At 61.1% G+C, this 55,219-nt stretch carries 59 protein-coding genes (1 of these 59 cut by a window edge); 27 read left to right on the forward strand and 32 right to left on the reverse strand.

Going from position 1 to position 55,219, the window contains the following annotated elements:
- Positions 1-191 precede the first annotated feature (191 nt).
- The 6 genes from MnOB_RS19275 to MnOB_RS19300 form a co-directional block, all read right to left on the reverse strand.
- Positions 192-1,157: a PA2778 family cysteine peptidase gene (locus MnOB_RS19275; RefSeq protein ID WP_077525846.1), complete on the reverse strand. Its 966-nt coding sequence runs from the start codon at positions 1,155-1,157 to the stop codon at positions 192-194.
- A complete protein-coding gene (locus tag MnOB_RS19280) occupies positions 1,157-1,564 on the reverse strand; it encodes a PA2779 family protein (RefSeq protein ID WP_077525847.1) in 408 nt (135 codons plus the stop codon). The genes MnOB_RS19275 and MnOB_RS19280 overlap by 1 nt, the downstream gene beginning before the upstream one ends.
- A 908-nt stretch (positions 1,565-2,472) precedes the next feature.
- Positions 2,473-2,979, reverse strand: coding sequence for a DUF3016 domain-containing protein (locus MnOB_RS19285; protein ID WP_077525848.1), 507 nt, complete (start codon positions 2,977-2,979; stop codon positions 2,473-2,475).
- Positions 2,980-3,066: 87 nt separating this feature from the next.
- Positions 3,067-3,390, reverse strand: a complete 324-nt coding sequence (locus MnOB_RS19290) for a DUF3325 domain-containing protein (RefSeq protein ID WP_077525849.1) — start codon at positions 3,388-3,390, stop codon at positions 3,067-3,069.
- Positions 3,390-4,913, reverse strand: coding sequence for a PepSY-associated TM helix domain-containing protein (locus MnOB_RS19295; RefSeq protein WP_077525850.1), 1,524 nt, complete (start codon positions 4,911-4,913; stop codon positions 3,390-3,392). Before MnOB_RS19295 ends, MnOB_RS19290 begins: the two co-directional genes overlap by 1 nt.
- Positions 4,910-5,206 (reverse strand): DUF3649 domain-containing protein, encoded by a 297-nt coding sequence (locus tag MnOB_RS19300; RefSeq protein ID WP_077525851.1) that lies wholly within the window; start codon positions 5,204-5,206, stop codon positions 4,910-4,912. The genes MnOB_RS19295 and MnOB_RS19300 overlap by 4 nt, the downstream gene beginning before the upstream one ends.
- A gap of 390 nt (positions 5,207-5,596) precedes the next feature.
- Between MnOB_RS19300 and MnOB_RS19305 the strand changes: the two genes are divergently transcribed.
- On the forward strand, positions 5,597-5,908 hold the full coding sequence (locus MnOB_RS19305) for a DUF3509 domain-containing protein (RefSeq protein WP_077525852.1): 312 nt from the start codon (positions 5,597-5,599) through the stop codon (positions 5,906-5,908).
- 22 nt (positions 5,909-5,930) lie between these two features.
- Here MnOB_RS19305 and MnOB_RS19310 read toward each other — a convergent pair whose 3' ends face one another.
- On the reverse strand, positions 5,931-6,422 hold the full coding sequence (locus MnOB_RS19310; protein ID WP_077525853.1) for a phosphate-starvation-inducible protein PsiE: 492 nt from the start codon (positions 6,420-6,422) through the stop codon (positions 5,931-5,933).
- 325 nt (positions 6,423-6,747) lie between these two features.
- On the opposite strand from MnOB_RS19310, the gene MnOB_RS19315 reads away from it, so the two are divergent.
- Complete coding sequence (locus MnOB_RS19315) at positions 6,748-7,005, forward strand: YebG family protein (RefSeq protein WP_077525854.1); 258 nt, start codon at positions 6,748-6,750, stop codon at positions 7,003-7,005.
- Between the two features lie 88 nt (positions 7,006-7,093).
- On the forward strand, positions 7,094-7,975 hold the full coding sequence (locus MnOB_RS19320; protein ID WP_077525855.1) for a sterol desaturase family protein: 882 nt from the start codon (positions 7,094-7,096) through the stop codon (positions 7,973-7,975).
- Here the strand turns inward: MnOB_RS19320 and MnOB_RS19325 are convergent.
- From MnOB_RS19325 to MnOB_RS19345, 5 genes are all read right to left on the reverse strand, one after another.
- Positions 7,972-8,649, reverse strand: coding sequence for a helix-turn-helix domain-containing protein (locus MnOB_RS19325; RefSeq protein ID WP_077525856.1), 678 nt, complete (start codon positions 8,647-8,649; stop codon positions 7,972-7,974). The two genes, MnOB_RS19320 and MnOB_RS19325, sit on opposite strands and share 4 nt — an antisense overlap.
- A 314-nt stretch (positions 8,650-8,963) precedes the next feature.
- The gene (locus MnOB_RS19330) at positions 8,964-10,070 is read right to left on the reverse strand and encodes a dihydrolipoamide acetyltransferase family protein (RefSeq protein WP_077525857.1); all 1,107 of its coding nucleotides are present in this window, start codon (positions 10,068-10,070) and stop codon (positions 8,964-8,966) included.
- Positions 10,071-10,080: 10 nt separating this feature from the next.
- Positions 10,081-11,082: an alpha-ketoacid dehydrogenase subunit beta gene (locus MnOB_RS19335; RefSeq protein WP_077525858.1), complete on the reverse strand. Its 1,002-nt coding sequence runs from the start codon at positions 11,080-11,082 to the stop codon at positions 10,081-10,083.
- Entirely contained in the window at positions 11,075-12,166 is a 1,092-nt protein-coding gene (gene pdhA, locus MnOB_RS19340) for a pyruvate dehydrogenase (acetyl-transferring) E1 component subunit alpha (protein WP_077525859.1), read from the reverse strand. The genes MnOB_RS19335 and pdhA overlap by 8 nt, the downstream gene beginning before the upstream one ends.
- 90 nt (positions 12,167-12,256) lie before the next feature.
- A complete protein-coding gene (locus tag MnOB_RS19345) occupies positions 12,257-13,276 on the reverse strand; it encodes a Leu/Phe/Val dehydrogenase (RefSeq protein ID WP_077525860.1) in 1,020 nt (339 codons plus the stop codon).
- Between the two features lie 163 nt (positions 13,277-13,439).
- Here MnOB_RS19345 and MnOB_RS19350 point away from each other — a divergent pair, with 163 nt between their 5' ends.
- The 4 genes from MnOB_RS19350 to MnOB_RS19365 all read left to right on the forward strand — a co-directional run bounded on the left by MnOB_RS19350 (position 13,440) and on the right by MnOB_RS19365 (position 17,085).
- Entirely contained in the window at positions 13,440-14,243 is an 804-nt protein-coding gene (locus MnOB_RS19350) for a SirB1 family protein (RefSeq protein ID WP_077525861.1), read from the forward strand.
- Between the two features lie 53 nt (positions 14,244-14,296).
- Complete coding sequence (locus tag MnOB_RS19355; protein ID WP_077525862.1) at positions 14,297-15,079, forward strand: helix-turn-helix domain-containing protein; 783 nt, start codon at positions 14,297-14,299, stop codon at positions 15,077-15,079.
- A 179-nt stretch (positions 15,080-15,258) separates the two neighbouring features.
- On the forward strand, positions 15,259-16,665 hold the full coding sequence (locus MnOB_RS19360; protein WP_077525863.1) for an NAD(P)/FAD-dependent oxidoreductase: 1,407 nt from the start codon (positions 15,259-15,261) through the stop codon (positions 16,663-16,665).
- 75 nt (positions 16,666-16,740) lie between these two features.
- Positions 16,741-17,085 carry a cupin domain-containing protein gene (locus MnOB_RS19365; protein WP_077525864.1) on the forward strand — a complete coding sequence of 115 codons (345 nt, stop codon included), beginning with the start codon at positions 16,741-16,743 and terminating at the stop codon, positions 17,083-17,085.
- Positions 17,086-17,156: 71 nt separating this feature from the next.
- Here the strand turns inward: MnOB_RS19365 and MnOB_RS19370 are convergent, their stop codons facing one another.
- The 7 genes from MnOB_RS19370 to MnOB_RS19400 all read right to left on the reverse strand — a co-directional run bounded on the left by MnOB_RS19370 (position 17,157) and on the right by MnOB_RS19400 (position 22,387).
- The gene (locus tag MnOB_RS19370) at positions 17,157-17,930 is read right to left on the reverse strand and encodes a crotonase/enoyl-CoA hydratase family protein (protein WP_077525865.1); all 774 of its coding nucleotides are present in this window, start codon (positions 17,928-17,930) and stop codon (positions 17,157-17,159) included.
- Between the two features lie 253 nt (positions 17,931-18,183).
- The gene (locus tag MnOB_RS19375; RefSeq protein WP_077525866.1) at positions 18,184-19,095 is read right to left on the reverse strand and encodes an SDR family oxidoreductase; all 912 of its coding nucleotides are present in this window, start codon (positions 19,093-19,095) and stop codon (positions 18,184-18,186) included.
- Positions 19,096-19,200: 105 nt separating this feature from the next.
- On the reverse strand, positions 19,201-19,452 hold the full coding sequence (locus MnOB_RS19380; protein ID WP_077525867.1) for a hypothetical protein: 252 nt from the start codon (positions 19,450-19,452) through the stop codon (positions 19,201-19,203).
- Between the two features lie 120 nt (positions 19,453-19,572).
- Positions 19,573-20,397, reverse strand: a complete 825-nt coding sequence (locus MnOB_RS19385; protein ID WP_077525913.1) for an alpha/beta fold hydrolase — start codon at positions 20,395-20,397, stop codon at positions 19,573-19,575.
- 50 nt (positions 20,398-20,447) lie between these two features.
- A complete protein-coding gene (locus MnOB_RS19390) occupies positions 20,448-21,230 on the reverse strand; it encodes a class II aldolase/adducin family protein (RefSeq protein ID WP_077525868.1) in 783 nt (260 codons plus the stop codon).
- A 94-nt stretch (positions 21,231-21,324) separates the two neighbouring features.
- On the reverse strand, positions 21,325-22,011 hold the full coding sequence (locus tag MnOB_RS19395; protein ID WP_077525869.1) for an LrgB family protein: 687 nt from the start codon (positions 22,009-22,011) through the stop codon (positions 21,325-21,327).
- Positions 22,001-22,387, reverse strand: a complete 387-nt coding sequence (locus MnOB_RS19400; RefSeq protein ID WP_077525870.1) for a CidA/LrgA family protein — start codon at positions 22,385-22,387, stop codon at positions 22,001-22,003. Before MnOB_RS19400 ends, MnOB_RS19395 begins: the two co-directional genes overlap by 11 nt.
- A gap of 96 nt (positions 22,388-22,483) precedes the next feature.
- Here MnOB_RS19400 and MnOB_RS19405 point away from each other — a divergent pair, with 96 nt between their 5' ends.
- The gene (locus MnOB_RS19405) at positions 22,484-23,386 is read left to right on the forward strand and encodes a LysR family transcriptional regulator (protein ID WP_077525871.1); all 903 of its coding nucleotides are present in this window, start codon (positions 22,484-22,486) and stop codon (positions 23,384-23,386) included.
- 110 nt (positions 23,387-23,496) lie between these two features.
- On the opposite strand, the gene MnOB_RS19410 is transcribed toward MnOB_RS19405, so the two are convergent.
- A complete protein-coding gene (locus MnOB_RS19410; protein ID WP_077525872.1) occupies positions 23,497-23,955 on the reverse strand; it encodes a cupin domain-containing protein in 459 nt (152 codons plus the stop codon).
- The gene (locus MnOB_RS19415) at positions 23,955-24,404 is read right to left on the reverse strand and encodes a flavodoxin (RefSeq protein WP_077525873.1); all 450 of its coding nucleotides are present in this window, start codon (positions 24,402-24,404) and stop codon (positions 23,955-23,957) included. The genes MnOB_RS19410 and MnOB_RS19415 overlap by 1 nt, the downstream gene beginning before the upstream one ends.
- A 103-nt stretch (positions 24,405-24,507) precedes the next feature.
- On the opposite strand from MnOB_RS19415, the gene MnOB_RS19420 reads away from it, so the two are divergent.
- A complete protein-coding gene (locus tag MnOB_RS19420) occupies positions 24,508-24,954 on the forward strand; it encodes a PAS domain-containing protein (RefSeq protein WP_077525874.1) in 447 nt (148 codons plus the stop codon).
- A gap of 79 nt (positions 24,955-25,033) precedes the next feature.
- Here the strand turns inward: MnOB_RS19420 and MnOB_RS19425 are convergent, their stop codons facing one another.
- Positions 25,034-25,981, reverse strand: coding sequence for a MerR family transcriptional regulator (locus tag MnOB_RS19425; protein ID WP_077525914.1), 948 nt, complete (start codon positions 25,979-25,981; stop codon positions 25,034-25,036).
- Between the two features lie 812 nt (positions 25,982-26,793).
- Positions 26,794-27,150 carry a histone-like nucleoid-structuring protein, MvaT/MvaU family gene (locus tag MnOB_RS19430; protein ID WP_077525875.1) on the reverse strand — a complete coding sequence of 119 codons (357 nt, stop codon included), beginning with the start codon at positions 27,148-27,150 and terminating at the stop codon, positions 26,794-26,796.
- A gap of 1,173 nt (positions 27,151-28,323) precedes the next feature.
- Between MnOB_RS19430 and MnOB_RS19435 the strand changes: the two genes are divergently transcribed.
- Genes MnOB_RS19435 through MnOB_RS19445 form a run of 3 tightly spaced genes read left to right on the forward strand, consistent with a single transcriptional unit; the run spans position 28,324 to position 31,672 of the window.
- On the forward strand, positions 28,324-29,610 hold the full coding sequence (locus MnOB_RS19435; RefSeq protein WP_077525876.1) for an endonuclease/exonuclease/phosphatase family protein: 1,287 nt from the start codon (positions 28,324-28,326) through the stop codon (positions 29,608-29,610).
- A gap of 20 nt (positions 29,611-29,630) precedes the next feature.
- Positions 29,631-30,347 (forward strand): hypothetical protein, encoded by a 717-nt coding sequence (locus tag MnOB_RS19440; protein ID WP_077525877.1) that lies wholly within the window; start codon positions 29,631-29,633, stop codon positions 30,345-30,347.
- 26 nt (positions 30,348-30,373) lie between these two features.
- On the forward strand, positions 30,374-31,672 hold the full coding sequence (locus tag MnOB_RS19445; protein WP_077525878.1) for a hypothetical protein: 1,299 nt from the start codon (positions 30,374-30,376) through the stop codon (positions 31,670-31,672).
- A 118-nt stretch (positions 31,673-31,790) separates the two neighbouring features.
- Here the strand turns inward: MnOB_RS19445 and MnOB_RS19450 are convergent, their stop codons facing one another.
- Positions 31,791-34,055, reverse strand: coding sequence for an NACHT domain-containing protein (locus MnOB_RS19450; RefSeq protein WP_077525879.1), 2,265 nt, complete (start codon positions 34,053-34,055; stop codon positions 31,791-31,793).
- Positions 34,056-34,615: 560 nt separating this feature from the next.
- Between MnOB_RS19450 and MnOB_RS28885 the strand changes: the two genes are divergently transcribed.
- Entirely contained in the window at positions 34,616-34,786 is a 171-nt protein-coding gene (locus MnOB_RS28885) for a hypothetical protein (protein WP_158713835.1), read from the forward strand.
- Between the two features lie 69 nt (positions 34,787-34,855).
- On the opposite strand, the gene MnOB_RS19455 is transcribed toward MnOB_RS28885, so the two are convergent.
- Positions 34,856-36,025: an ATP-binding protein gene (locus tag MnOB_RS19455; protein WP_077525880.1), complete on the reverse strand. Its 1,170-nt coding sequence runs from the start codon at positions 36,023-36,025 to the stop codon at positions 34,856-34,858.
- A 171-nt stretch (positions 36,026-36,196) separates the two neighbouring features.
- On the opposite strand from MnOB_RS19455, the gene MnOB_RS19460 reads away from it, so the two are divergent.
- The 12 genes from MnOB_RS19460 to MnOB_RS19515 all read left to right on the forward strand — a co-directional run bounded on the left by MnOB_RS19460 (position 36,197) and on the right by MnOB_RS19515 (position 47,010).
- A complete protein-coding gene (locus MnOB_RS19460; RefSeq protein ID WP_234358294.1) occupies positions 36,197-36,838 on the forward strand; it encodes an HAD family hydrolase in 642 nt (213 codons plus the stop codon).
- Between the two features lie 1,016 nt (positions 36,839-37,854).
- On the forward strand, positions 37,855-39,003 hold the full coding sequence (locus tag MnOB_RS19465) for a tyrosine-type recombinase/integrase (RefSeq protein ID WP_077525881.1): 1,149 nt from the start codon (positions 37,855-37,857) through the stop codon (positions 39,001-39,003).
- Entirely contained in the window at positions 39,003-40,679 is a 1,677-nt protein-coding gene (locus MnOB_RS19470; protein WP_077525882.1) for a hypothetical protein, read from the forward strand. The genes MnOB_RS19465 and MnOB_RS19470 overlap by 1 nt, the downstream gene beginning before the upstream one ends.
- Entirely contained in the window at positions 40,676-42,568 is a 1,893-nt protein-coding gene (locus tag MnOB_RS19475; protein ID WP_077525883.1) for a site-specific integrase, read from the forward strand. The genes MnOB_RS19470 and MnOB_RS19475 overlap by 4 nt, the downstream gene beginning before the upstream one ends.
- On the forward strand, positions 42,565-42,993 hold the full coding sequence (locus MnOB_RS19480) for a TetR family transcriptional regulator (RefSeq protein WP_077525884.1): 429 nt from the start codon (positions 42,565-42,567) through the stop codon (positions 42,991-42,993). Before MnOB_RS19475 ends, MnOB_RS19480 begins: the two co-directional genes overlap by 4 nt.
- Before the next feature lie 219 nt (positions 42,994-43,212).
- Positions 43,213-43,782, forward strand: a complete 570-nt coding sequence (locus tag MnOB_RS19485) for an antibiotic biosynthesis monooxygenase (RefSeq protein ID WP_077525885.1) — start codon at positions 43,213-43,215, stop codon at positions 43,780-43,782.
- Positions 43,783-43,862: 80 nt separating this feature from the next.
- Entirely contained in the window at positions 43,863-44,573 is a 711-nt protein-coding gene (folM, locus tag MnOB_RS19490) for a dihydromonapterin reductase (RefSeq protein ID WP_077525886.1), read from the forward strand.
- Between the two features lie 22 nt (positions 44,574-44,595).
- Positions 44,596-45,156 carry a GTP cyclohydrolase I FolE gene (folE, locus tag MnOB_RS19495; RefSeq protein WP_077525887.1) on the forward strand — a complete coding sequence of 187 codons (561 nt, stop codon included), beginning with the start codon at positions 44,596-44,598 and terminating at the stop codon, positions 45,154-45,156.
- Between the two features lie 3 nt (positions 45,157-45,159).
- A complete protein-coding gene (folX, locus tag MnOB_RS19500) occupies positions 45,160-45,531 on the forward strand; it encodes a dihydroneopterin triphosphate 2'-epimerase (RefSeq protein ID WP_077525888.1) in 372 nt (123 codons plus the stop codon).
- Between the two features lie 87 nt (positions 45,532-45,618).
- Entirely contained in the window at positions 45,619-45,912 is a 294-nt protein-coding gene (locus MnOB_RS19505) for a DUF1244 domain-containing protein (RefSeq protein ID WP_077525889.1), read from the forward strand.
- Positions 45,909-46,250: a HopJ type III effector protein gene (locus tag MnOB_RS19510; protein WP_077525890.1), complete on the forward strand. Its 342-nt coding sequence runs from the start codon at positions 45,909-45,911 to the stop codon at positions 46,248-46,250. The genes MnOB_RS19505 and MnOB_RS19510 overlap by 4 nt, the downstream gene beginning before the upstream one ends.
- A gap of 172 nt (positions 46,251-46,422) precedes the next feature.
- Positions 46,423-47,010 carry a putative glycolipid-binding domain-containing protein gene (locus MnOB_RS19515; protein WP_077525891.1) on the forward strand — a complete coding sequence of 196 codons (588 nt, stop codon included), beginning with the start codon at positions 46,423-46,425 and terminating at the stop codon, positions 47,008-47,010.
- A 250-nt stretch (positions 47,011-47,260) separates the two neighbouring features.
- Here MnOB_RS19515 and trxB read toward each other — a convergent pair whose 3' ends face one another.
- Positions 47,261-48,208 carry a thioredoxin-disulfide reductase gene (gene trxB / locus MnOB_RS19520; RefSeq protein WP_077525892.1) on the reverse strand — a complete coding sequence of 316 codons (948 nt, stop codon included), beginning with the start codon at positions 48,206-48,208 and terminating at the stop codon, positions 47,261-47,263.
- Between the two features lie 301 nt (positions 48,209-48,509).
- Here trxB and cysZ point away from each other — a divergent pair, with 301 nt between their 5' ends.
- Entirely contained in the window at positions 48,510-49,256 is a 747-nt protein-coding gene (gene cysZ, locus MnOB_RS19525) for a sulfate transporter CysZ (RefSeq protein WP_077525893.1), read from the forward strand.
- Between the two features lie 73 nt (positions 49,257-49,329).
- Here cysZ and MnOB_RS19530 read toward each other — a convergent pair whose 3' ends face one another.
- Positions 49,330-49,692 carry a hypothetical protein gene (locus tag MnOB_RS19530; protein WP_077525894.1) on the reverse strand — a complete coding sequence of 121 codons (363 nt, stop codon included), beginning with the start codon at positions 49,690-49,692 and terminating at the stop codon, positions 49,330-49,332.
- 363 nt (positions 49,693-50,055) lie between these two features.
- Here MnOB_RS19530 and MnOB_RS19535 point away from each other — a divergent pair, with 363 nt between their 5' ends.
- Positions 50,056-51,267 carry a glycosyltransferase family 4 protein gene (locus tag MnOB_RS19535; RefSeq protein ID WP_077525895.1) on the forward strand — a complete coding sequence of 404 codons (1,212 nt, stop codon included), beginning with the start codon at positions 50,056-50,058 and terminating at the stop codon, positions 51,265-51,267.
- Here the strand turns inward: MnOB_RS19535 and MnOB_RS19540 are convergent.
- From MnOB_RS19540 to MnOB_RS19560, 5 genes are all read right to left on the reverse strand, one after another.
- Positions 51,264-52,223, reverse strand: a complete 960-nt coding sequence (locus MnOB_RS19540) for a DegV family protein (protein ID WP_077525896.1) — start codon at positions 52,221-52,223, stop codon at positions 51,264-51,266. The genes MnOB_RS19535 and MnOB_RS19540 overlap by 4 nt on opposite strands.
- 308 nt (positions 52,224-52,531) lie before the next feature.
- Positions 52,532-53,641, reverse strand: coding sequence for an NADH:flavin oxidoreductase (locus MnOB_RS19545; protein ID WP_077525897.1), 1,110 nt, complete (start codon positions 53,639-53,641; stop codon positions 52,532-52,534).
- A 57-nt stretch (positions 53,642-53,698) separates the two neighbouring features.
- Positions 53,699-54,289, reverse strand: a complete 591-nt coding sequence (locus tag MnOB_RS19550; RefSeq protein WP_234358295.1) for a TetR/AcrR family transcriptional regulator — start codon at positions 54,287-54,289, stop codon at positions 53,699-53,701.
- Positions 54,290-54,448: 159 nt separating this feature from the next.
- A complete protein-coding gene (locus tag MnOB_RS19555) occupies positions 54,449-54,931 on the reverse strand; it encodes a glutathione peroxidase (protein ID WP_077525899.1) in 483 nt (160 codons plus the stop codon).
- 126 nt (positions 54,932-55,057) lie between these two features.
- Positions 55,058-55,219, reverse strand: the final stretch of a protein-coding gene (locus MnOB_RS19560; RefSeq protein WP_077525900.1) for an FKBP-type peptidyl-prolyl cis-trans isomerase. 324 nt of this gene lie beyond the right edge of the window; only the last 162 of its 486 coding nucleotides appear in the window; the start codon falls outside the window, past its right edge; its stop codon occupies positions 55,058-55,060.

A 55,219-nucleotide genomic window follows, 5' to 3' on the forward strand; every position in this document is an offset into this window, starting at 1 on the left:
CTGAAATACAAAACGCCCGATGCGGTGCATCGGGCGTTTTGAGGTCTGGAGGTTAGCCTGAAAGGTGTAAACCTATTTCAGGACTAGACAAGAACATCAGGCGTAGGAGCGAGCTCTGCTCGCGAAGTCTTGCTTGCGTCTATTCGCGAGCAGAGCTCGCTCCTACAGATTCGTGCCCCGTGGGAACGAGTTCACTCGCGAACCGCTGCCCCCTCACCGCACACCGGCAGCGCGCCGCACTGTCCCTTGCCGGTCGCCGTTGCACCCAGCGGCGACGCAAGGCGCGCGTCCCCCGGTGCCAACTGGCGAGCGCAGGCACGGGCTTGTTGGGCCTGGGTCGCACAGCCCTTCTCATTGAGCACTTCGGACAGGTTGAACCAGCCCAGGGCGTAATCGGGCTTGCGCTTCAGGGTCTCGCGCAGGGCCTGCTCCGCGCCGTCCCGATCGCCGTCGGCATAACGCGCATTGGCCAGGGCGAAGAGCGGCAACGGCTCCGTTGGCCAGTGCTCGGCGGCCGTGCGATAGGCACGTTCCGCCACCGGGCGCTGGGCGGTCTGTTCGAGGTCGTTGGCGGCCTTGATCCAGGGTTCCAGGCGGACCTCCGCGGGCAGTTGATCCGCCGGCACTGTCACCACGGCCCAGCGCTCGGCGCGCTGCCAGGTACGGTCGAAGCTGCGCAGATCGGTGACCCAGCGCTTCTCGGTGCCAGACCGCAGCACCAGTTCGTCCTTGCTGCGGTCGAACCCGACCACCACCGCGAAGTGCCAGCGCGGCAGCCAGTCCAGACCGAGGTTCTGCATCACCAGCACCGGATTGCCGGCGGCCACCTGGGCCAGCAGCGCATCCAGCGTCGGTTCCAGTGGGTAGACCAGCATCCCGTACTGGCGCGCAGCAGCCACCAGCTCCAGCTTCAGGCTGCCCTGCCGGGCCGGCAGGTAGACCTTCGGCGCCAGCTCCTCGGGTGAAGTCTTCACCCCGCGCTGCACCAGCACCGTCGCCAGCGCGGCCGGGCCGCACTGGTAGATTTCCTGTGGATAGAACGGTGTCTGGGTCAGCTCCATGCGCTGCGGCAGGCGGTCGCTCTGGGGCGACAGCACGGGTTGCTGCCCGGCGCAGCCCGCGAGGGCCAGCACCAGGACCGCGAGCCAGAGCCGCATCAGTTGATGCACTTGATGAAGCTGAAGATGTCAGTGGCGCAGAGCATGTCGGTGATGATGAAGATCACCAGGAACAGCACGATGATGCCCACCCAGCCGCCGGCCGGTTCCTGCTCCAGGCGCTGGTTGAACTGCTGCATCTCGGCCGGCGTCAGGCTGGCGATACGTGCCTCCACCTGCTCACGCGGCACGCCGAGGGATTCGAGCTTCTGCTGTACCTGCTTGTCGTCAAGCATGGCCCGCAGTTGCGCCTGGTCGACCGGTTGATGCTGCTGCAGGGTTTGCTCCTGCATGGCCTGCGGCGTGCCGATCATGGCGGCCTGGGCCAGCGGCATCTGGGCAAGGAAGACGAACTGACCGGCGATCAGGACGGAAGCAAGACGACGGTTGCAGTGACGCGAAAGCATAGTGATTTCTCCAGATTTTGTTGCCAGTTGACCACGGAGCGTGTTGGGCGGTTCCAACCTTCCTACAGCAAGTTAAGAAGATTCTTCGATACCCTCTGATTATTGCTGAAGTCCGGCTTGCAACTATAGAATGCGAAACATTCCCATTTGCTTCCGAGTCCAGCTCTTGAATCACGGTGCCGACGCTCTTCCGTCTCCGTCGGCTTCTCCCTGAAGGGAGAGGGGTGACTCGCGCTCGCACAAACCTGTAGGGGCGAATTCCTTCGCCAAGCAGGGGCACAGCCCTGCCCTTCCCTGTGTGCGAATTCATTCGCGAAATGACTTTGCACCGAGTCGGCCGGAACCATCCCTCACCCTCACCCTCCCCCCCACCCCCACCCCTCTCCCGGGGGGAGAGGGGTTGAAGTGGTCAAGTGACTCTTGGCTCACCTTCGGCGCAGTCCTGATAGGCGCAATTTCAATCGCTATGCAGGACGCTGTCCTGCCGTGCTTTTGTAGGAGCGAGCTTTGCTCGCGAACCTTCCGAGCCTGAAGGGCTAAGGGGTGGCTCGCGGCTCAACTTCGGCACAGTCCTGTAGGGGGCTTTGTGGGAGCGAATTCATTCGCGAAAAGGTTCGGCACCGCGTCGGCCTGAACCATCCCTCACCCCCTCCCCTCTCCCAGTGGGAGAGGGGTGACTCACGGCTCAACTTTGGCGCAGCCCTGATAGGCACAGTCCTCTGGGGGCGATTTCAATCGCTAGGCAGGACGCAGTCCTGCCGTGCTTTTGTAGGAGCGAGCTCTGCTCGCGAACCTTCCGAGCCTGGCTAAGGGTGACTCACGACTCACCGTGCGCAATCCTGATCGGCGGGCTCCTGTAGGGGCGAATTCATTCGCCAAGCGGACCGCAGGTCCGCCCGCATGGCCACTCAGTTGGAAACGGTCTTGTCCTTCTGCCCGATGTTCCAGCGGAACCAGTCGTCCAGCATGGTCTTCTCGTAACGCAGGCGGTCGTTGCTGAAGTAGTAGTTGCCGTGTTGCAGGTAGGACTGGTCGATCACCGTGACATCGCGGTTCACCAGCGTCTTGCCATCCTGCTCCAGGCTGTAATGCAGCTTGATCCGCGGCCAGGTCACTTCACGCATGAAGCGCACGTCCTGGAAATTCACTCGCCAGGGCTCGAACTGACCGGCGAGGTCGATGTCGCGGATTTCCATCTTGAGGGTCTGGCCGGGCTGCAGATAGCGCTTGCCTAGCTTCTCGATATGCGCCTTGAGATCTTTCAGCACGAAGTCATCCGCACCCCGGCCATAGTCGCGATTCAGGCGCGCATCACTGTACTTGTCGGGCTGTGTGAAGCTGACCTCGATGGTGGATGCCAACACCGTCGGGGAAAGAATCACCAGGGCCAGCACGATGAGGGGTGTGGGTCGCATGGAACACCTCCTGACGGTGATGCAAGGCACCGCCAGGATCAGTTTACGCTCGCCATTGCCAACGGCGAGCGGTGCCAGTCGGACGGTTCAGATCAGGCTCAGCAGGCCGCCACCCAATGGCAGCAGGCCCACCAGAGGCAGCACCCAGCGGTTCTGCCAGGCCAGCAGCGCAACCAACAGCAAGCCGGCCAGCATCAGTTGGCAGAGCCAGATCACACCGCCGATTTCGCCACCCAGTTCGGCGATGGCCAGGGCCAGGCCAATCAACATGGCGAGCACCGCGCCGATCCGCAGCAGGCGGCTGCGGGACTCGCTCAGGGCGGCACTGAAGAACAGTTTGTGCTGGCGTGACATAGCCAGGGCCAATCCGGTCATGGCCAGGTAGCAGAAGGCGAAACTCAGGAACAGCATCAGGCGCTCTCCTCCACTAGGCGACGGCGGACACGCGGTGCTTTCACCACCTGCGGTTGCGAACGGCGCCAGGCCAGGAAGCCGCAGAGAACACCGGCCCCGAGCAGTACGAGGTCGATTCCCGCCATATCCCAATCACCACGTGCCAAAGTCGCCAGCAGACTGCCCTGGGGCGTCATCAGCGCATTGAGCAGCGGCAAGCCGAGGGCCAGTACCGCCACGGCAACCAGTACGTCACGGGCGACCTTGCCGCTGTTGCGGCGCAGCACGGCCCAGACCGCCACCAGCAGCCAGACACCGACGAAGACCCAGGTTTCCGTACTGGCGCGCTCGGCCATGCCGGCCGGCAACAGGCGATTGCCGTAGAGCAGGCCCAGACTGGCGATCGGCAGGCCGCCAACCACCGCGCCATTCAGCGCGCGCACCAGGCCGATGCCGTAGCCGCCACGCGCCTCGCGCTTGCGCAGCCAGACCTGCAGGCCGGCCACCAGCATCGCGCAGCCCATCAGGCCGAGCAGCAGGTAAAGGGCGCGAACGATCTGCCCGCCGAACTGCGCCATGTGCAGGTTGGTCAGCCAGGCATAGCTCTGGTAGCCGGGGCTGTAGGGCTTCTGTTCGTGGAGCAACTCACCGCTGGCGGCGTCGTAGGACAGGGTCCACTGGAAGTCGACGATGCCCGAGCGGTCGTAGCGGCGGATATCCACCACCGCGGCGGCGTCGGCCGGGTGATGCACGCTGATCCAGCCGGTCTCGTTGCCGCCCCAGCGGCGGTGGGCGTCGGCCACTAGGTGGTCGAGGGACATGGCCGGCGGTGCCGGCTGCTTCACGTCTTCGCGCGAATAGGCGCCCATCACGTCGTGGAAGAATGCCTCGGCATTGCCGTCGTAGGCGCGCTGGATGCCGGCGGGCATGTAGAACGCCACGAAGATCGCCAGGCCCGTGTAGGCGATGAGCAGGTGGAACGGCAGCCCCACCACGCCGAACAGGTTATGCGCATCCAGCCAGGCGCGCTGGCCGTTGGCGCCCGGCCGCAGGGTGAAGAAGTCCTTGAAGATGCGGCGGTGGATGATGATGCCGCTAATCAGTGCCACCAGCATGAACATGGCGGCAATGGCCACGATGTACATGCCGATCATGCCGGCATTGAGGTCGTAGTGCAGGGTGAAGAAGAACAGCCCGCCGACGGTCTCCGGCATCGCCTCGCCGGTGGCGGGGTCGAGGGCGAAACGTACGAACTCGCTTTCATCGGCGGGCTCGTAGCCGGCCCAGTAGAAGGGCTCGCGCTCGCTCGGCGGGCGAATCCAGATGGCATGGGCATCCGGTGCCTTGGCCAGCATGGCTTCGCGCACTTGGTCGACGGTCATGCTGTGGCTGGATGGCTCGTGCAGTACCGGGCGCATCCAGCGCTCCAGCTCCTTGTCGAAGCACGCGATGCTGCCGGCGAAGAAGATGACGAACAGCAGCCAGGACGGCAGCAATCCGCCCCAGGTGTGCAGTCCTGCCATGGATTGGCGCAGGCTCATGGACGTACTCCGAAATCGCTGGGCAGGTAGGCGGCCAGCGCCATCAGGGCGGTCGCCCCGACCAGCACGAGCCAGGCGCGGACGGCCGAACGCGCAGCAAAGGCATAGATGATGGCGAGGGTGTAGACGGCGAAGCAGGACAGGCTGGCGAACACCACCCGTTCGCTGCGCACCAGCGGCAGATAGACGGACAGGAACGCCGTGGCCGCATAGGCCGCCGCGTAGCCACCGAGAATCGCCGCCAGTACCCGCGCGGTCACGTCCCAGCGCGTGGAGGTCTTGGCTTTGCTCACGTTAGTTCCTTCATTGGTTGCCCCTTCCAGGCTGATAGCCCGTCGACAGTGGCAAGCTGGAAGCCGGCAGATGGGTTGCACTGCCCGGTTGGCGGAGCGGGCCGCCAGTTGGGGCGAAAGTGCCACTAAATGTGAGAATTATTCTCAGCCGCGTTTGAATTGCAACGAAGATTTTGTATCAGGCGGCGCGACGCATTGGCGGCAGGCCCGCAGAGGCCTCACTCAATGAACGCACGGCGCATCAGCCAAGCCGACGGACGGGCTGCGACCTCCAGTTCGCTGGCGACGACGCCGGTCGGTTTCCGGGCGCGCCGTTGGTCTTGGCGGTTCGAACTTTGCAGTTCTCCTGGCGTCCATCGACTCATCGCTCCATCAACCAGGTGACAGGCCATGTACAACCCCTTCCAGATCCTCACCGACGAATTCCAGGCCGAATACCGCGTCAACCTCAGCCTCGTCAGCCCGGACGGCGCCATCATGCTGACCCTCACCAACGAGCGCGGCGTGGCGGCGCGGCGTTTGATCAGCGCAGCGCAACGCAACGACGCGGTGCGCCTCCACCGCGTGATTGAAAGCATTCGCCTGGGGATCGCCATCGAGAGCGGGCACAAGGTGGGAGAACTGCTTACCAGCATGACCGGCGGCAGTGTCGCGCCGGTTCGCTCGGGATTGGTCAACGCCGCACAGATAGCGCGCATCTGATGCACGCTATTCGTGCACGCGGTCAGGCTTCCTCTTCGGCCTCGACCTGACGGCGCAGGTGCCGGCGGCGCGGCGGGGCGTCGGACTGCTCGGAGGGGAAGCGCGACGAAGCGAAGCGCACCACCAGGATCGCCAGTGCCAGCAACAGAATCGCCCCGGAGACGAATACCGCGCCCAGGTCAGGCCGGTGATGGTGCGAAACGTCGGAAATCAGCAGCCGCGTCAGGGCGGTGATCGCCACATAGATCAGGAAGCGCACCGGCATGTGATTGGTCTTGAAGTAGATGCCGACCATGGCGCCCAGCTCGAGGTAGATGAACAGCAGCAGGATGTCATCGACCGTGATGTGGCCCTTCTCCACCATGCCCAGGAACGCAACCACAGCGGCCCAGGCGGTGATACCGCCGATGGCGAACAGCGCCAGGTAATGGAAGCTCTCCACCAGGAGATTTCCCAGCGACTCGGCCAGGCCATGCACGTTTTCGCGCAGTTGTTCAGCCCAGTTGATTTTCACGATACAGCTCCTTGCGACAACGGCCCTGATGGTGCCGGGGAAAAGTGACAGTTGGGGTGATGCAGGATGGGGGCCGCCCCACCACCCGCGCCACGAGGCAGGTTGTCGCAGCCCTCTCCGCCGTTCCGGCGACCACAGCCCTGTTCTTAGCGAAGACGAAGGCACGGGCTATGCTTGGGTTCCAGCGGAATTCGGGCCGATTCGCAGCGACCGTTGAGCGAGGCCGGCAAATGGAAATTTCCTACGGGCTATTTCCATTTGCCATCATTCCGAATACTGTACGCACATCCAGTATTTTCCAACCAATGAAGGTGAGGGGTGATGAATGGCCGTCGAAGTGGTGTACCGCAGCAGTCGCGATCCGGAGCGCCTGTTCATGGATAAGGCCGAAGCCGACCGTTACGACAAAATGCTCGAACTGGCTGAATCCCTGGCCGAAGTCCTGCAGAAAGCGGTGCCGTCCCTGAGCGAGCAACAGGTCGAGGACATCGGCATCTTCATGGCCAAGCATCGCGACACCTTCGCCCGCGCCTTCAAGAACCAGCCCGACGCGCTGGCCGAGCTGGAACTGGCTGGCGAGTGAACCGCGCCCGGCCTCACCTTGCGCGGTTTCTTCAATCCGCGTGGTGCCCTGTCCCTCACGCTGGAGGTCCCTTTGAAGGAGACCTCCCATGCGTCCACTCTTCGCCTGGCTCTACGCCCCGCTGTTCCTTTTCGGCTTCCTCGCCCTTGCGCTGTGGACCACGGCCCATCATCCGCCCTTCTGGCTCGTCGCCCTGCTGGTATTGGCCATTGTCCTGAGCTTCCTCGCCGAAGCCTGGCTGCCCTATGAGCCACAGTGGAATCGACCACGGGGCGACCGCTTGCGGGACGGTCTGCATGCGCTGTTCAACGAAATCCTCAACCTGGTCGGCATCGCGGCCATCCCGCTGACGGCCGCCTGGATACCGAACGCCGGTGTGTGGCCCCACCACTGGCCGCTACCGTTGCAGTTGCTGCTGGCCATCCTGATCGCCGACTTCGGCGTCACCCTCATGCATTACCTCAGCCACCGGCTGGAGCCGCTCTGGCGCCTGCACGCCGTGCACCACAGCGTGCAGCGCATGTACGGTTTCAATGGGCTGATGAAGCACCCACTGCACCAGGGTATCGAAGCCCTGGCCGGCACGACGCCCCTGCTCCTGATGGGTATGCCGTTGCCGGTCGCGGCCTTGCTCGCCTTCGCCATCGCCCTGCAACTCCTGCTGCAGCACAGCAACGTCGACATGCGCATCGGACCACTACGCCACCTGTTCGCCTGGGCGCCGGTACACCGCTTCCACCACATGAAGTACGGCCGCGCCGGAGATGTGAATTTCGCCCTGTTCTTCTGCTTCTGGGACCGACTGCTGGGCACCGCCTTTCACAGCGAATACGCCCTGGGTGTGAATGATCTGGGCATCGGTAGCCGACCGGGCTACCCACGCAATTACCTGGCCCAGTTGATCGAACCCTTCCGCCGCCAGACACACGGAGCCAGCCCCGAAGCGCCCGAGGGGCTGCGCCGGATCTAGTCGAGAAGCCGCAGCGATAGCCGCGTCAGGTTGCGGTCGGCGCGGATGCCGAAGGTGGCGCGCATGGTGCGGGAGAAGTGCGCGGCATCGGCGAAGCCGGCATCGTGAGCGGCCTGGGTCAGCGACAGGCCTTCGAGCGCCAGCCGCACCGCCAGACGCAAACGGCGCCAGAGCACCAGGCGCCGCACCGAGAGCCCGACCTGGTCGCCGAACAATCGCTCCAGCTGGCTGAGAGATAGGCAAGCCCGTTGCGCGAGGGTCGTCGCACTGACCTTGGCCGTCAGCAATCCATCGACTGCCGCCAAGGCCTCGGCGACGCGCGAATCCAGCCTTTGCCGAGGCGCCGCCAGCAGCAGATCGGCCAGTCGCCCGAGGTCTGCCGGAGCATCTTCGAGCACTTCACGCAAGGTCGCCGGGCTGAATGCCAAGGGTTCGGCATAGACGGCGAGCAAGTCCTGGCTGGTGCTGTCGATGGCATGCGGCTGCATCGACTCGACCAGCAGCAGGCGACCGACCCGAAGCTCGCCATCGACCGTCAGGCGCAATGGCGCAGCCTTGGCCAGCAACGCCTGATGAGCGTAGTGGGCGTGGGTACGCGCACTGCCACTGACCCCATCGAGCAGGCAGAAATCACGGGCCAGCCAGAGCGCGCCCTGCCAAGGGGATTCGGTCATCGGAGGCCTCCTGCCGGTTCCGGGGCAGACAGAAATAACCACCTTCTCCCGGCTCGGCAAGTGGGTGCGAAGGCGATGAGCAGGAGCGAAATCAATTGCGAACTGGATTGGCACCGAGACGCCGGAAACTACCCTCTCCCCCGGCCCCTCTCCCTGAAGAGGAGAGGGGTGCCTCGCGCCTGACGCTCACTGCCAATCCTGCTCAGTCCGTAGGATGGGTAGAGCCCGCGAAACCCATCGTTTCGTGGCGATGGGTTTCGCTCCGCTCTACGCCATCCTACGAGAGCGTCACTTCTTCGCCGCACTCACCTGCACTACGGCTGCTCCAACGCCTGCACCAGCGCCTTGAGGAACCGCGCCGCCTCGCCGCCGGTAACGGCACGGTGGTCAAAGGTCAGCGACAGCGGCAGCACCGGGTGGATTTCTACCTTGCCTTGCCAGGCAACCACCTCGTCACGAATGCCTCCCGCGCCGATGATCGCCACCTGGGGCGGAACCACCACCGGGTTGGCGTAACGGCCGAACAAGGTGCCGAAGTTGGACAGGGTGATGGTGGCGCCCATCATTTCCTGCGGCGGTATCGAGCGCGCCTTCACGTCCGCCCGCAGGCGCGACATACCCTCCTTCAAGTCTTCCGCACTGCGCCCGCCCACATTGCGCAGCACCGGTACGAAGAGCCCGTCCGGGGTATCCACGGCGATGCCGAGATCGAGTTTGTCGTGCTGGCGAATGGACAGGGCGCGGCCGTCGAACCAGCTGTTGAGGATCGGTTCCACCTCACAGGCCGCAGAGATGGCCTTGCCGAGGCGGATCAGCGGGTCGCGGGCTTCCGGCCAGCGGTGCAGGTCGGCGTCGCCGAAGATGGTCACTGGCACCACCTCGGCGTGGGAGCGCGCCATGTTGATCGCCATGCTGCGGCGCACGCCACGTAGCCGCTCGCCGCCGAAGCTGTCGCGGGCGCTTTGCGCGGCCTGTTCCACATCGGCGCGGGTCACCAGACCATCCGGGCCGCTGCCGGCCAAGGCCGCCAGTTCCACGCCCATCTGCCGGGCGAGTTGGCGAACGGCCGGGGTGGCGCGGGGCGCCAGGTGTTCACGGGTGGAGGGTGCGGCGCCGACGAAGAAGCTGTCGGCCTGGGCATTGCCCCCGCCTTCCAGGCGACCGACTACGGTGCCGGCGTCGGCGTCCTCGCCCTCATAACCAAGCAAGGGTTCGCCGACATGGAGGATGTCGCCCTCCTTGCCGAAGGTCTTGGCCACCACGCCATCGTGAGGAGCCGGGATGTCCACCAGGGCCTTGGCGGTTTCCACCGAGACGAGCAACTGGTCCGCCTTGACGTTATCCCCCACCTTCACGTGCCACTGGACGATTTCCGCTTCCTGCAGGCCTTCGCCCAGGTCGGGCAGTTTGAAGTATTTCATCGTGCACTCCTCAGGCGTAGTTCAGCACCAGGTCGCAGGCCGCGAGAATGTCCTCCGGGCTGGGAATGTAGAGCTGCTCCAGGCGATATAGCGGTGGCGGAATGTCCGGTGCCGTGACCCGCTGGATCGGCGCCTGCAGGTCGAGCAGAACGCGCTCGTACAGGCTGGCGGCGATCTCCGCACCCACCCCGCAACTGCGCGGCGCTTCGTGGACGATCACGCAGCGGCCGGTCTTGCGCACCGAAGCTTCCAGGGTGTCGAGGTCCAGCGGCTTGATGCTCGCCACGTCGATCACCTCGGCGGACACACCCTGCCCTTCCAGCCTGGTGGCGGCCTGAAGTGTTTCGTGGATGCTGGCACCCCAGCTGACGAGGGTGATGTCCGAGCCTTCGCGCAGGGTGAAGCAGCTATCCAGCGGCAGGCGCTTACCGTCGTCGATGATCGGTTGCGGGTTCATCCGGTAGAGCCGGGTGGGTTCGAGGAAGATCACCGGATCAGGGTCGTCGATGGCCGCCAGCAGGAGGCCGTAGGCTCGTGCCGGCGACGACGGAATTACCACGCGCAAGCCTGGAACGTGGGCGAACAAGGCTTCGGTGCTTTCGCTGTGATGCTCCGGCGCACGGATGCCGGCGCCCATGGGACTGCGCAGCACCAGCGGACAGGTCAGCCGGCCACGGGTACGACAGCGGATGCGGCTGGCGTGGGACACCAGGTGCTCCATGGCGGCATAGATGAAACCAAGGAACTGGATTTCCACCACCGGCTTCAGGCCCTGGGCGGCCATGCCCACGGCCAGTCCGCCGATCATGGTTTCCGCCAGCGGCGTGTCGATCACCCGCTTGAATCCGAAGCGGTCGCGCAGACCGAGCGTGGCCCGGAACACGCCACCGTTGATGCCCACGTCTTCACCCAGGACTACAACATTCTCGTCCTCCTGCATCGCACGGTGCAGGGCCATGTTCACGGCTTCCAGCAGGGCACGTTTTTCAGTAGTTGCATTGAGGTTACTCATGGCCCTGTTCCTCCCTGCGGGCGACCCGTTCAAGGAGCATTTCGCGCTGTTCGCCAAGGGCGGCTGGCCAGCGTGCATAGACGTGGTCCAGCACCGACTCCACCGGCTGGATTCCAACACCTTCGAAGTTATCCACAGCCACCTGAACCTGACGCTGGCAATCGGCGATCAGCGCCTGTTCGCGTCCTTCATCCCAGACCTTGTGGCTGGCGAGAAACGCCTGCATGCGCTTGATGGGTTCGTCCTGCCAGGCCGCCTTGACCTCCTCGGCACTGCGGTAGCGGGTGGCGTCATCGGCGGTGGTGTGGTCGCCCAGGCGGTAGCTCATGCACTCCAGCAGTATCGGTCCCTTGCCGTGGCGGGCGCGGTCCAGCGCCCACTGCATACGGTCGTAGACGGCGAGCACGTCGTTGCCGTCCACCTGTTCACCATGGAAGCCGGCACCGATCGCCTTCTGCGCCAGGGTCGGCGCACCGCTCTGGATGCGCCGGGGTACGGAAATGGCCCATTGGTTGTTGTTCACCACGAAGACCACAGGCAATTGCCAGGCACCGGCCACGTTCAGGGCTTCGAGGAAGTCGCCCTTGCTGGTAGCGCCATCGCCGCAGGTGGTCACCACGGCGCGGTGCTGGCCGCGGATCTTGATCGCCGTCGCCACGCCGCAGGCATGCAGGGACTGGGTGGCGATGGGCACGCAGATGGGGAAGTCCTCGTTCGAGCGCGGGTCCTGGAAATCGCTGCCGCGTTCGTCGCCGCCCCAGTAAAGGAGGATTTCCTCCATGCGCACGCCGCGCATCAACTGCACGGCGGTATCGCGGTAGTACGGCACCAGCACATCTTCGGCGCGCATCAGGCTGCCGATGGCGACGCCAATCGCTTCCTGGCCGAGGGTCGGTGCGTAGGTGCCGATGCGGCCGGTGCGCTGCAGGGCCACCGCCTTCTGGTCGAACAGGCGGGTCAGCACCATGCGGCGGTAGAGATCGGTGAGCAGGTTGAAATCGTCGGCCCAGACCGGCAGTTCGCCGACCAGTCGCCCCTCGGGGTCGAGGAAGCGCGTGTAGGGCAACTCGATTCGATTGGACATGGCATCTCTCCTTACACCTTGTGGGTGCCTTTCGAGGCCCGGGGCTTGTGGCTCCGGGAATGGGCCGGGCGGGCCGCTGGTGGCGGCCCTTCAGCCGAACAGCAAGCGCTCGGCCAGAGCGTCGGCGACCCGCGCGGGGGATCGCTTGTCGGCCTGGGCGTGCGCGTAGATCTCGGTGAGGCGCTGGCTGATCCGCGACAGGTGTGCGGTGATCGCCGGCAGACTTTCGCCCTTGTGCTTGAGGGCAACGTAGATGAGCCCGCCGGAATTGATCACATAGTCCGGCGCATACAGGATGCCGCGCGCTTCCATCTCGTCGGCGATTTCGGGGCTGGCGAGCTGGTTGTTGGCCGCACCGGCCACCGCCGCGCAACGCAACTGCCCCACGGTCTGGGCATTGAGCACGCCACCAAGACCGCAGGGCGCGAGGATGTCGCACGGCGTAGTGAGGAAGGCATCGCTGGCCACCGGCTGGGCGCCCAGTTGTTCCATCGCCAGTTGCACACGCCCGGCGTCGAGGTCGCTGACCAGCAATTCCGCACCCACCGCATGGAGCTGCTCGGCAAGGGCATAACCGACATGGCCGAGGCCCTGTACGGCAATGCGCAGGCCTTCCAGGTCGTCGCTGCCAAGGCGCGCATGGGCCGTGGCGCGAATGCCGGCGAACACGCCAAGGGCGGTGTGCGGCGAGGGATCGCCAGCGGACGTGGTGCTGGTGACGTGGCCGGTCTGCTGGGCGATGCAATCCATGTCGGCGCTGGAGGTGCCGCTGTCCACGGCGGTGATGTAGCGGCCGCTCAGGGATTCGATCATGCGTCCGAAGGCTTCGAACAAGGCGGCGCGGTCATTCACGTGGGCTGGCCGGATGATCACGGCCTTGCCGCCACCCTGGTCAAGGCCGGCCAGGGCGGCCTTGTAGCTCATGCCCTGGGCGAGGCGGATTGCATCGCGAATGGCACTTTCATCATCCGGGTAGGCGAGATAGCGACAACCGCCCAAGGCCGGGCCGAGGCGCGTGTTGTGGATGGCGATGATGGCCTTGAGTCCGGTGGCGGGATCATTGGCGAGGTGCAACGCCTCCAGCCGGGCGGTTTCCATCATGGCGAACATGGCGGGCTCCCTTCCTGACGTTAGGGCCAGTATAGGCCGAGCTACGCCGCGCGCCCCCTTGCATCCGGACATAAGCCAGGGCCCAGAGATAACCGCTGCACGTGCCACTACTGGACGAAAATCAACCAGTTGACTACAAGGAATCAACCCGCCGGAGATACCCATGGACCCGCGCCAACGCTGTCTAGCCTGCCTCGAACGCGACCCTCCCGCGATGCTGGAGGCAGCGTTGTGGATTGCTGCCGAGCATGACCCACGCCTGGAGCCGGAACGGGTGCTGCGTGATTTCGGCGGCCTGCTGCAATTGGTGGCGGCCGGCCTGCCGAACCTGGCGCCGGCCGAGCTGGCCCAGCCACTGCTGCGCCGGCTGAACGAGCTGGACTTCCATGAAGACGACGAAACGCCCCTGCGCCCACGCGCTGCCTTGCTGCCCGAGGTACTGGCGCGCAAGCGCGGGCAACCGCTTTCGCTGGCGCTGATCGCCCTGGAGTTGGCCGCACGATTGGGTATTCCCCTGACCGGCGTGAGTTTCCCCGGTCATTTCCTGCTGCGTGTGCCGAGCGCCGATCACCTGCTCGATCCGTGCAGTGGTCGCCGTCTCTACACCCGTGATTGCCGTGACCTGCTGGTGCGCGTGCAGGGCCCCCAGGCCGAGCTCAAGGCCGTGCACCTGCAAACCGCCAGCCCCGGGGAAATGCTCCAGCGCCTGTCGCGCAACCTGCGCGTGCTGCACCAGGAAGCCGGTGAGTTCCTCGCCGCCCTGAAGGATGCCGAGCGAGTGCTGCTGCTCGGTGCACCGAGCATGCAGGATCACCTGGCCCGCGCCGATATCTACCAGCGCCTGGATTGCCCCCAGGCGGAACGCTACGACCTGGAACGCGCCCTGCTGCTCTGCGACAACCCGGCTCAGCACCTGCAGCTGGCCCAGCGCCTGCGCAGGCTGGGGCATGTTCAGCCGTTGCATTGAAGGCCCCCATCGGCTCGGGCATGCTTTGGGCTTCTCTTCGCCATGACCGTCCCATGAGTTCCCACGATCAAGTTCCCGATCCCCTGACCGCCGCCACCCGTGACGTGGTGATGCGTTACCACCTGAGCTGGAAGGCCCGCGACATTGATGCCGTGCTGGCGCTCTATCATCCCGAGGTCGAGTACAACGACTTCTTCCAGAATCGCTGCATGCACCGCGAAGACATGCACGACTACCTGCTGGCCACCATGCCCAGCGGCCCGGAAGATTTCCTCGAACACAACGATCGCATCCGCATCGATGGCGACACCGCGTTCATCCAGTACGCCATCAGCGTCGCCGGCGGCGGCACCTTCCGCGCCAGCGAAGCCATCACCGTGCGCGACGGACTGATCTGGCGGATCAACGAATACGCCCTGCTGGTACAACCGGCCGCCCAGCCCGGCAAGACCCAGTCGCAACGTCCGGCGGCCAGCCGCCTCGGCCTTTCGGCACGGCAGCTGGGCATGCTGGCGCGGGACATCGAAGAATACTTCCAGCGCTCCCAGCCCTACCTCGACCCGGGTTTGGACCTACACCAGGTGGCGAGCGCAACCGGCTACACCCGTAACCAGATTTCCTACCTGCTGAACCAGATGCTCGGCCAGAGCTTCTACCAGTACGTCAACCAGGCGCGTTTGCTGCACCTGCTCGAACTGCTGAAAACCGCCGTGCCGCCAGTGCGCATCGACGAACTGGCCTTCAGTGCCGGTTTCAACTCCCTCTCGGCCTTCTACCGCTGCTTCCGCCAGCACACCGGGCAATCGCCCAAGGCCTATCTCAAGCAACGGCCCTAATCGTAGGGTGCGCCGTGCGCACCGACGGGCTTCAACTCCCGCCCGGGGACGCTGGTGCGCACAGCGCACCCTACCGACCAGCCGCAGTGCTTCATTCCCAGCGTGCCCGCGAACACGACAAGCGCCCTGCCACCCTCTAGCCTTGCCAGCCACAACAACCTGCCAACGGGGACCTGCCTATGTCGAACTGGCGCTCGATCAGCCTGTGGATGGACACGCTCGATGAAGACATCAAGCCGCGACCGGCGCTGTCCGGTTCGCACGAGGTGGATGTGGCGATCATCGGCGCCGGCTACACCGGGCTGTGGACGGCCTACTACCTGAAGCGTCAGGCCCCCGAGCTGAAGATCGCCATCGTCGAGGCGCAGTTCGCCGGCTTCGGCGCCAGTGGCCGCAATGGCGGCTGGCTGATGGGCAACCTGCTGGGCGAGGACCGTGCCCTGGCACCGCTGCCGGCCGACAAGCGCAAGGCGTCCTTCGACCTGCTGCATGGCATTCCCGATGAAGTGGCCGAGGTGCTGCAACGCGAAGGCATCGACTGCGACTTCCGCAAGGGTGGCATCCTCTACTGCGCCGCCCGTTACCCGGAGCAGGAAAAGCGCCTGCGTGACCAACTGGCGGACCTGTATACCGAAGGCCTCGGCGAATCCGACTACCGCTGGATGAGCTCCGAAGAACTGAATGGCCAGCTCCGAGTGGCCAACCCCTACGGCGGCATCTTCACCCCGCACTGCGCCACCATCCAGCCGGCCCGACTGGTGCGTGGACTGGCCCGTGCGGTGGAGCGCCTGGGCGTGCAACTGTTCGAGCAGAGTCCCGCCACCCACTGGCAACCGGGGCTGGTGCGCACTGGACAGGGCGAGCTCAAGGCCCATTGGGTGGTGCCCGCCATCGAAGGCTACGCGGCCAGCTTGCCGCCGCTGGGCAAGTACCAGCTGCCGGTACAAAGCCTGCTCATCGCCACGGAACCGCTGAGCGACGCGCAATGGGCGGAAATCGGCCTGGAACACGGCCAGGCCTTCAGCGAGAGCAGCCGCCAGGTCACTTATGCACAACGCACCGCCGACAACCGCCTGGCCTTCGGCGCCAGGGGCGGCTATCGCTTCGGTGGCCGGCTGCGAGAGGACTTCCAGCTCACCGAGGACGAGGTCGGCCTGCGCCGCTACCTGCTCGGCGAACTCTTCCCGCAATTGCGCAATGTGGGCATCACCCATAGCTGGGGCGGCAACCTGGGCATGGCGCGGCGCTTCCGCCCGCACATGTTGGTGGACCGCAGGAACGGCATCGCGCTGTCCGGCGGCTACGGTGGCGAGGGTGTCGGCGCCAGCAACCTGGGTGGGCGAACCCTGGCCGACCTGATCCTCGGCAAGGAAACCCTCCTCACCCGCCAGCCCTGGGTCCTCGGCGATGGCCCGCTGGAGCGCCTGAGTACCTGGGAGCCGGAACCCTGCCGCTGGCTCGGCTACAACGCCATCATCCGCAGCTTCGTCCACGAGGACCGGGTGCTGGCCGATCCCCACAGCGCGCCTTGGCGCCGAGCCATGGCGCTGAAATTGGCCAACCTCATGGAAGGCCTGATGCGCTGAACGGCGCGAAACCTCATTGCACCCATTCGCGAGCAAAGCTCGCTCCTACATTCAGGCGTTTGCGGAGCCAACACCATGAAAGCCACCTTGCTGAAGAACACCCACGAAATGCCCCTGTCCGATCCGAGCCCGGTCGCGGTACCCGTGGGCGAGCCCGTGCCGCATACCCGCGTGCATTCGGTGGAGCGCACCGACAATGTGGAAACCGGCGTCTGGGAATGCAGCCCCGGCCGCTTCCGCCGGCAGATTGTCGAGCAGGAGTTCTGCCACTTCACCCACGGCAGCTGCACCTTCACGCCGGATGGCGGCGAACCCATCGAGATCAAGGCGGGCGACGCCCTGCTGCTGCCGGCCAACAGCCTGGGCATCTGGGATGTGAAGGAAACCCTGCGCAAGACCTACGTGATCATTTCGCGCTGATCAAGCTGGACCCCAGGCAGGGCTGCGCCCTGCTTGGCGAATGAATTCGCCCCTACAGCGTTCCATCGCAATCAATCGCCAAAACTACCGTGCCGCCCCTGCCCCGCCTTGAAGGAGCGGGCGCCGGCCAGTGTTTCCCCGCTGTGGATAACCTCCATCCCACCCGCGAATTCGTTGGCGATGGCCGCCTCGAACGGCAGCTCCCACTGGGCATAGGCGCTGGCGCGGTCGGCCAGCATGCAGCGCTGTGGAAAGGCCGCAATCGCATGGGCCAGCTCCTCGGCTGCAGCACGGGCCTGTCCTTTCGGCACCACTCGATTGGCCAGGCCGATTGCCAGGGCTTCCTGTGACTTCACCGGGCGTCCGGTAAGGATCAGGTCCAGCGCCCTGCCCTGGCCGACGATGCGCGGCAGGCGCACCGTGCCGCCGTCGATCAGCGGCACGCCGAAGCGCCGGCAGAACACCCCGAATACTGCGTCCTCGGCCATCACCCGCATATCCGCCAGCAGCGCCAGTTCCATGCCACCGGCCACCGCGTGGCCCTCGATGGCGGCAATCAGCGGCTTCGCCAGCTGCATACGGCTCGGCCCCATCGGGCCATCGCCTTTGGCCTCCAGGCGGTTGCGTCGTGCACCGTCCTCGGCCACCGCGCCCAGGTCAGCTCCGGCGCAAAAGGTGCCGCCCGCCCCGGTAAGCACCGCGACCCGCGCTTCCTCATCCGCCTCGAATGCACGCAGTGCAGCCGCCAGGGCTTCGGCGGTGGGACGATCAACAGCGTTACGCACATCGGGACGGTCGATGATGAGCGTGGTGACCGGGCCGTTCTTCTCGACTTTGATGTTCATAAAGGGGTTCCTGATTGCTCGAGGTGACGGATAGCTGTAGGGGCGAATTCATTCGCCAAGCAGGCCGTAGGTCTGCCCGATCGGGTCCTGCGGGGGCAGCTGCGCCGCCCTTGGCGATTGAAATCGCCCCTACAATCGATTCACGCGCCCAATCGCCAATGAAAAAGGCCGGCAACAAGGCCGGCCTTCAACATAGTGCTTCCCCGCAGGAATGTTCAGCCCGCTGGCGGAACTGCCCCGGTGAACGGCGGGATCAGAGGGCGTACTTCTGCAGGTTGGCCATCATCTCGCGCAGGGCTTCGACGTTGTCCGCCGGGTGCGCCGCGCCTTCGAAGTCGCAGATGGTCTTCCAGTTGGCCGCCACGTCCTCGGCGTCGAAGCCGGCCTTGGGGTCGAAGCCGAAGCCCAGGCTGCGCTCCCAGCGCACCTTGCCGATCCAGCCACCGCCCACTTCGAACAGGCCAGAGGTTTCCTGGCAGTTCTCGCTGCCGAGGAACACCACCAGCGGACTGACCAGTTCAGGCTTCAGCTGCTCGAACACCTGCGGCGGGATCAGGCCTTCGGTCATGCGGGTGCCGCCGGTGGGGGCGATGGCGTTGACCAGGATGTTGTTCTTGCGACCTTCGATAGCCAGGTTGCGGGTCAGGCCATAGAGACCGAGCTTGGCCATACCGTAGTTGGACTGGCCGAAGTTGCCGTAGATGCCCGAGGTGGACGACGTGAAGATGACGCGACCGTAGTTCTGCTCGCGCAGGTGCGGCCAGGCGGCACGGGTAACCTTGTAGGCGCCTTCGACGTGGACCTTGTAGACCTGGTCCCAGTCGGCGTCTTCCATCTTGTGGAAAGTCTTGTCACGCAGGATGCCGGCGTTGTTAACCACCACGTCGATGCGGCCGAAGTGGTCGAGGGCGGCCTGGACGATCTTCTCGCCGTCGGTCACCGAGTCATGGCTGGCCACGGCGGTGCCGCCGGCTTCGCGAATCTCCGCCACCACACGGTCGGCTGCCGAGGCGTTGGCGCCTTCGCCGTGGGTGCTGCCACCCAGGTCGTTGACCACCACGCGGGCTCCATGACGGGCGAACTGCAGCGCGTGGGCGCGGCCAAGGCCACCACCGGCGCCGGTGACGATTACGACTTTGTCTTGGAAGCGGATTGCATCGCTCATGGGCTGGGCTCCTTGGCAGGCCTGGGTATGCGCCGAGTCTCCGGCAGCTCACCCCGACCCCACAAGAATCGGAGCCGCCATGAATGGTGCCCGATAAGGGCGACGCTACTTGATAGGGATGAACAGGCAGCCGTGCGGACGGAGTTTGAACAGCCACCAGTGATAGCTGTGGCAGAGCAGCGCCAGGAGCACGGAGCCCAGCAGGCAAGCGCTGGCGACCAACCAGCTCCATAGGCCCGGCTGGCGCAGCACTGCATAGCCGATCAGGCTGATGCCGGCGATGAGCAGGAGGGCTGCCGTGGCCGGCCCCAGGGTACGAATGACGGGATACAGGAACACCAGGAAGCGGAACAGCATGATCGAGCCTCGATGCCGCCGGGCAACCCGTGCCCGGCCAGTGGATGAGGTCGGAAATGCTAGTGGCGCGCCGCCAATGACTGGAGACTCCGGCGTCCGAATCGACGCAGGAAATTTCTGCTATCCATGTCGGTCGCGAAAGGCCAGGTAGTGCTCCAGGACCTGCTCCGGCGCCTCCGTCTGTGGATAGTGGCCGATGCCTTCGAGCAAGACCGTGTCAGCGTCCGGGATCAGCTCCCCATAGCGCGCGACCATGTGCGCACCGGAGATGGGGTCCACCGCGCCATCGATCACCCGTAGCGGCACCCCGCCCTTTTGCATGGCCGCCACCCAGCGATCACGCTGCTGGCGCCGCTCGGGGATGTAGTGGATCAACCGGTGCATGACGGCCGGGCCATCCTGTTCGGCGATGAGTTGCCAGAAGTCATCCAGCTCCGCCTCAGTGGGTTGGGTGGACGGGCCAAACACCTGGGCGAAGCTGGCGGCCAGCTTGCGACGGGAGAACATTCGTCCGACCAGCCCGCCGATGGGGCTGAGCAGGAGTTTCTGTACCAGCACCGGCCGGTGGGTTTCCGGGAACAGGCCGCCATTGAGGAAGACGCAACTGGCCAGGTTGAACCGCCCTTCGTGGTGCCGCGCCAGCAGTTCCTGGGCGACGCTGTCGCCGTAGTCATGGGCGAGCAGGTGCACCGGCCCGGTCACATCCAGATGGGCGAGCAGCGCCTGCTTCAGGTCCGCCTGTTCCAGCAGTCGGTAATCATGGCCGCGCGGCTTGTCCGAGTATCCGAAGCCGAGCATGTCGCAGGCGATGACGCGAAAGCGCCTCGCCAGTGGCGCCCAGAGGTAGTGCCAATCCCAGGAAGCGGTGGGAAAGCCATGGATCAGCAGCAAAGGCTCGCCCTCCCCCGCCGTCCAGAAGCGGATGCGTTGCCCACGGAAATCCATGTCCCGCGCCTGGGCGCGCCAGTCACCCAGGGGAATGCCGGACAGACTGCTCACTGGGCGTAGCCGGGGAACTGCTGGTCGAGCTTGCGCAGCAGCGCCGGCCAGGGCAATGCACCGCCCATGCCGGTGGAGCTCTTCATCACGCCGGCGATCATCGCCCGGGCGCCGTCGAGGATCTGTTGCGGGATGTGGATGAGTTCGCCGCCGCCGGCCTGGGCCATCACCTGGATTTCGCAGGCGCGTTGCATCGTGAACATGCCGAGGAAGGCATCGGCGATGCTGCCGAACGCAGTGAGCAGGCCGTGGTTGGGCAGGATCATGAAGTTGGCTTGGCCGAGGTCAGCCTGCAAGCGCGCCTTCTCGTCGTGGTTCAGCGCCACGCCTTCGTAGCCGTGGTAGGCCAGGCTGGCGAGAACGAACAGCGACTGCTGGGACAACGGCAGCAGACCGTTCTTCTGCGCCGACACGGCGATACCGGCGGCGGTGTGGATATGCAGCACGCAGCCCACGTCCGGGCGTACCTCGTGAACCGCGCTGTGGATGGTGTAACCGGCCGGGTTGATGTCGTAGGGGCTGTCCATCAGCTTGTTGCCGGCCAGGTCGATCTTCACCAGGTTGGACGCGGTGATCTCGTGGAACATCAGCCCGTAGGGGTTGATCAGGAAATCCTCGGTGCCGGGAACCTTGGCGGAGATGTGGGTGAAGATCAGGTCATCCCAGCCATACAGGGCGATCAGGCGGTAGCAGGCGGCCAGATCGACACGGGTCTGCCATTCGGCGGCGGACACCTGGTCCTTGAGGTTGAGTGACGGGAGGGCTTGGGCGGCGGTCATGGCGAAACCTCGTTGTTGTTATGTGTCCGGGGAGTCTAGCCACGGGCTGCCACGGCGATAGTCGCCTTGGCAGCCAGCTTAGTGGCCTTGCGGGTCAGATCAGGGAGGCCACCAGCGGCGCGGCGAAGAGGTTGAGCAGGCCCATGAGGACCATCACCAGGCCGGCCACGGTGCCCTCTTCACGCCCCACTTCCTGGGCCCGGCTCACGCCCGCACCGTGGGCTCCCACGCCGAACAGGGCGCCGCGGGCCAGGGCACTGCGCAGGGGCAGCCAGCGGATCAGCAGGCTACCGGCGAGCGCGCCGAACACCCCGGTGAGCATGACGAACACCGCCGTCAGCTCGGGCACGCCGCCCAGGTCCTCGGCCACCGGCATGGCGAAAGGCGTGGTGATGGAACGTGGCACCAGCGACAGGCTCACCTGCGACTCCAGCGCCAGGGCATTGGCCAGCCACCAAGAACTGGCGATAGCGACCGCGCTCCCGGCCAGCATGCCCAGCAGCAGCGCCGGCCAGTGACGGGCAAGCAGGTTGCGCTGCTGCCAGATCGGCACGGCGAAGGCCACGGTGGCCGGCCCCAGCAGCAACATCAGCCAATGCGTGGCACCTGCATATTCGGCGTAGGCGGTGTGCAGCGGCACGGCCACGACGAGCAACAGCGCCGGCACGAAGATCAGCGGCGACAGCAGGTAGCGGCCGGTACGCCGGTACATCCAGCGGCTGGCCAGGTAGCCGGCAAGGGTCAGCGCCAGCCAGAACCAGGACATGGGTTCAATGTTCATGGCGCATCCTCCAGCGGCAAACGACTTCCACGGTCAGTGCGGTGGCCAGCATGACCAGCAAGGTGCTGGCGCCGATCACCAGCAGGATGCGCAGTCCCTCCTGGCGCAGCAGCGCGCCGTAGTCCAGCAGGCTCATCAACGCCGGAATGAAGAACAGCAGCATCTCGGCCATCAGCAGTCCGGCACCCAGTTGCAGCGCTGCAGGCTTCACCCAGCCGGTCGCGAAGGCCGCCAGCAGCAGGCCGAGGCCGATCACGCCACCCGGAATCGGCCAGCCCAGTACCGTCGCCAGCGTGCAGCCCAGGACGTAGAGGCCCAGGAGAACGACGAGTTCGACGGCGAGACGAGCGATACGGAGCAGGCGGGAACGGTTCATGACGATGACCCTCGGTACTGGTGGCCAGATTAGGTCCGCGCCTATCATCCCAAAAGCGAATTGTTCGACTTGCAGCCATTCGAGATTGGAATAGCCATGGAATTCCGCCAGTTACGCAGCTTCGTCGAGGTGGTCCGCCAGGGCGGCTTCACCCAGGCCGGCAAGACCCTGCATGCCACCCAGTCCACCATCAGCAAGCAAGTGGCCCAGTTGGAACAGCGGCTGGGCGTGCAATTGCTGGAGCGCAGCGGTCCGCATTTGCGCCTGACCGACGCCGGCGCCGTGGTGCTGCGCCATGCCGAGGACATGCTGCGCCAGCGCCAGGACCTGCACAGCGAGCTCGACGATCTCAGCCAGCTGCGGCGAGGCGAATTGCGTCTGGGGTTACCGCTGCTGGGCGGTGAAGTGCTGTTCGCCGGGTTGTTCTCCGAGTACCGGCGGCGTTACCCGAACATCGTGGTGCGGCTGTTCGAAGGTGGCAGCAAGCTGATGGAAGAGGCGCTGCTGCAGGGGGAACTGGAACTGGCTGGCAGCCTCACGCCCAGCGATTCGGCCCTGGAGTACCAGCCCTTCTGCATCGAACCGCTGGATATCCTCGTGCCCGAGGATCATCCGCTGGCCGGCGAGGAGAGCCTGGCCCTCGCGCAACTGGCCGACTCGCCCTTCCTGCTCTATCAGCAGAGCTTCACCCTCAACGATCGACTGCTGCTGGCCTGCCAACAGGCCGGCTTCACGCCGCGCGAAGTGGGCCGCAGTGGTCAGGCCGACTTCCTCGCCGCGCTGGTCGCCGCTGGCCAGGGCGTGGTGTTGCTGCCGCGCATCGTCGCCCGCCCCCTGCAACGCCCCGGCCTGCGCCTGGTGCCGCTGCGCGAGCCGGACCTGCGTTGGGACATCGCTTTCGTCTGGCGACGCGGGGCCTACCTGTCGCGGGCCGCGCAGGCGTGGCTGGAGCTGTTGCGGGAGTATTCGCCGCTGGGTCGAGATGACGAGATCTTGTAGGGGCGAATTCATTCGCCAAGCAGACCGAAGGTGTGCCCTTCAAGGCCGATTGGGGCAGCTACGCTGCCCTTGGCGAATGAATTCGCCCCTACAGGAAAAGCAGTGCGGGTTCAGAGCAGCGCGCGATCCAGCAACGGCCAGCCCCGCTGGGCCTGCGGGTAATCGGCCAGCAGGCGGAAGCCCGCGAATTCGAAGCCCGGTGCCACATTGCAGCCCACCAGGGTGTAGGCGCCAAGCGCGCGGGCGGCCTGCCAGGCGTGGGCGGGTACGGTGCGCTGGGGCAGGCTGCCCTCCGCCACCGGGCCGAGAATTTCCCGGCGGACCTCTTCGGGCGATTCGGCAACCAGCAACTCCAGCGGATCGCCCTCATAGAAATGCCAGATCTCGTCGGCATCCACCCGATGCCAGCGACTGACGCCGCCCTGCGGCAACAGGAAGAAAATCGCTGACGATGCTGCGCGGCCACCCGGCAGGGTCTGAGTCGACTCGAACACCCGGCGGTAGAAGCCTCCCTCCGGGTGCGGCAGCAGTTGCAGTTCGTGGATCAGGTATTCGGCGCGCGGGTGCATCAGGCTTTCAGCGCCGCGGCGACACTGTTCAGCCAGGGCTCGGCATCCAGCTCCGGAGTGACGGTTTCGCTAGCGTCCAGGCGCTGCATCTCCACCACTTCACGCAGGCCCAGTTCGGCATAGAGCTCGCGCATCATTTCGCCACCACCGCAGTACAGGTCATAGCTCGAATCACCCAGGGCGAGGATGGCACCGGGGCGGCCGCGCCAGTTGGGCAGGCGGTCGCGCAGCTCGTGAAACAGCGGCAGCAGGTTATCCGGCAGCTCGCCCATGCCGGTGGTGGCGGTCACGGTCAGCAGCGCCTCGGGGTCGAAGGCGATCAGGTCATCCAGGCTCACGCGCGGCAGGTGGCGAGCCTCCAGGCCGGCGGCCTGGAACAGCTTTTCCGCATGGCGGGCGACTTCTTCGGCGGTGCCGTAGACCGAACCGGACAGGATGGCGACTTTCATGGGTACTCCGAGTCTGGGGCGAAATGCCGCGCATTATGCCGCAACTGGCAGGGGCCGCAGGATGCCTTAGACTGCTCCCGGTCAGGTCGAACGAGCCGGGAAAATGATCAACGCCAAGCTGCTGCAACTGGTAATAGACGCCTCCAACGACGGCATCGTGGTCGCCGAACAGGAGGGTGAGGACAACATCCTGATCTATGCCAACGCCGCGTTCGAGCGCCTGACCGGCTACCCCCGCGACGAAATCCTCTACCAGGACTGCCGCTTCCTCCAGGGCCAGGACCGCAACCAGCTGGGCCTTGCCGCCATCCGCCAGGCACTCCGCAGCGGCCAACCGTGCCGGCAGATCCTGCGCAACTACCGCAAGGACGGCAGCGCCTTCTGGAACGAGCTGTCCATCACGCCCGTGCTCAACGAATCCGACCAGCTCACCTACTTCATCGGCATCCAGAAGGACGTCACCGAGCAGGTGGAAGCCCGCCAGCGGGTGCGCGAACTGGAAGCGGAGGTGGCGGCGCTCAGATCAGAACTTGCAGAACTTAAAGCGTAGGAGCGAGCTCTGCTCGCGAAGCCTTGTGATTGGGTCATTCGCGAGCAGAGCTCGCTCCTACAAGGTCACAACGGCCGGATTAGGTATCCAGGTGCCCGGACAGGAACTGGCGCAAACGCCGCTGCATCAGGCGTCCCTCACTGCCCAGACAGGCCACCGGCGTACCATCGAGCTCCTCGCTCAGCAAATCGGCGGTTTCGCCCGCCAGCGCCAGGGGGCAGTCGAGACCGAGGGCCAGGCGATTGAGTTGCTGGGCCAGGTCGTCAGCCGGCGGCTGGTTGGAGAACAGCACCAGCGCCTGGGGCTGAAGCTTGCCGCAGACCATTTCCAGTTCCGCCAGCGGCTGCCCCAGACCCAGCACATTGATCGCCACCTCGCTGCTGCCCAGTAGCAGGCCCGCCACCAGCAGTTCCAGCTCACGCCCCTGCCCGGGCAAAGGCGCCAGCAGCACCCGCGCCTGCTGTCCGGTGCGAGCCAGCTGCAAGCGCTGCAGGACGCGAGCGCGAAGGAAGCTGTCGAAGAATACCCACTCGCTGCCACGGCCGAATTCGTCCTGACGCAGCAACAATGCTTGCCACACCGGCATCAGTACATCGGCGAATGCCACATGCAGGGGATAGGTGGAAAACACCTGGCCATAGACCCGTTCCAGCTCGGCCTCGTCCAGGCTCGACACGGCGCTGCGCACCTGGGCGCGCCGCTCGCTCCACTCCCCCACCGCCGAATCCTGAAGGGTTGGTGTCAGTGGCGCCCTGGCCGCGTTGCTCCGCGCCAGCAACTTGCCCACCTTGCTCACCGAAACGCCGCGCTCGATCCAGGCGAGGATGCTGCGCACCGACTCGACGTCCGCCAGGGAATAGAGCCGGTGGCCGCTGTCGGTACGCGTCGGCTGGATCAGCCCATAGCGCCGCTCCCAGGCCCGCAGGGTGACCGGGTTCACGCCCGTCAGGCGCGACACTTCCCGGATCGGGAAAAGGTCTTCCTGTTTCAGGGCGCGGGACGCGAGGGATGCACCGGGTTCGGTCATGGCAGCGGAATCGTCAGGGGGAAGATTCACGCAGTTTAATCCTTGTTGCGGGGATTCCAATCGGCTGCAGGCCACGGCAGGCGCGGCACGACTTGCCGGTCATCCTTCGCGCTGGCGCTTTGCGGAAAAAACGGAATAATCCTTGATCTGGGGCCAGCTAAGCGTTAGGAAAAAATAGTAACGGCCTGTTGAGAAGAAAAGTTATGCCGCGAAAAGGTAGAAACCTGTGAACCCCGGCTCGCGCTTTTCCATGTGGTAACGGGGGCATAAGTATTTTTCGGTTCAGTGTTGAGCTTGCTGGCGAGTAGGGTAGGCCGGGGATTTTTACCGGCGCGGGGTAGCCCAGAGCTCTCCACTAACTGTGCACCAACTCCGAGACAGCCCCCCATGCGTCAGTCCGCTTAGTCCAGCGCAAAACACACTGCCCTGAGGCAAGGGAAAAGTGGCTACCTGCGAATGTTGCGGCCTCGGCTGGCTCAGCCCACCGGTAAGGCTAAGGCCGTAGGCTTTGGGCGCATCGTTCACGACGACTAGTTCAACCCTCGGGTGTCCTCGATCAGGACAACCTAGGACTTATATTTCCGCCCTTGCATCACTAAGGATTGCATGATCTAGCTGTCCCTAGTCCTAGGACCATGGACAGCTAGATCAGAAAACACGCTAAAGATCAAGACATCCGTTCTGCCCGCGTTGGTTTGCTTGTAACGACCAGTCGCTGCTGGCCGATAAGCCAGTCAACGGGGCGCTGACTGCAGAGCGAAAGACCCCCCCCCAACGAAAGGGGTTGCCCAAGGCTTGGATGCAAGCAATAGCTATTGCAACCAGCTTTCAACCGCTTCCGCACCGAACTGTGCTTTCCACTCTTTAAGCACTTTGTGGTTGCCACCTTTAGTCTGGATAACTTCGCCGGTATGCGGGTTCTTAAAGGTTTTCACTTGGCGGGGGCGGCGATCGTTTGTCGCTTTTTGCTCCGTTTTGGAATGAGGAGGCGGATCCAGCAGAGCAATAATTCCTCGAAGGCTCACACCGTACTCGGCCATCAGCGCTCGAAGCTTGCTTTCGAACTCGATCTCCTGCTTTAGAGCTTGGTCATTTTTTAGGGCATCAAGCTGCTTAAGCTGCTCTGCGAGTTGAGCTTCAAGAGCCTTGAATTCTGCGAGTTTTGACATGTAACGATGACCTCATGATTTGAGCAGGATTGTCGGGATAATTAGCTGCACCGATAGGTAGCATTGCACGAAAGCCATTTCATGAGCACCCCGGTGAAGCCTTTGTTCCTTCAGCTGAGTCGAGCAGAGCTTCTTACACAGCTTCGACGCCACAGTGAAACACAGGCTACTAGTGGAGGCATTCGGACAGACCAAGGGGCTTAACGTTCTGATGAGTCTGACGAATTGGAAATTCCTCGCATAGTCGCAACTCGGAGACCACCGATCTGGATGATTCCGGCTCCGCGCAACTCAGACTGATTTTTGTCTCAGGACCGGTGACGCAAAATGCTTAAGCCTTGCTTGGGCGTTGGAGCTTCAAGTCGTTTGCCTAACGCCTGGACTCTTTCGTAGATGAGGCTGAGGGCCAGCGGATCAAGCACGGGCCACCGCTTGTACGTTTCATCCTCTTTACCAAAAGTAGGTCTTACGCTGGAGAGCGCCTTCTCTAAACACTACTTCGGGCGGATCTCGACGCTAGCAGAGCTACTCGAGGCAGAGAAATGTGCGAGTTCGATGATCCGCATTCAGCATGACGTTCTGACAGGGCCGACCAAGCCATCGACCTGAAAAGCCAAGCGTTGGATAAGCACCAACGAAGAGAGGCATTCGAAAGTTACTGACGTAGCAAAATCGGAAAGACCGCAATAAAGACTTAGGGATCGAGGGACTTAACAACTTCCTCCCAGGACCGTGCGTACGGCAGGGGCAGAAGCCGCCCAAACGGACGTGGGAGATTGGGAGAGAAGAGATCGTGAGCAAAGCCGCCGGACACACTCCGGGTCTAAATAGCGCCGTGGCTCGATGCTTCCGTCTGAGCGCTGCCCCCCGCTCAGGCGTTGGTTTGCAAACTAGAAAAACACCAGAAAATTTCGCGCAGCAAGGCTTACTTAAGGATTAAGCGGGTGATTTAACACTACCTGACCAAGAGCGGACTCAAGGAGCAAAAACCCGGTTCGACTTGCGAGGCCTGAAGCAACGCGTGGCGCGTTTTATCTTCTATAGTGAAATCCACTAGGGCTAGGGCTAGGGCTAGGGCTAGGGCTAGGGCAGTCTTAAAGCTTCCTAGAATTATTACAAATGTAATCTGCCAGCAGTGAATAACAATGATCTATCACGAGAAAGGAGCATCGGATGCGCCAGGCCTCGAAATACCTTGTACTAGCAACAACGCTGTTTGCGTCGTTTTTTGCAAGTGCCGATAATATTCGCATTGCAACGTGGAATCTGGGCTGGCATGTATCCCAGAAGGAAGTACCCCCTTGGATCACACTATGTTCCAAAACATATGCGAAAGATGATCAAGGCATTTGGCGTATAGCGCCAATAGGCACGCCAATGTCTAAGCGTGGATGGGACATAACAGAGTCACGCGCGAAACTTGAGGGGGTTGACCTTTCCATCATGCCTCCCTGCTCGGTTTACACTACTCCAGCACACCAAGGGATTGAAGTAACAACTTCAGCCTACACTATGCGGCTAAAGAAAATCTCTCAACTAATCACAAAAGACATAAAACCGGATGTAATTGCATTCCAAGAAGTATCCGGAAAACAAAGCGTTCGAGAAGCCCTTGGTGACGCATCAGCCGAATACAACGTTTGCTCTTTCGACGGCGCCTACAAAATCCAGCGCCTCGCGTTCGCGTGGAAGAAGTCTTTGGGTGACGCAATAGAGGAGTGTAAAGACTTAGTAGATATATCTTTGCCAAACCTTCCAGAAGACCAAAGAGTTCGACCAGGCCTCGTCGTCTCCCTTAAACTCGGCGAGAAGAAAGTTCGTTTCCTAACGCTTCATCTTAAATCCAGTTGCGTATCACCTTTAGAAGGAGATCGTCTCGATAGCAATAACGGCTCTGGTGACCCTTGCCCTGTTCTGCAGCAGCAAGTGGGCCCGCTTGAGGATGCACTTGAGAAGCTTCCCTTGGAAGCTGATCATTTCATTGTGCTTGGGGATTTCAATCGAAACTTGTGGCACGAAGCTAACAAAGTCACCGGAGCAGAGCCACTACGTAGCGACGGTGAGACTGACCTGACGAAGTTCAGAGCCCCCATGATATTAACTCGAAACCTTCTCTTAGAGGTTAATGACGCGGTGCCAGCTGCTTCAAAGGCAATACTTCTTTCGGCGGTATGCCCAGGTGGAGCGTCTGTTGTCGAGGCGTGCGAAAAATCTAAGGCAAACAAGCTCACGACTGAAGAACGTAAGACACTTGCATCATCTGATGGTCTAGGATGCCGAAACCCTATTGGCCTTGATCACATTCTGGTGTCTGAATCGCTCTTCGAGAACGTAAAGTCTATTCGTAAGGTTCCCATTGGCAGTCTAGGGGCTTCCCTCCCCCCCAAGCCGCCACAATATCCTGAACCCGCATTGGCCATATCAGATCACTGTCCGGTTGTTATGGATGTCGAGTTCTGATTGCCCCAGAGGGATGAAAGATGCCTGCAAAGATTTTATTTCAATATCAATCGACTTCCGGCTCGACCTTCTGCGTATCGCCGAAACTTGTTGGCGATATAGAGGCATTAATCGACCAAGTTCGCGCAGAGGTCGCGGCAAAACGAGCAGCGGGGCTTTTCATCGGATACCTTTCAGTGCCCGTGAGCGCGAAGAGCGGTGGCGACTTTAAAACCAACACCAACATGGCTTCGAATATTACCGAGCGAGTTCAGGGTAAGTTCGGCTCACAACTATGGATTCTAAATCCCGCCGCTTACAACCTGCCTAGAGATGCTACAGGCGGCGATTATATGGCTGTTTGGTCCGACGTTCTGGCCGGACCAGATGGATCCGGTTCCGACTTCGATATTGTTTACTTTGTCGGACCAACAGACGTATGGCAGTTCTTTGACATTGGTGAACTGGACATGCTTGGAACTATCGAAAAATGGCTAATGAAGCAAGCAGATATCGATCCCACCTATAAAGCCATATATGACGACAAGACACTGCGCCAGAAGTTCATAAAGTATTACGGTCTCCGCGGCTCAACCATTTATAGCAAAGGCGCGCACGACGAGTGGAACATCGTGCTTACTCTTAACTCAAAGAGGCCAATAGGCGAAGACATCGCGGTTTATTTTGATGGCCGCCCGATTGAGCCTGGCGACTACCAAGACAGCGTCGACGCTGGCTATGAAACAATGCTTCGCTAGCACAACAATAAAAGAAGGAACTTCCTATGAAAAATCGAAGCGCCAATCAAGATTTTGATCGTTCTATGTTTTCCGCAAAACTCGACCACGGAGAAAAAATCGGGATGGTGTCCATTGACCCATCTGGCGATCTCAAGGTACTCCGCCAATTAGCAATGGAAACCGCGAATACTGACAACACACATTCTATTATTCTTCAGCACATCCTTCCCACGACAATTGGCTATATCGACTTGGTAAACTCCGTGTACCCTGTCGACTTAGTTATCAGTATTGTCTACTCGACGGACAAGAACGCAGTGGCTGCACTTGAGGAGAAGGGATATAAAGTTTTCGTTCCACCGTCAATTGACTACATGAAACATGAGCTATGGAAAGACGTTGAGAAAGTGATCCAGACGGCGCCTTACCCAATCATTTTTCAAGAAGTCGGGGGCTATCTCGCGAACTGGACGCACGAACTAGGTCAGTATAAGAATTTCAAAGGTTGCGTCGAAGATACCAAGAATGGCTTATGGGCATACCAAGCCGCGCAGAAGTCAGGCGGACTCGGGGTGCCGATCATATCGATGGCGGACACAGCCTTGAAGCGCGTTGAAGACTCTCTAATTGGAGATGCCTGTGTTTATAGCCTAGAGAAAGTGCTACGTACTCAGATGGCATCAATCTTGGACGGCGTGCGGTGTGGCGTTGTGGGTTGGGGCAATATCGGAAAATCATGCGCAACTGCCTTCGAGGGGCGCAATGCAGTAGTGTCGGTCTACGACATCAATCCTGTAGTAAACATGCTCGCATACGGGCGTGGTTTCTATCCCATGCCACTTAAACAGCTGCTTCAGGAGTCTAGCATTGTGATGGGGTGTTCAGGACGCCGCTCCATCCGGGTAGCGGATCTTGACGACATCAAGGATGGAGCGCTTCTTTGCAGTGCTTCTTCAAAAGATATAGAGTTTGACCTTAAAGGATTTTCTCAGTTATGCGACGTAGTCGACCTGACACCGATGTACCCAGGCGCATGCCCGATAGAACGCTACACTGTCCGCAAGACGGGGAAATCATTCTACATCCTCAAGTATGGAACGCCCATTGATTTCCTAGACATGCCGTTGCAAGGGGCTGTTCTCGATTGTACATTCTCAGAGCTGTTCGTTTGCATTCGGGAGTTAGCCACAAGCATTCATACACCGGGGATTATTGAGCTAGCCGATTCACTTCAAACTCTCGTCGCGAAAAAATGGCTTCCAACTTACATGGAGACCTTCTCTCAAGCAGAAGATCAACAAGATAAGACTTTTCACTTCCCAGATAGCTGGAACTGGTCATAGGTCGCCTCTAGAGATTAGTGCTTTAAAACCCCGCAGCGCAGCATAGACGACTCAAGCAAACCTATAATTCCTAGCGGTAGTCGCACTTTCGCGAGTAGTGCGACTACCAGAAACCACATTAAGCTTCAGACTCTGCAATTGGGGTGTCATATAGACGCACAACAAGCTCCTGAAAATTGCTTCTCGCCTTGAAGTTTTTGTCTATCTTCTTTATATACTTCGTTGTAACCTCGGACTTTAGTGAAAAATCCTCATTAAAGTGTCGAATACCCAGTTTTAGAGTTTCCGGAAGATCCTTTCCGTATTCATTAATCAGCCCATCAAATGCATGATTCTTTCCAAGAAATGCCGATGTTGAACTGAGCAAAAACAGCTCTAATATTTCGGCCTCTGTCAAATCTTTACCCAGGCTGTCCAAAATAGATTCTTGAATAGCATCAGAAAAATATTCGTACCCATAAGCATTGCAAATGCCGTACGACAATATATAGATTAGTTGCATCGGCGGAAGGGACGACAATGGCGACTGTCCTGACAACCCTTCCTGCAACAGTTCCGCCGCCAGAGAGAAAGTCTTTTTAAGAGCAGAGCGGATATTTTGATATGGCGTCAAGTGCCCAGCCAATAAATATTGCGCCATTTGGAAAACTCGATAAATTCGCTGCTGAGTAGTCTTCGTCTCAACGCACGTCAATGCATCGATAAGCTCTGGACAATCTCTTTTCAAACCAACAAAGAAAAAGAAAACCGTACACCAATATGGGTCGTATACTTTTTCGGTAATTACAGCGGAGTTATCTTTCATCAACTTCTTTGCAGAAAAATACTCTGCAAATGTTCGATGCTTAAAATTAATCGTCAAATTTGCATTACTATAATTTACAATCTCCGTCTTGGACAAAAACTTCTCATATATAGACCCCGAGCAAATCTTCAAATTCCTCTCTTTTATATATTTATCAAAAAATCCTTGAGCCTCCTTAGAGGATATTTCAGTAAGCCCATTATCAATAACATAGGCTCCCAGATTGGTACAAACACTATCAATTACTTCATACTCTTTCTGAGATTGAAGCCCTTTGCTAATGTCCCACCTACCAAGCACTAACTCAGAGTATTTTGAGTATAGCTCCGTCATTGTGGATGGTAATTCAGTTGGATCTTCCTTCAATATTCTGGCGAGTAAAATTGCAGAAATTGGGGTTTTCGGAAGATTCCTAAACAGAACAGATCTTTCAATTCCCGCAGTGAGTCGCTCCACAGCAGCGGGATTGTCACACGCCTTCTCAATGAAAGTCAGAAGTTGTTTCGTTGAAAGTGGCATAACCTGAAAGCGTGTATAATTTTTCTCAATTTCGTTTTTCTCTTTAAGATCTTCAATTGGCCTGCTTGTCACCAAAATCTTTAGATTACTCTTTGATCGAGCAAACTGACTTATCTTCCGTAAACTCTCTAATTTCTCTTCTGACGATAGCTGTATTTCATCTAGGCCATCCAAAATAAGCAAATAGGTATGCTTATCCGGATCTGTATTCGAGTCTTCTACAGACTTATCAATAATTTCCGCGATTTTCTCTTTGTGAACATCAACGTAATCTTTGTAAGTCATACCAACTGGTACGATTTTCTCAAGATTTATAACATCTGGCGCTGTAACCCTCTCAATTGCACGCTTAACGAGATTCGACTTACCCGCGCCCATTAGGCCCTCAAGAAAAATCAAGGTTTCAGTCTTAATTGCCTCATGAATCGATGTTTGGTGTATTTTTGATAGGCGCCCTTGATCTGGCTTTACCTTGCTAGAAAGCTTTAATACTTTTTGCTCAATATTAATATTTTCTTGAAACTCAAGGATTGAAGAATTCTTAGTTATCTTCTCGGAGAATGCGCGCACCCTACGGATATACTCTCCAAGCTTTACGCTGATATCAGTCCAATACTCGGGATAGTACCTTTCTATTAAGCCAGTTACCTTTAATACATCAAAAAATGCTATACTGGTGTTTTTATACTTGAAATGAATTTTCTGCTGGGCGTTCTCAGTTATTGAGTCGTTTGATATGATCCAAATTTCGCTGATGAAGACCTTCTTTTTCCCGCTGTCGAATGTGCGCTCCATGCCACACTCTTCGATTTGACGCTCAATATCAGTTTGGTCCTGCTTTATTTTACCGACTTTTACGATCACGCCGATGTAAGTAGTCGAACTCAAAATCTCGTCAAATTTCTCGAGAACAAAATCGGCACCATTTTCATTAGGACCTTGTCTGTACTCGACATTTCTGATGTAAGGGATTCGCCCCAAAAGAACTTTCAGCAATGGATGGAAATCTTGAACCTCTCTTTCGAGCTTCTTAATTCTTTCTATCTTTTGAGCTTCCATTTTCTCTCCATGGCAGAAATTCCACGCTCGGCAAAGCCCCCCTGTGGTGCCTTAAGATCCATCGCGGGCCGACTTAACTTTAGATTGATTCCATTTCGCCATCAATAGATCTCCTACCCTCAATTTTTCATGAAGCACGAAATACTGTTAGGCATAGATCTCGAGCGATTTCAGCAGTGCCCGTAGGCTCCTGCCGGCCACGACAAGCGAGGATTATGCAGAGGCAAACGGAAGCCAGGTGTTGCTAGCTGCTTGAAACGCATATGAAATCTCTCGTCGTTCTATTACCTGCCTCAATATCTGCGCGAACAATCCCAAACTCGTGTCGAGTAGCTCAACACGCTCGCCATTCCCTGCCGTGGAAAAGACTTCCGCCATTGGCCCTAGCCGCACAACACATCGCTGGTGGCGGTAATCCAAGTGGAGGGTAGATATCGCGCCCCCCGAGTGAGCCGGGGGGGTTACCCTGGTCCTGGGTCATACACCGCGCCATGACTTCATGGCGCTCACGGACCAGCGCAGCAGCAGGGTGCAGAATGGCAGAGCGGTCATAAGCCGAGGTGACTGACCTGGTCTCGAAGCCCTTGCTGGCCGAAGCCGAGGCGCCGGTAGGCCTCAAACGGGAGCGCATGGTGAACTTCACGCTTAGTGATGAGGGCCAAGACGCCAGCGAATTTGGGCGCGTTGCTCGTGAAGACTTCTTCAATGACGGCGGCAGCTCGACCTCCTGATCCCTGGTGAGGCAGCCGCCCTAGCCAGCATTCACCATAGCGTTGCGTGATGGGCGACCATGCCAGCTTTCACTTTGTCCGGTAAATGAACTGGTCAAACATTGGTGCGGTGAAAGACGTCTCGTCATCATTCGGTCCCCAGAGCACCCCTTGGCAGATGAGGCTACGACGTAGCGGCTTCGCTGCTTCGCAAGACATGCCGAGCACTCTGGCAATTTCGCGTGCATGGTGGGGGGGCGTACCGAGCGTAGCCATGGCTCGTAAGTAGTGCTTCTCAGCCAGCGATGTCTGAGCCATGTCAGCCGTGAAGAAACGCTGATCCAATTCTGCTATGGCCCGAGGCGTCGCTATTCGCACAACTTCGGCAGTGAAGTGATTTCCTGTTGCGGCATCCCAAATGCTTTTCCCCCATTGCTGAATGAAGAAGGGGTACCCCTTGGTGAGATCGAGAACCAAATCGACAACAGACTCGTCGACAATGACCCCGTTGTCGTGGGCTGGCTTCAAAAATGCCGTCCGAGCGAGCTGCGGCTCGAGCGGCCCCAGCACCGGAAACTCGAAGAGCCTCTCTGCGTAGGGTTTGAGGTTGCCCGCCTTCCCTCTCAAACTCGGGTAGCCAGCGCCAATCAGAACGATCGGAAGTACCCGCTGCGCGGTTCGATGCATTGCTGCAATGAGTGCGCCCAGCTGATGATCGTCGAAGCGGTGCAGATCATCGATCAACATAACCAGAGGGACCTCGCCAAGGGATGCGGCAGTTCCAACCTGGACAAGCAAGTCCGTCAAATCAGCTTCCAAATTGCCGTTGTCCGCTAATCCAGGCTCTGGCTGGTAGTCACCGATGAAGGCGATACCTCCAGATGGCCCATCCAGCGTCTTTACGAAACCTGCCAACCCACGAAGGCCACGAGAAGCGCACTCCTTAGCTGACGCAATTCGTTCGAGCTTCAACAAAAAGGCCTGCAAGCCAGGGATGAGCAGTGCCGGGAGGTGCGTTGATTCACGAGACTCAACGTATACCGTAAAGACCTTTGACAACTCAGCATCGTCTTGAAGTTGGTTCAGCAACGTGGTTTTCCCCATGCCTCGCAAACCAACCGCAATGACGCCTTTAGCTGGCTTGCCCATGCGCAGGCGCTCTAGTGCAACACGAACGCCACTACGCAGGCCGTCAAGTCCGACGATTTCAGGCGGCTTGGCGCCGGCATATGGGGTATAGGGATTTCGAAGAGCATCCATAAGCGCTTGTAAATCGAACAGTTGATTAAGGATGGATAATTTCGGCGCAGACTACCGCTTAAGAATTTATGCGCGAACGCTATAATGCTGTCAATCAACGGCGAGATGGACAGCCGGGTAACCGAAACAACAATATTGCACACAATACTTCCAGTATTTTGCGGAGCGAAAATGGACAGAGTGATCGAAGCCGTTGTGTTTGACATTTACGGAACACTGTTGCAGCACGGAGAAGCCCGGCATCCTTTTCGCCAACTGATGAAACTACTGCGCAGTCGAGGCCGAAAACCACAACCTGACGATTCCAGAACGCTGATGACCAACAATGTAGGTCTCATCGGTGCCGCAGCCCTCTTTGACTGCCACTTGAATTATGAAGACCTGTCTGCACTTGAGCGGGACCTACATTTTGAACTTGCCAGCATCAGAGCATTTGAGGACGGATTGGTTGCGCTAAAGATGCTCCGAGAAGCAGGCTATAAACTCGCCGCTTGCTCCAATCTGGCTGCTCCATATGCGATTCCTGCCTATCTGTTGCTTCCGGAATTTGATGTTTACGCCTGGAGCTTTGAAATAGGCGCGATCAAGCCAGAACCATTGATCTATGAATATGTTGCGGATGCCCTAGATTGCGATCCGGGTTCAATTGCCATGGTCGGCGACACGTTTGAAGCGGATGTGTCTGGTCCAATCAGCGCTGGTATCAGTGGCTTCTTTTTGCAGCGCGGACTCGAAGGGACCAACTCCTCCTTTGGGTCCTTGGTGGATTTCGCTGAGCGGCTGATAGCAGCAGGTAACAGACCACCGAAGTGAAACTCAGGCCTCCTTTTCCCGTTTCACACCGTGGCCAATGGCCCCGTGCGATGCCTGTCGATGGCTGGGCTGATGTGCAGTTATTTTCGCAGTGCGAAAAATCATCCGAATGGGCAAATTGGCGGCGAAATCGTACCCACAGCTTGGCAATGCACATTTTCCGCTTCTTCAAAATCAGCGGCCGTTCCGTGGAAAGTGCCAAAAATGACACGGTTCGAAGAGACGAGCTTTATGCTCACCGTGCTTGACGGAGCCATGCCCTCGCTCGGCCCGAGGATTTCGAACGGACAGCCACGTCCCCTTCTCCGGTAACTTTGCCGGTAGACATTGAATGCGTTGCAGAAGGGCCCTTCTCCAAGGCAAGGCAGTAGTACGACCCAACCAATTTTTTTCGCACTGCGAAAAATTCAGCTAGCAAAATTCGTTCAAAGGGAAAGTAAGTTCCCTCCGCCTCAGATGACACAACGCGGCACATTGCAAAGAGGTGCTCGCACAAATCAGACTCTTCCTGCTGGTCGAGACCACCTTAACAAATAATCAATAACGCCTGCCATATGCGGCATGCCAGCAGCGGGCAACATCTGACAACCATAAAACTGGAAGCATGTGCGAGAGCCATCAGGTCTTCATTAAAGGGTGAGATGAAATGTCAGGCTGTCCGATTCAATGATATCCCATCCAGCGCCCATCGCTTCCGTCGAATAATCGATTCAATAATATCCCATCAAATATTATGCAGGAACAATAGGTGGGATGATTGGTCTATTATGTTTTATGCTAACGAAATGCACATGCAGCACAGAGATGTGGGGTATTCTTTTGGTCAACTGTTGGAGCAGCCGGCTTCATCGAGACGCAATGTCTCGTTAATTTAATTTTCAACTTTTAATCAAAAACAGACGCTAAGAACTTCATCGACTTAGTACTTAGATGGTGCTCATGGGCCAATTTAATGGCCCAACTCTGCCAGAGAAGACGAAGAGTCTGGGTGTCTGCCCAATGCAGGGGAATGTCGGATGGAGCTTGCATGGGCTACTGAGGATTTGGTGATCGCTGGGCAACCCTATCCGGGGTTCCCCATTCTGCTTTGGGACTCGATGGAGAGTTGCGTCCCGGTCAATCAATTCTTTCGTCACTACCTGCTTCGCGGAGTGATTGGCTCCAAGCGATCCTGGCCCAGCACCGGACGCGCCCTGTACGACTTCTTCAGCTTTCTCCAGGCCCATGAACTGGACTGGCGTGACGTTGATCGTGGCGAGGCCAAGAGCCTTGTTGCGGCCTATCGGGACTACTGCCAGGTGGCGTGCAAATTGGCACCCAACACCACCCACCAGCGCCTGTTTTACATCTGTGAGTTCTACAAATTCGCGCTGAAGGAAGGGTGGGTGAAGCGCCTGCCCTTCGCCTACGAGGAACGCAGCGTGAGGCGCGAAACAGGCTTCCTTGCACATATCGATGCCAGTGGCAGCAAAGCCATGGCAAATGATGTGATGCCGCGTAAACCCAAGATCCTGCCCAAGTTCCTGAGCATAGAAGAGGTAAAGGCGCTCCTGGCTGCAACGGAGAACCCCCATCACAGGATGATGATGCGCTTGGCGCTGTATACGGGCCTGCGCCGCGAGGAAATCGCTACCTTCCCGCTGGTCTACGTCTCTGACCCGGAAAAGGCAGTACGAACCGAGCGCAATCTCCGCATTCTCCTCGATCCGTACGACGGCAGCGGCATGGCGACCAAGGGCAGCAAGCCGCGAGAGATTTACGTAAGCCGTCAGTTTATGGCCGAACTCTACCGCTATGTGACGAAGGTACGCGGCGAGCGTGCCTCGCTGAGCAAAACCCCTCAAGGGACGCTATTGCTCAACCAGTCCGGGGAACCCTATGGCGAGGACGGCAAGAGCCTCAATCGGATTATCAGCGAGACGGGCAAGCGGGCCGGAATCAAAGTCCACACCCACATGCTCCGGCATACCTATGCCACCCATACCCTGGTCAACCTTCAGCGCAACCGTGCGAGCGGGATAGAACCCTTGGTGTTCGTACAGCGGCAACTCGGCCACAGTTCGATTCAGACGACCATGGTGTACCTGCACCTGATCAACGAAATGGCCGACGAAGCCGTGCTGGCCTATGACGACGAGTTGAACGCACTGGCGGGGGCGCCTTGATGGGCAAGCGCAAGGTATTTGCCAAGACCGATCTTAGTGTCCCGCAAGTCGAGTACCGCCACGACGTGGCAAGCAATGTGGTCATTCTGCCTGAGGCAATCCCGCCGACGAACACCAAAGTCGAGTTCGGGCGGAACACCTCTAGCTTACGGAGCTTCGACTTTGCCCGCTGGTACGGTGCCGGCATCGACCCGATTACCTACGCCTGCCAGCGCCAGATCGAGCGTTTTCTTGCCGGCCAGGACGGTGCCGTCACGACCACTACAGTGACTGGCTACTGCAGTGGACTACGCCATTTCCTCGACTGCTGTGTGCTGCGGGCGACGGCCTTCGGTCGTGACCTGACCCTAGCCGATGTAAACCGGAACCTGATCGACGGTTACCTCGGCAATCTGGCCGGAGTCGGCGTGGCGACTTCCGCTCAGAAGATTGTCTACACACATACCAAGTCTGTGCTGTACGCCCTAGGGCAGCGTGGACTGATTCTCCTGGCCACTTCCGGCGATGCGGCCACCTTCCCACGCAATCCCTTCCCGAATCTTCATCGCAAGGCCAAGGGCGAGACGGCGCTGTCCAAGCGCGAGCGACAGGCGTTCACCGTTGCGCTCAAGCAGGCAATCAAGCCAATCTGGGCCGACGATGCGCCTCTGACCCCCGATCTGCTTGCCTTCGCCCTGCTGGTCGTGGCGCTGCATACAGGACGCAATACCACGCCACTGCTGGAAATGGGCCGCAACTGCCTGTGCCCGCATCCCAAGGACAACACAATGTTCCTGATGCTGTGGAAGCGGCGCGGCTACAACACCAGCAAGGTGGCCCTGCGCGCCGAATCGGACGCCGAGCGCCTGCTGGAGTCCACACCGAGCGTGCGAACCAACGTGGAGCGCCTGATTCGCCGAATAATGGCCCTAACCGAGCCCCTCGTTGCTGAGGCCCCGGACGACCTCAAGGACCGTGTATGGTTGTATCGCAGTCGCGCCGGCAAGAGTTTCGGCCAAGTCACGACATTAAGCTCAAATACGTTGGCGTCGGCGATAAACCGTCTTGTAACCGAACATGGCCTGACTGACAGCGACGGAAATCCACTGCGCATCAACGTCTCGCGCCTGCGCAAAACCTTCGCCAACCGCATCTTCGAGCTGACCAATGGAGATTTGGCGACCACCGCCGCGGCCCTCGGCAATACCTTGCAGGTGGCCGACCAACACTACCTGGCGCCCGGCGAGAACGCCCGTCGCAACTGGCGATTCATGGGCGAGATCCTAGTGCAGGAGTTGCTGACCGAGACCATCGGTGCGACCCACAAGGACACCCCGATGGGCCACTGCGCCAACCCGGTGCACGGCCAGTACGCTCCGAAGCGCGAGGGCGCGACTTGCATGAACTTCATGAACTGCCTGCGCTGCAAGCACTACGCGGTGACCGCCGAGGATTTGTACAAGCTCTTCAGCTTCTACTTCCGCGTACTGGCCGAGCGCTCGCGCATGGACAAGCGCCGCTGGGCACGGGAGTACGCCCACATTCCCCGCTTGATCGACCACTACATTGTTGCCGAGGGGCTGCGACGCGGCGTCTTCAAGGTCGCAGCCATAGAGGCCGCTCGCGAGCGCGCCCGCACGCGCCCGCACCCGTTTTGGTCGGTTGATTTGATCGACAGCCTGGAGGTCTTTGCATGAGCGACAACACCCTGTCGGCGCTACACTGGGCAGTCGTTGCCGCCCAGCCGGAGGATGTGCGCGGGCTCCTCGAGTCCGAACGCGACGCCCTGATCATCAGCGCTACGCAGGTTGATGGGCACTGGGTCATCCTCAGTTGCTACGGCGACAACATCTGGCAACTCGACGGTTTCACCAGCAACGTACAGGCCAGCAAAAAGCGCCTGAGCTTCGGCACCGTGCCGCCAGCGTTTCGGATAGCAATGAAGGCAATGCTGTACCGTTACCTACGGCGTGGACGCCGCGGAGCGAGTCGGCCTAAAGGCAGTATCCTGCGACAAGTTTACTCCTGCGCACTGCCATTTCTGCGCCACCTGGAAGCGCTCAAGCTTGACCACTTTGGCGCAGTGACACCTTTGGTCTGCACTAGTTATTTGGTTGCCTGCAAGACGCACCGGCACAAGGGCAAACCGCTATCGCGGGAAACGCTACGTTACCGTTTCTACGCCGTCGAGGCGCTTCATGAACTCAGCCAGTACACCGATACCCCAATGCCACAGCATCCCTGGCCCGAGACTTCCGCGGGCGCGTTGGCGGGGCTTACCGGCCGTGGTGTTCAGGGCAACAAGACTCCGCTGCTCCCCGATGATGTGTTCTGCACCCTGTTCGAGCGGGCCTACCAGCAGGTTGAATGCGGCCAACATCTGCTTGATCGGCGCGATGCGCTGGATGCCCTCATAGCTCAGCGAAAGGACCAGCGAATGGGACAAAGTCCCAAGACTATTAATCGGGCCAAGAACCACCACCTGGACACCCTTGGTTGGATTGGCGGTGTGAGAGCATTCAACAAAGCGCTGATTGACCTGCGTACGGCTTGCTACATCGTCCTGGCCAGCACCTCCGGCTGTCGCAACCATGAACTAGCCGGCGTGCAATTGGGGGCACACCATCGCACTCAGGACGATGAGGGCAGCATCTACCACTGGATGCGCTCACGGTCGGAAAAGACTGATGCCGGTATCCATGACTGGATGATCCCCGAGGCCGCCGTGCGTGCCTTGCGTTTGATGGAACGCTGGGCCGCGCCCTTCCAGACCATAATTGCCGCCGAGATCGTGCTGCGCCGCCGGGCCAACCCGTTTGATCCGCAAATCGTCGAGGCGCATCAGCACCGCCATGCGATCTTTCTCGGAGTAGTTCTGAAAAAGCACAATCAGATACGCACGCTTTCCAACTCTACGTGGAACGGCCACCTCAAAGCATTCGCCAAGGATTGCGGGCTGAACTGGAATCTCGCCAGCCACCAGTTCCGCCGTAAGTTCGCCAATTATGCTGCGCACAGCCGCTTTGGTGACCTGCTCTACCTCAAGGAACATTACGCGCACTGGTCGCTGGACATGACCTTGGGCTATGCCATGGACGACAGTTGGGGGCAGTATCTCGATCTTGAGCTGTACACCGATATTCAGTTGGAGCTGGACGATATCAAGCTCGGTGTCGTCGATAACTGGTTGGGGGACGGCCCCCTGACCGGCGGCTATGGCCACGCACTCAAGCTGTGGCAGCGGGAGCCGCAGAACCTGCTGATCTTCAAAGATCGCGCCTCGATGCTGAAGTCCATTACCGAGAGTACCGCGATCCGCAGCAACGGCCATGCCTGGTGTACAGCGGACGATGGCGACTGTGTCGGTAATACCCTTGACCCCACACGTTGCGGCAACGGTTGCAGCAATGCCGTTATCGGACGCCCCCACACGCCCTTTTACAAACGACTCTACGAGGATCTGAAAGAGCTGCTGCATTGTCCGGACATTGGCGAGAGCGGTCGCCAACGCGTTGAGCGCGACATGAAACGCTGCCGTGACGTACTGGCCCAGCTGGGCATCGATCCAGAGATACTAATCGCATGAGGCCCAAGGAAAAGGCAGCCAAGTATAAGCCGGCCGAGCATCGTGAGAAGGATCTAAGACTCGCCCTCTTCCGCATCCAGCAGGGCCGTGCTCATACCGGAGCAACTAAAATTACCATCACTGCAATCGCCCGCGAGGCGGGCGTATCGACGGCGCTGATCCATAACCACTACCCAAATATTGCCGAGGCTATTCGCGAAGCTCAGGGGCGCTCCAGCCGCGCCATGCGTGATGTGAAGCACCAGGACTTGATTGCCGAGCGCAAGAAGTCCGCAGCCTACCGTCAGGAGATCAAGGAACTGCGGGCCAAGGTCGCCAATCTCGCATCATTAAACGAGGTGCTCTTGGACAAGAACCGTGTACTTAAGGCCAAGATGGACGACCGCAAGGTGGTCGATCTGGATGCTAGGAAGCCACATCGTTAGATTGATCCGCCTGGATGAGCAGCCACTCCCCTGTTTGCACCGCAGAAGCGCCAATAACGTTAGATTGGGTAAACTGTTGATTTACGGAAGATAAAACTACTCTAACAGTTAGGAAGGCTCCAGAATGATTGCCTCTATTTCAGCGCAGCCCACCACCCCGGCGCTGCGTGATGTGCCACTGCCCTACCCGGGCGGGCACCGGATGCAAGGAGATACACGATGTCTGCCGATCCCGTCACCCTGATGGTGGCCCGTCGCGTCGCCCGCGAGCGCTACCACGACTTCATGGCCTGGCTACGCGAAGGCGAGCAACTGGCCGCCGATTTTCCCGGTTATCTCGGCTCAGGCGTGCTCGCACCGCCGCCGGAAGATGACGAATTCCAGATGATCTTCCGCTTCGCCGATGAGCCGACCATGGCCGCCTGGGAGCACTCCGCCTCTCGCCGCGCCTGGCTTGCACGCGGCACCGGTCTGTTCGAGCAGCCCCACGAGCATCGCGCCCTGGGCCTGGACGCCTGGTTCGGCAAGGCCGAACAACGGCCACCGCGCTGGAAGCAGAGCGTGGCCATCTGGCTGGCCTTTTTCCCCGTCTCCCTGGCCTTCAACCTGTTGTTCGGCGGCTGGCTGGGCGACCTGCCGCTGGCCGTGCGGATACTGCTCAGCACCCTGGTGCTGACGCCGTTGATGACCTACTGGTTCATCCCGCTTTCAACCCGCCTGCTGGCGCCCTGGCTGCAGGGCGATCGCGCGGCCATGGCACGCAACCAGGCGGCGGTGCAGCCGCGCTGAAGCTTGCCGTCCGGGGATTTGTACAAGCCCCACCCCTGGTATAACGTGGCCGGCCATGGTCCTCAGATTTCGAGGCGTCGATGAGTCGACCCGCTGCCCCCATCCTGATCACCGGCGCCAGCCAGCGCGTCGGCCTCTACTGTGCCGAACGGCTGCTGGACGAGGGCCAGCCGGTGATCATCAGCTACCGCACCGAGCGCGACGGCGTGCAGCACCTGCGCGAACGCGGCGCCCTGGCGCTACAGGCGGACTTTTCCAGCGAAGCCGGCATCCTCGCCTTCATCACTGAACTCAAGGGCTGCACAGACAGCTTGCGTGCCATCGTCCACAATGCCTCGGACTGGCTGACCGAGGCTCCGGGGCATGAAGCCGAAGCCTTCCAGCGCATGTTCAGCGTGCACATGCTGGCGCCCTACCTGATCAACCTGCATTGCGAGGAACTGCTGCGTCGCAGCAGCCCGGCGGACATCATCCACCTCAGTGACGACGTGGCCCGCCGTGGCAGCGAGAAGCGCATCGCCTATTGCGCCAGCAAGGCCGGACTGGACAACCTCACGCTGTCCTTCGCCTCCCGCTTCGCCCCGCACATCAAGGTCAACGGCATCGCCCCGGCACTGGTGATGTTCAATGCCGACGACGACGACGCGTATCGCAAGAAGACCCTGGCAAAATCGGCGCTGGGTATCGAACCCGGTCCACAAGTGGTCTACCAGGGGCTGCGCTATCTCCTGGACAACCCCTACGTCACTGGAACGACACTGACCCTCAACGGCGGCCGCCATCTGAAATGAGGCGGCTGCAAGGACTGCCACCATGAGCGACGAGTTGTCCCGGCACTACCGGGAAATCCTGCTGGGCCTGGGCGAAGATCCGGACCGCGAGGGCCTGCGCGATACACCGGGACGCGCGGCCAAGGCCATGCGCTACCTCTGCCACGGCTACGAGCAGAGCCTGGAGGAGATCGTCAACGGCGCGCTGTTCGCCTCGGACAACGACGAGATGGTGACGGTCAAGGACATCGAGCTCTATTCCCTCTGCGAACACCACCTGCTGCCCTTCATCGGCAAGGCCCATGTGGCGTACATTCCCACCGGCAAAGTGCTGGGGCTGTCGAAGGTCGCGCGGATCGTCGACATGTTCGCCCGCCGCCTGCAGATCCAGGAGAACCTCACCCGCCAGATCGCCGATGCGCTGCAGCAGGTGACCGGTGCCGCCGGCGTCGCGGTGGTGATCGAGGCCAAGCACATGTGCATGATGATGCGCGGCGTGGAGAAACAGAACTCGGTGATGAGCACCTCGGTGATGCTGGGCGCCTTCAGGGAGTCCCAGAACACCCGCCACGAATTCCTGAAATTGATCAATCGGAGCAACTAGAGCATGCCGAGACTGGAGCCTGGAATGGCGCGAATCCGCGTCAAGGACCTGCGCCTGCGCACCTTCATCGGAATCAAGGAGGAGGAAATCCTCAACAAGCAGGATGTGCTGATCAACCTCACCATCCTCTACCCGGCCACTGAAGCGGTGCGCGACAACGACATCGACCACGCGCTGAACTACCGCACCATCACCAAGGCGATCATCCGTCACGTCGAAGAAAACCGCTTCGCCCTGCTGGAGCGCCTGACCCAGGAAATCCTCGACCTGGTCATGGCCAACCCCAGCGTGCGCTATGCCGAAGTCGAAGTGGACAAGCCCCACGCGTTGCGCTTCGCCGAGTCGGTATCGATCACCCTGTCCAGCCACCGATGAGTCTGTGAACAGACCTGTTTGCCGGTGCCACGGAGGGCTCTTATCATGCCGGCCACTCCCTCCCGAAAGCCCCAGGAGAATCCTGCCATGACCGAGCAAGAACGCCTTGAACTCGAAGCCGCCGCCTTCCGCAGTCTGGTTCAACACCTGCGCAGCCGCCCCGATGTCCAGAACATCGACCTGATGAACCTCGCCGGCTTCTGCCGCAACTGCCTGTCGAAGTGGTACAAGGCCGCCGCCGACGACCTGGGCCTGGAAGTCACTCCGGACCAGGCGCGCGAAGAGATCTACGGCATGTCCTACGCGGACTGGAAAGCCAAGTACCAGAAAGAAGCCAGTGCCGAGCAGCAAGCGGCCTTCAACAAAGCGAACAAAGAATGAGCAACCTGAACGACTTCCGCGCCCGCCTGCACAGCGACCAGCACGTCTTCGCCGACACCCTGGCCTTCATCGCAGAGGGCTACGACTACCAGCAGAGCGCCTTCAGCAATGGTCCGGTGGAAAACGCCGCCGGCCAGAACGAAGGCTCCTGCAAGACCCTCGGCCTCGCGCTGCTGGAAGGCTTCAGCCTGGAAGAAACCCTGCTGGCCTTCGGCGAGCACTACCGTGCCGTGCTGGCCACTCCTGAAGGCAGCGACCACGGCAATATCCGCGCCCTGATAAATACCGGCCTGGCGGGCGTGCGCTTCGAGCGCCAGTCGCTGCAACGCAAGGCCTGACTCCCCTCGCCGCCCCGTCCGGGGCGGCTTTCTTACGCTTTGGCTTCCGCTTTCTGTCAGCAATGGCTGACATCAATCTTCCTCTCAAACGCGTAGGATTCTCATCAGATAGCTGTGGCGCAAGCGCAATCCCCACAGGAAAAAGCATCACCTTCTCTGACGGAGCGCTCGGATGCAGCAAACCCTCGTGTGGAAACCCCTGACGACGGCCGGCGTGGAAAGCCTGCGTCTGTCCATGGATGAAACCGGTATCCATGCCAGCAGCCACCTGCTGCAGAACCGCAACGGCCACAGCATTGCCGCCACCTACGTACTGGACAGCGACCCGCGCTGGCGCTTCCGTCACCTCTGGCTGAAAGTGGAAAACCAGGGCTCGCGCAGCCTGCGCCTGAGCCGTGACATCCGAGGCCGCTGGCTGCTCGACGGCCAGCACCGCCGCGATCTCGACCCATGCCAGTTGGTGATGCTCTCCGGCACCCCCTTCACCCACACGCCGGCGCTGCATCGCTGCGACCTGGGAACGGGCCAGAGCGAGCAGCTGCATGTGGCCTACATCGACCTGTCGAGCATGCGCGTCGAAGCCCGCCGCATGCGCTACCAATGCCTGCGCCAACAGCCCCAGCAAAGCCTGTATCGCTGCGAGGCGGAAGGCCGTAAGGCGATCGAACTGACCGTGGACCGGCAAGCCCTGCTGGTGGAAGCCCAGGGGCTGTACCAGCGCATGAGTGCGCGGACGCTGTCGTTGAATACATGGGCCTGACGCCTGGCGGAGCCATGCCCGCCCCTGTAGGGGCGAATTCATTTGAGCTTGGGAACCCCGGATGAAGCCGATCGGGTAGGGTGCGCCGTGCGCACCGGCGGTTTGACCTGGCGCCGAAGCTGATCCGGAGGTCGGTGCGCACAGCGCACCCTACGGTCCAGACCGAGTTAAAGCGATCGACCCTGAAAGTGGGCCAGAGGCAAAAGAAAAAGCCCCGCATTCGCGGGGCTTTTTCTCATCAGGCTGAATCTTATTGCGCGTCGAGGTAACGCTCGACGTCCAGGGCGGCCATGCAGCCGGCGCCGGCCGAGGTGATGGCCTGGCGATAGACATGGTCGGCCACATCGCCGGCCGCGAACACGCCGGGGATATTGGTGGCGGTGGCGTTGCCGTCACGGCCGCCGTTGACCACAAGGTAGCCGTCCTTGAGCGTCAGCTGGCCTTCGAACAACGAAGTGTTCGGGGTGTGGCCGATGGCGATGAACAGACCGTCCACCTTCAGCTCGTCAGTGCCGCCATCGTTGCGCTTGAGGCGCACGCCGGTGACTCCCATGGCATCACCCAACACTTCGTCCACTTCGGCATTCAACTTGAGCTCGATCTTGCCTTCGGCGATGCGCGCCTTCAGCTTGTCCTGGAGAATCTTCTCGGCACGGAAGGTCTCGCGGCGATGCACCAGGGTCACCTTGCTGGCGATGTTGGCCAGGTACAGCGCCTCTTCCACGGCGGTATTGCCGCCACCCACCACCGCCACTTCGCGGTTGCGATAGAAGAAACCATCGCAGGTGGCGCAGGCGGAAACGCCCTTGCCCATGAACGCCTCTTCCGAGGGCAGACCCAGGTAACGGGCGCTGGCGCCGGTGGCGATAATCAGGGCATCGCAGGTGTAGGTGCCGCTGTCACCGACCAGGGTGAAGGGCTTGCCGGCCAGGTCCACGGCATTGATGTGGTCGAAGACGATCTCGGTCTCGAAGCGCTCGGCGTGTTCCTGCATGCGCTGCATCAGCGCCGGGCCGGTCAGGCCGTGGGGGTCGCCCGGCCAGTTGTCGACTTCGGTGGTGGTGGTCAGCTGCCCGCCCGCCTGCATGCCGGTGATCAGCAGCGGCTTGAGGTTGGCGCGGGCGGCGTAGACAGCCGCGGAGTAACCGGCAGGGCCGGAACCGAGGATGATGACCCGCGAATGACGTGCTTCGGACATGGCTGACTCCCGCCCAGCTGGGCATAAAAAGGGGCCGCTGCGGCACTTGGGGAAGGCTTTGGATGCAGTGGCCCCGTTGAACCGGGTCTGGCCACGACCGATTAGAGATCAGCGATTGGCCAGGAATGGGCGCAAGCTTACCGAGCGCCCTTCGATAGCGGAAATACCCGCTCTCAATCCACGCCATAGGACGCAGCTATTTGCATAACGGCGAGCAAATTTGTTCCGAGCTTTTTCCGGGCTTTCCACGGCGCCGGCAAAGCCGTTAAGGTCGGCGCGTTTGCAACCTTGGGGAACCACCATGCCTGCACCCGCACTATCCGGGCCGCAATACCTGGGCGAAGGACTGAAGCTTATCCTGAGCCCCGGGCTGCGGCTGTTCGTCCTGCTGCCACTGAGCGTGAACCTGCTGCTGTTCGCCGGACTGATCGGCTTCGCCGTAGGGGAATTCAGTGGCTGGGTCGATGCCTTCATGCCCAGCCTTCCGGACTGGCTGAGCTTCCTCCAGTACCTGATCTGGCCGCTCTTCGTGCTGCTGGTACTGGTGCTGGTGTTCTTCAGCTTCACCATGCTGGCCAATATCATCGCCGCGCCGTTCAACGGCTTCCTCGCGGAAAAGGTGGAAGTGGTCGTTCGCGGCCAGGATGACTTCCCGGCCTTCAGTTGGGGCGAGCTGATGGCGATGATCCCGCGCACCATGGGCCGTGAGCTGCGCAAGCTGGCCTACTTCCTCCCGCGTGCCGGAGCCCTGCTGATCCTGTCCTTCATTCCGGGCGTGAACCTGCTGGCCGCGCCGCTGTGGATCGTTTTCGGCGTCTGGATGATGGCGGTGCAGTACATCGACTACCCGGCGGACAACCACAAGCTGGGCTGGAACGAGATGCTCGCCTGGCTGCGCGAAAAGCGCTGGCAGAGCCTGGGATTTGGCGGCACCACCTACCTCGCGCTGATGATTCCCTTCGTGAACATCCTGATGATGCCCGCTGCTGTCGCTGGCGCGACGCTGTTCTGGGTACGCGAGGGCGGCGACAAAGCGCTGGTGAAGTAAGGCAGCGGCTCGATCACCGCGAGTCGCGGCAAGGTACCCAGTGAAACCCGTGGGCACCCTGCCGGGGATGGGGCTATGAGCTCCGTTCGGGGGTGCAGGAAAGCCTGGAATTCGTGCTCCGACCTATTGGCCGGCTGTCCACGATAATCAGCGCGCTGGCGCCCGGTTCGAGCCGCACTCGCTTGCCCGCCGGGCGCATGGCGTCGGCCACTCCCGGTACAACCTCGCACTGGGCCGCTTGCGCACCGCGGTTGGTGAGTTTGAGAATCTGACTGGCGCCCCGGCTGATGGCAGAAGCTTCGACGTTGTGGATCAACGGCGCACTCAGCATCAGGTCGATATCAAGGCCGTTCAGTTCGGCCTCCATCCTGGCGTCGGCGAATGCCATCAGCGGCAGGCAGGCCGCGAAGCCGCTTATAAGGAGCACTTTGTTCATCTCGAACCTCCGGGAGATTCAGAGTGAGCCTCTAGCTGGTCGTAGAGGCGGGGGCGCCCAGCCTCGGAACGTGAAAAGTCCGTCGGCTGGATCGATCCGCCGCCGGTGAGGGTCCGGCGCAGATGCATTGCCCATCACGTCAGGAGGGACGTGCTCACTGCCGGGCCATCCGCTGGCCTGTGCCTGGAATCAAAGGATTACGGGGCCCCCCGGCATGAGGGATATGCCCTGACAAGTCTAGGAGGGTCCCGCGAAGCACCCGGTAGCGGGCGACAGGCGTCCCTTCAGGCGGGTCCCTACCGCCCCTGAACTGCCCCCGGAGGCCACGTCATTCATCGGTCATCCAGCTGTCACACGGGCTACATCGCCGGCAACGACACTGCCTGCATGACCATAGCGCCCCTGTACATCTCGCTGATCAGCGAAACCTTCCTGCCCGAAGTCAACGGCGTGGCCAATACCCTTGGCCGCCTCTGTGATGGCCTGCGCGTCGCCGGACACCGGCTGCAGCTGGTGCGTCCGCGCCAGTCCTGCGACCAGGGCCGCCGGAGCGACGATGAGCTGCTGCTGATCCGCGGCTGGCCGCTGCCGGGCTACCCCGGTTTGCAATGGGGCCAGTCCTGCCTGCACAAACTGTTGCGCCGCTGGCGCCAGCGCAAGCCGGATGTGCTCTACATCGCCACCGAGGGGCCGCTGGGCTTCTCCGCCCTGCGTGCTGCCCGGCGCCTGGGGATTCCCGTGGTCAGTGGCTTCCACACCAACTTCCAGCAGTACACCGGCCACTACGGCGCGGGCCTGCTGACCCGCTTGCTGACCAACTACCTGCGCTGGTTCCACAACGCCACGCGGCTGACCCTGGTGCCCAGCGTGAGCCAGTTGCAGGACCTCACCCGGCGCGGCTTCGAGCGCCTGCAACTGCTGTCGCGAGGTGTGGACGGCCAGCTGTTCAACCCAGCCCGCCGCTGCCCGGAACTGCGCGCAGAGTGGGGCGTGGGTGAGCAGGAGATCGCCGTGATCCATGTCGGGCGGCTGGCTGCGGAGAAGAACCTTGGCCTGCTCGGCGAGACCTTCCAGCGCCTGCAGCAACGTTATCCACAGCTGCGACTGAAGCTGGTGGTGGTGGGCGACGGTCCGCAACGCACGGCTCTGCAACGCGCGCTACCGGACGCCATCTTCTGTGGCGTGCAACGCGGCGAGGAGCTGGCCCGGCACTATGCATCCGGTGACCTGTTCCTCTTCCCGAGCCTGTCGGAAACCTTCGGCAACGTGGTGCTGGAAGCCCTGGCTTCCGGGCTGGCGGTGGTCGCCTTCGACCAGGCGGCCGCAGCCCAGCACATTCGCCATGGGCACAACGGTGCACTGGCCTTGCCGGACGAGCCGAGCAGCTTCGTCGAGGCTGCCACCTGGCTGCTGGAAGACCCGGAGTGCCTGCGTCGCGTACGCCTCAACGCGCGCATGCATGCCGGCCGTCAGGGCTGGGAGGCCATCGTCCAGCAGTTCGAGCAGTACCTGTTACATGCACGCCGTCCGGAGTTGGAAGTCCCGGCCGGCAGCGGCCTGCCGCCGCAGGCCTAGGAGAACGCAGCCGGTGGCGCGGCGAAGGCCAGGCTCAGTGCACCTCGTCCCAGGTTGATCGCCCCGGTAGGGCTCAGCATCGCCAGATGCAGGGCAACTCCGCGCTCGACACAGGCTGCCTCCAGTTCGGCGAAGCCTGGCAGATCACGTACCAGCGACAGTTCCCCGGCATAGCTGATGCACAGCTGCGGTGCCAGCAGCTCACCCGCCAATACCCGCGATCTCGCGTGAGCCAGCAGCTTTTCCGCCGCCTTGTCGAAGCTGGGGGCCAGTGACACAGGCTTGTCCTCGCCCTGCTGCACGCTAATCACCGGTTTCACATCCAGCAGCGAACCCAGCCCCAATGCCGCACCTCGCAGGTGATCGAGCAGGCCGCTGCGCTCGCCTTTCTGGAATCCGCGTTGGCGCAGATGACCCAGATCGTCCGGCAGGAGAAAGGTGCAGACCTGGCCCGCCAACTGCTCCAGCCGCGCGCGCACGGCATTGGGATGGGCACCATCGCCGATCAGTCGCACCGCCTCGGCGGCCAGCACAGCGGTGCCGGCGAAGATATTGCCGCCGTCCACCACCCGCATCGCGAAATGCCCGGCCACGCCAGCCGCCGAACGACGGTCGCGATAGCGCTGGAGCAGGCCGAAGGAGGCCTGGGTGGCGTGCTCGAAGATCGCGCTGCGCTGGGCGGAAATCGTCAGGCAGATCACATGGTCGAAACGGGTGACCAGCTCTTCCAGGAACCACTCCTGCATCTCCACCACTTGCAGCGGCTCGCTGCGATCGCCCGCGCCAACCTTGGGCAGCAACTCGCGGTAGAAGGCCTGAGTCGCCTGGGGCACCCGGCGATCCACCAGGGAATGCTCACCCAGCCGGATGCGAATGGGCAGCACCGGGATGCGGTGTGCGAGGAGAAAATCCTGGGGCAGGTCGCAGGTGGCATCCACTACCAGGCCAATGCGCATGGTGACTCCTTCGGCCGGTGTGCCGGCGCTTGTTGTGGTGCGCGCACAGTGACCGCGGGAGGACGGGATGTCAGCCCAACTGAAAGAGGGTTTGGTGGAAGTCTGAGTGGCGGATGCTGCCCTCACCCCAGCCCTCTCCCAGAGGGAGAGGGGGCCTTCCGTGCAGGATGGATGCCGCGTGCCAGGCGCGAGTCACCCCTCTACCGCTTGCGGGAGAGGGGCCGGGGGTGAGGGGGCAATGGGGCAGGCAGTAGCTCCATCCGGGCAAAAAAAGCCCCGCCTAAGCGGGGCTTCTTCATTCCAGTGCCTTACACCAGGCTACCCAGCGCATCCCGGCTGAATGGCAGGATGTCCTGCATGCGGCCTTCACGCACCTTCACTGCCCAGTCCGGGTCCACCAGCAGGGCGCGGCCCACGGCGACCAGGTCGAACTCTTCCTTGTTCAGGCGCTCCAGCAGGCCTTCGATATTGGCCGGCTGGGCGACCTTGTCGGTCTTGACCATGAACTGCAGGAACTCGCCATCCAGGCCGACGCTGCCGACGGTGATGGTGGGCTTGCCGGTGAGCTGGCGGGTCCAGCCGGCCAGGTTGAGTTCGGAGCCTTCGAATTCCGGCTCCCAGAAGCGGCGGGTCGAGCAGTGGAAGATATCCACACCGGCGTCGGACAGCGGCTTGAGGAAATCAGCCAGGGCTTCGGATGTGGTCACCAGGCGCGCGGTGTAGTCCTGCTGCTTCCACTGGGAGTAGCGGAAGATGATCGGGTAGTCCGGGCCAACGGCGGCGCGGATGGCCTGGATCACTTCGATGGCGAAGCGCGAGCGGTTGGCCAGGCTGCCACCGTATTCGTCGGTGCGCTGGTTAGTGCCTTCCCAGAAGAACTGGTCGATCAGGTAACCGTGGGCGCCATGGATTTCCACGCCGTCCATGCCGATGGCCTGGGCGTCGCGCGCGGCCTGGGCGTAGGCGGCGACCACTTCCTGGATGTCGTCTTTGGTCATGCCGTGGACGACCACTTGGCCGTCCTTCACTTTTTCCGTCGGGCCGTAGCCGGGAACGCTGGCGTCCGGCTCGGTGCCCAGGCGACGCACGTTGCCCACGTGCCAGAGTTGCGGAACGATGCGGCCGCCTTCGGCGTGTACCGCATCCACCACTTCCTTCCAGCCGGCCAGGGCGTCTTCACCGAAGAAGCGCGGTACATGGGGGTAGCCGTTGGAGGCCTTGTGACCGATGGTGGTGCCCTCGGTGATGATCAGGCCGACACCCGCAGCGGCGCGGCGACGGTAGTACTCCACCACCTTGGCGTTGGGCACGCCGCCCGGCGAGAAGGAGCGGGTCATGGGTGCCATCACCACACGGGTGGGCAGTTCCAGGCCGCCGAGGCGGAAGGGTTCGAAGAGGGCTTTTACGGGAGCGGTCATGGGTTCTCCTGTGGCCGGCCATATGACCGGTCGTCTCGGTTTCAAGGCATTGAAAAATTACGCCCGGAGCAGCAGCTCCAGACGGTCGACGAATGCATTCATGGGTGCGGTGCCGCCGCCTACCTTCAGGCGCGTGAGCACGCCCTGCCAGGCATTGGTGATGAAGGCCGCGAGGTTGGCGCAGTCCTCATCGGCGGACAGTTCGCCAGCGGCAACGGCCTCTTCCAGGCAGGCCTGGAGGATGTCCACCGAGCCCTGGAGGATGCGTTCCACCTGTTCGCCGATGGCAGGCGAAAGTTCGGCCATCTCGAAGCCGAGACTGCCGATGAAACAGTGGTATTCCGGTTTCTCGCGGCTGGAGAAGTGCCCCAGCAGCTCGCGGTAGTAGCCGAGGATGCGCTGGCACGGGCTCAGTGCGGAATTGCTCAGCGCCTGTGCATAACGATCCAGGCGTGGCAGGTAGAGGTGTTCCAGCGCCTGCAGGGCGAAATCTTCCTTGCTGGCGAAGTAGTGATAGAAGGAGCCCTTGGGGATACCCGCGGCCTGGACGATCTCCTGCACGCCGGTGCCGTGGTAGCCACGGCGGGTCATCACCTGGGAGCCCTTGGCGAGAATGAGGTCGCGTTTGTCGAGTCGGATACTGGTCATGGCGGCGAGCATATGACCGGTCGTCTCGCTCTGCCCAGCACTATTGACGACGCTGATCGGGCACTAAAAGCCGGGGGAAGATACTGCCGTGGAGGAACCGTAGGAGCCAGCTTGCTGGCTCCTACGGTCAAGCGTTCATGAGTGCGGGGGGGGGTTGGATCAGTCTAGGGCCTTTTCGACAGCCTGGATCAGCGCGGGATCGTCCGGTGCGGTGCGCGGCGAGAAACGCGACAGCACGCGGCCGTCCTTACCGACGAGAAACTTCTCGAAGTTCCAGGTGATCTCGCCAGGAAACTCGGCGCCCTCACCCGCGAGCAGGCGATACAGCGGATGGCGAGCCGAACCGTTGACCTCGATCTTGCTGCCCAGCGGGAAGGTCACGCCGTAGTTCAGACTGCAGAACTCGCGGATCTCATCCTCGCTGCCCGGCTCCTGCCCGGCGAACTGATTGCACGGCAGACCCAGCACGGTGAAACCCTTGTCACGGTATTGCTGATAGAGCTTTTCCAGCCCAGCGTATTGGGGCGTCAGGCCGCACTTGGAGGCGACATTCACCACCAGCACCACCTGGCCCTTGTACGGCGCCAACGGCAGGTCCTGACCGTCGAGCGCACGTAGATTGAGGTCGTGAAAGGCACTCATGACTGACTCCTCGAAAATCTCAGGGATTTCACAGCAGACAAAAAAGGCGCCCCGGGGCGCCTTTTCGGTTTTTTCAGCTTAGCAGCCGATTCGCGAATTGCCGGGTCGACAGTCGCGGACGATCGGTCAGTGGTGGTGACCGCCTTCGCCGTGGATGTGGCCGTGGGCGATCTCTTCGTCACTGGCGTCACGTACGGTGACGACCTTGACCTTGAAGTTCAGGCGCTGGCCGGCCAGCGGGTGGTTGCCGTCAACGGTGACGTCGTCGCCGTCGATGTCGCGGATGGT

It is taken from the genome of Metapseudomonas resinovorans (assembly GCF_002003485.1).
Classification (GTDB): Bacteria; Pseudomonadota; Gammaproteobacteria; order Pseudomonadales; family Pseudomonadaceae; genus Metapseudomonas; species Metapseudomonas resinovorans_D.

Coding starts and splice junctions, on each gene's coding strand:
- MnOB_RS19275 (WP_077525846.1), bottom strand. CDS start 1,157: ATGCGGCTCTGGCTCGCGGTCCTGGTGCTGGCCCTCGCGGGCTGCGCC.
- MnOB_RS19280 (WP_077525847.1), bottom strand. CDS start 1,564: ATGCTTTCGCGTCACTGCAACCGTCGTCTTGCTTCCGTCCTGATCGCC.
- MnOB_RS19285 (WP_077525848.1), bottom strand. CDS start 2,979: ATGCGACCCACACCCCTCATCGTGCTGGCCCTGGTGATTCTTTCCCCG.
- MnOB_RS19290 (WP_077525849.1), bottom strand. CDS start 3,390: ATGCTGTTCCTGAGTTTCGCCTTCTGCTACCTGGCCATGACCGGATTG.
- MnOB_RS19295 (WP_077525850.1), bottom strand. CDS start 4,913: ATGAGCCTGCGCCAATCCATGGCAGGACTGCACACCTGGGGCGGATTG.
- MnOB_RS19305 (WP_077525852.1), top strand. CDS start 5,597: ATGTACAACCCCTTCCAGATCCTCACCGACGAATTCCAGGCCGAATAC.
- MnOB_RS19315 (WP_077525854.1), top strand. CDS start 6,748: ATGGCCGTCGAAGTGGTGTACCGCAGCAGTCGCGATCCGGAGCGCCTG.
- MnOB_RS19320 (WP_077525855.1), top strand. CDS start 7,094: ATGCGTCCACTCTTCGCCTGGCTCTACGCCCCGCTGTTCCTTTTCGGC.
- MnOB_RS19325 (WP_077525856.1), bottom strand. CDS start 8,649: ATGACCGAATCCCCTTGGCAGGGCGCGCTCTGGCTGGCCCGTGATTTC.
- MnOB_RS19330 (WP_077525857.1), bottom strand. CDS start 10,070: ATGAAATACTTCAAACTGCCCGACCTGGGCGAAGGCCTGCAGGAAGCG.
- MnOB_RS19335 (WP_077525858.1), bottom strand. CDS start 11,082: ATGAGTAACCTCAATGCAACTACTGAAAAACGTGCCCTGCTGGAAGCC.
- pdhA (WP_077525859.1), bottom strand. CDS start 12,166: ATGTCCAATCGAATCGAGTTGCCCTACACGCGCTTCCTCGACCCCGAG.
- MnOB_RS19345 (WP_077525860.1), bottom strand. CDS start 13,276: ATGTTCGCCATGATGGAAACCGCCCGGCTGGAGGCGTTGCACCTCGCC.
- MnOB_RS19350 (WP_077525861.1), top strand. CDS start 13,440: ATGGACCCGCGCCAACGCTGTCTAGCCTGCCTCGAACGCGACCCTCCC.
- MnOB_RS19355 (WP_077525862.1), top strand. CDS start 14,297: ATGAGTTCCCACGATCAAGTTCCCGATCCCCTGACCGCCGCCACCCGT.
- MnOB_RS19360 (WP_077525863.1), top strand. CDS start 15,259: ATGTCGAACTGGCGCTCGATCAGCCTGTGGATGGACACGCTCGATGAA.
- MnOB_RS19365 (WP_077525864.1), top strand. CDS start 16,741: ATGAAAGCCACCTTGCTGAAGAACACCCACGAAATGCCCCTGTCCGAT.
- MnOB_RS19370 (WP_077525865.1), bottom strand. CDS start 17,930: ATGAACATCAAAGTCGAGAAGAACGGCCCGGTCACCACGCTCATCATC.
- MnOB_RS19375 (WP_077525866.1), bottom strand. CDS start 19,095: ATGAGCGATGCAATCCGCTTCCAAGACAAAGTCGTAATCGTCACCGGC.
- MnOB_RS19380 (WP_077525867.1), bottom strand. CDS start 19,452: ATGCTGTTCCGCTTCCTGGTGTTCCTGTATCCCGTCATTCGTACCCTG.
- MnOB_RS19385 (WP_077525913.1), bottom strand. CDS start 20,397: ATGGATTTCCGTGGGCAACGCATCCGCTTCTGGACGGCGGGGGAGGGC.
- MnOB_RS19390 (WP_077525868.1), bottom strand. CDS start 21,230: ATGACCGCCGCCCAAGCCCTCCCGTCACTCAACCTCAAGGACCAGGTG.
- MnOB_RS19395 (WP_077525869.1), bottom strand. CDS start 22,011: ATGAACATTGAACCCATGTCCTGGTTCTGGCTGGCGCTGACCCTTGCC.
- MnOB_RS19400 (WP_077525870.1), bottom strand. CDS start 22,387: ATGAACCGTTCCCGCCTGCTCCGTATCGCTCGTCTCGCCGTCGAACTC.
- MnOB_RS19405 (WP_077525871.1), top strand. CDS start 22,484: ATGGAATTCCGCCAGTTACGCAGCTTCGTCGAGGTGGTCCGCCAGGGC.
- MnOB_RS19410 (WP_077525872.1), bottom strand. CDS start 23,955: ATGCACCCGCGCGCCGAATACCTGATCCACGAACTGCAACTGCTGCCG.
- MnOB_RS19415 (WP_077525873.1), bottom strand. CDS start 24,404: ATGAAAGTCGCCATCCTGTCCGGTTCGGTCTACGGCACCGCCGAAGAA.
- MnOB_RS19420 (WP_077525874.1), top strand. CDS start 24,508: ATGATCAACGCCAAGCTGCTGCAACTGGTAATAGACGCCTCCAACGAC.
- MnOB_RS19425 (WP_077525914.1), bottom strand. CDS start 25,981: ATGACCGAACCCGGTGCATCCCTCGCGTCCCGCGCCCTGAAACAGGAA.
- MnOB_RS19430 (WP_077525875.1), bottom strand. CDS start 27,150: ATGTCAAAACTCGCAGAATTCAAGGCTCTTGAAGCTCAACTCGCAGAG.
- MnOB_RS19435 (WP_077525876.1), top strand. CDS start 28,324: ATGCGCCAGGCCTCGAAATACCTTGTACTAGCAACAACGCTGTTTGCG.
- MnOB_RS19440 (WP_077525877.1), top strand. CDS start 29,631: ATGCCTGCAAAGATTTTATTTCAATATCAATCGACTTCCGGCTCGACC.
- MnOB_RS19445 (WP_077525878.1), top strand. CDS start 30,374: ATGAAAAATCGAAGCGCCAATCAAGATTTTGATCGTTCTATGTTTTCC.
- MnOB_RS19450 (WP_077525879.1), bottom strand. CDS start 34,055: ATGGAAGCTCAAAAGATAGAAAGAATTAAGAAGCTCGAAAGAGAGGTT.
- MnOB_RS19455 (WP_077525880.1), bottom strand. CDS start 36,025: ATGGATGCTCTTCGAAATCCCTATACCCCATATGCCGGCGCCAAGCCG.
- MnOB_RS19460 (WP_234358294.1), top strand. CDS start 36,197: ATGGACAGAGTGATCGAAGCCGTTGTGTTTGACATTTACGGAACACTG.
- MnOB_RS19465 (WP_077525881.1), top strand. CDS start 37,855: ATGGAGCTTGCATGGGCTACTGAGGATTTGGTGATCGCTGGGCAACCC.
- MnOB_RS19470 (WP_077525882.1), top strand. CDS start 39,003: ATGGGCAAGCGCAAGGTATTTGCCAAGACCGATCTTAGTGTCCCGCAA.
- MnOB_RS19475 (WP_077525883.1), top strand. CDS start 40,676: ATGAGCGACAACACCCTGTCGGCGCTACACTGGGCAGTCGTTGCCGCC.
- MnOB_RS19480 (WP_077525884.1), top strand. CDS start 42,565: ATGAGGCCCAAGGAAAAGGCAGCCAAGTATAAGCCGGCCGAGCATCGT.
- MnOB_RS19485 (WP_077525885.1), top strand. CDS start 43,213: ATGTCTGCCGATCCCGTCACCCTGATGGTGGCCCGTCGCGTCGCCCGC.
- folM (WP_077525886.1), top strand. CDS start 43,863: ATGAGTCGACCCGCTGCCCCCATCCTGATCACCGGCGCCAGCCAGCGC.
- folE (WP_077525887.1), top strand. CDS start 44,596: ATGAGCGACGAGTTGTCCCGGCACTACCGGGAAATCCTGCTGGGCCTG.
- folX (WP_077525888.1), top strand. CDS start 45,160: ATGCCGAGACTGGAGCCTGGAATGGCGCGAATCCGCGTCAAGGACCTG.
- MnOB_RS19505 (WP_077525889.1), top strand. CDS start 45,619: ATGACCGAGCAAGAACGCCTTGAACTCGAAGCCGCCGCCTTCCGCAGT.
- MnOB_RS19510 (WP_077525890.1), top strand. CDS start 45,909: ATGAGCAACCTGAACGACTTCCGCGCCCGCCTGCACAGCGACCAGCAC.
- MnOB_RS19515 (WP_077525891.1), top strand. CDS start 46,423: ATGCAGCAAACCCTCGTGTGGAAACCCCTGACGACGGCCGGCGTGGAA.
- trxB (WP_077525892.1), bottom strand. CDS start 48,208: ATGTCCGAAGCACGTCATTCGCGGGTCATCATCCTCGGTTCCGGCCCT.
- cysZ (WP_077525893.1), top strand. CDS start 48,510: ATGCCTGCACCCGCACTATCCGGGCCGCAATACCTGGGCGAAGGACTG.
- MnOB_RS19530 (WP_077525894.1), bottom strand. CDS start 49,692: ATGAACAAAGTGCTCCTTATAAGCGGCTTCGCGGCCTGCCTGCCGCTG.
- MnOB_RS19540 (WP_077525896.1), bottom strand. CDS start 52,223: ATGCGCATTGGCCTGGTAGTGGATGCCACCTGCGACCTGCCCCAGGAT.
- MnOB_RS19545 (WP_077525897.1), bottom strand. CDS start 53,641: ATGACCGCTCCCGTAAAAGCCCTCTTCGAACCCTTCCGCCTCGGCGGC.
- MnOB_RS19550 (WP_234358295.1), bottom strand. CDS start 54,289: ATGACCAGTATCCGACTCGACAAACGCGACCTCATTCTCGCCAAGGGC.
- MnOB_RS19555 (WP_077525899.1), bottom strand. CDS start 54,931: ATGAGTGCCTTTCACGACCTCAATCTACGTGCGCTCGACGGTCAGGAC.